Annotated in this window: 42 protein-coding genes, 1 tRNA gene, 1 pseudogene and 1 riboswitch (1 of these 45 cut by a window edge); of the genes and pseudogenes, 23 read left to right on the top strand and 21 right to left on the bottom strand. The window is 74.5% G+C overall.

The annotated features are described in order from the left end of the window. Positions 1-542 precede the first annotated feature (542 nt). The 9 genes from ACSUPR_RS09140 to ACSUPR_RS09100 all read right to left on the bottom strand — a co-directional run bounded on the left by ACSUPR_RS09140 (position 543) and on the right by ACSUPR_RS09100 (position 9,665). Positions 543-1,166, bottom strand: coding sequence for a dihydrofolate reductase family protein (locus ACSUPR_RS09140; RefSeq protein ID WP_436890714.1), 624 nt, complete (start codon positions 1,164-1,166; stop codon positions 543-545). Then, positions 1,163-1,648 carry an SRPBCC domain-containing protein gene (locus tag ACSUPR_RS09135; protein WP_436890713.1) on the bottom strand — a complete coding sequence of 162 codons (486 nt, stop codon included), beginning with the start codon at positions 1,646-1,648 and terminating at the stop codon, positions 1,163-1,165. The genes ACSUPR_RS09140 and ACSUPR_RS09135 overlap by 4 nt, the downstream gene beginning before the upstream one ends. Further along, entirely contained in the window at positions 1,645-1,977 is a 333-nt protein-coding gene (locus ACSUPR_RS09130; protein ID WP_436890712.1) for an ArsR/SmtB family transcription factor, read from the bottom strand. Before ACSUPR_RS09130 ends, ACSUPR_RS09135 begins: the two co-directional genes overlap by 4 nt. A 204-nt stretch (positions 1,978-2,181) precedes the next feature. Further along, positions 2,182-2,257 (bottom strand) — tRNA-His (locus ACSUPR_RS09125). A gap of 67 nt (positions 2,258-2,324) precedes the next feature. Next, positions 2,325-2,963, bottom strand: a complete 639-nt coding sequence (gene orn / locus ACSUPR_RS09120) for an oligoribonuclease (protein WP_436890711.1) — start codon at positions 2,961-2,963, stop codon at positions 2,325-2,327. Between the two features lie 88 nt (positions 2,964-3,051). Then, positions 3,052-4,839, bottom strand: a complete 1,788-nt coding sequence (locus tag ACSUPR_RS09115; protein ID WP_436890710.1) for a hypothetical protein — start codon at positions 4,837-4,839, stop codon at positions 3,052-3,054. Positions 4,840-4,844: 5 nt separating this feature from the next. Then, the gene (locus ACSUPR_RS09110) at positions 4,845-5,549 is read right to left on the bottom strand and encodes a hypothetical protein (RefSeq protein ID WP_436890709.1); all 705 of its coding nucleotides are present in this window, start codon (positions 5,547-5,549) and stop codon (positions 4,845-4,847) included. Positions 5,550-5,753: 204 nt separating this feature from the next. Further along, a complete protein-coding gene (locus tag ACSUPR_RS09105; protein WP_436890708.1) occupies positions 5,754-7,505 on the bottom strand; it encodes a substrate-binding domain-containing protein in 1,752 nt (583 codons plus the stop codon). A 417-nt stretch (positions 7,506-7,922) separates the two neighbouring features. Then, the gene (locus ACSUPR_RS09100) at positions 7,923-9,665 is read right to left on the bottom strand and encodes a substrate-binding domain-containing protein (RefSeq protein ID WP_436890707.1); all 1,743 of its coding nucleotides are present in this window, start codon (positions 9,663-9,665) and stop codon (positions 7,923-7,925) included. Positions 9,666-10,148: 483 nt separating this feature from the next. On the opposite strand from ACSUPR_RS09100, the gene ACSUPR_RS09095 reads away from it, so the two are divergent. The 5 genes from ACSUPR_RS09095 (at position 10,149) to ACSUPR_RS09075 (ending at position 15,786) form a co-directional block, all read left to right on the top strand. After that, entirely contained in the window at positions 10,149-10,805 is a 657-nt protein-coding gene (locus ACSUPR_RS09095) for a hypothetical protein (protein WP_436890706.1), read from the top strand. A 121-nt stretch (positions 10,806-10,926) separates the two neighbouring features. Continuing rightward, positions 10,927-11,769, top strand: a complete 843-nt coding sequence (locus ACSUPR_RS09090; protein WP_436890705.1) for a TrmH family RNA methyltransferase — start codon at positions 10,927-10,929, stop codon at positions 11,767-11,769. A gap of 64 nt (positions 11,770-11,833) precedes the next feature. Further along, positions 11,834-12,754, top strand: coding sequence for a 2-hydroxyacid dehydrogenase (locus tag ACSUPR_RS09085; protein ID WP_436890704.1), 921 nt, complete (start codon positions 11,834-11,836; stop codon positions 12,752-12,754). Between the two features lie 51 nt (positions 12,755-12,805). Next, a complete protein-coding gene (locus ACSUPR_RS09080) occupies positions 12,806-14,455 on the top strand; it encodes a bifunctional 3'-5' exonuclease/DNA polymerase (protein WP_436890703.1) in 1,650 nt (549 codons plus the stop codon). 164 nt (positions 14,456-14,619) lie between these two features. Next, positions 14,620-15,786, top strand: coding sequence for a C40 family peptidase (locus ACSUPR_RS09075; protein WP_436890702.1), 1,167 nt, complete (start codon positions 14,620-14,622; stop codon positions 15,784-15,786). 431 nt (positions 15,787-16,217) lie between these two features. Here the strand turns inward: ACSUPR_RS09075 and ACSUPR_RS09070 are convergent, their stop codons facing one another. Both ACSUPR_RS09070 and ACSUPR_RS09065 read right to left on the bottom strand, forming a co-directional pair. Then, entirely contained in the window at positions 16,218-17,975 is a 1,758-nt protein-coding gene (locus tag ACSUPR_RS09070; RefSeq protein ID WP_436890701.1) for a gamma-glutamyltransferase family protein, read from the bottom strand. A 206-nt stretch (positions 17,976-18,181) separates the two neighbouring features. Next, entirely contained in the window at positions 18,182-19,642 is a 1,461-nt protein-coding gene (locus ACSUPR_RS09065) for a hypothetical protein (RefSeq protein WP_436890700.1), read from the bottom strand. Between the two features lie 256 nt (positions 19,643-19,898). Here ACSUPR_RS09065 and ACSUPR_RS09060 point away from each other — a divergent pair, with 256 nt between their 5' ends. Then, positions 19,899-20,897 (top strand): glycerophosphodiester phosphodiesterase, encoded by a 999-nt coding sequence (locus ACSUPR_RS09060; protein WP_436890699.1) that lies wholly within the window; start codon positions 19,899-19,901, stop codon positions 20,895-20,897. A gap of 34 nt (positions 20,898-20,931) precedes the next feature. Further along, a complete protein-coding gene (locus ACSUPR_RS09055; RefSeq protein ID WP_436890698.1) occupies positions 20,932-22,179 on the top strand; it encodes an alanine racemase in 1,248 nt (415 codons plus the stop codon). Positions 22,180-22,323: 144 nt separating this feature from the next. Here the strand turns inward: ACSUPR_RS09055 and ACSUPR_RS09050 are convergent, their stop codons facing one another. Then, positions 22,324-23,928, bottom strand: coding sequence for a beta-N-acetylhexosaminidase (locus tag ACSUPR_RS09050; protein ID WP_436890697.1), 1,605 nt, complete (start codon positions 23,926-23,928; stop codon positions 22,324-22,326). A gap of 423 nt (positions 23,929-24,351) precedes the next feature. Between ACSUPR_RS09050 and ACSUPR_RS09045 the strand changes: the two genes are divergently transcribed. The 3 genes from ACSUPR_RS09045 (at position 24,352) to ACSUPR_RS09035 (ending at position 26,939) form a co-directional block, all read left to right on the top strand. Further along, a complete protein-coding gene (locus ACSUPR_RS09045) occupies positions 24,352-25,245 on the top strand; it encodes a DMT family transporter (protein WP_436890696.1) in 894 nt (297 codons plus the stop codon). A 17-nt stretch (positions 25,246-25,262) separates the two neighbouring features. After that, positions 25,263-26,477, top strand: a complete 1,215-nt coding sequence (locus tag ACSUPR_RS09040) for a glycosyltransferase (RefSeq protein ID WP_436890695.1) — start codon at positions 25,263-25,265, stop codon at positions 26,475-26,477. 129 nt (positions 26,478-26,606) lie between these two features. Next, a complete protein-coding gene (locus tag ACSUPR_RS09035; protein WP_436890694.1) occupies positions 26,607-26,939 on the top strand; it encodes a hypothetical protein in 333 nt (110 codons plus the stop codon). Positions 26,940-27,086: 147 nt separating this feature from the next. On the opposite strand, the gene ACSUPR_RS09030 is transcribed toward ACSUPR_RS09035, so the two are convergent. Then, a complete protein-coding gene (locus ACSUPR_RS09030) occupies positions 27,087-28,031 on the bottom strand; it encodes a LysR family transcriptional regulator (RefSeq protein ID WP_436890693.1) in 945 nt (314 codons plus the stop codon). A gap of 134 nt (positions 28,032-28,165) precedes the next feature. Here ACSUPR_RS09030 and ACSUPR_RS09025 point away from each other — a divergent pair, with 134 nt between their 5' ends. Next, entirely contained in the window at positions 28,166-29,521 is a 1,356-nt protein-coding gene (locus ACSUPR_RS09025) for a pyridoxal phosphate-dependent aminotransferase (RefSeq protein ID WP_436890692.1), read from the top strand. A gap of 92 nt (positions 29,522-29,613) precedes the next feature. Here the strand turns inward: ACSUPR_RS09025 and ACSUPR_RS09020 are convergent, their stop codons facing one another. Next, complete coding sequence (locus ACSUPR_RS09020) at positions 29,614-30,819, bottom strand: glycosyltransferase family 4 protein (protein ID WP_436890691.1); 1,206 nt, start codon at positions 30,817-30,819, stop codon at positions 29,614-29,616. Between the two features lie 223 nt (positions 30,820-31,042). Here ACSUPR_RS09020 and ACSUPR_RS09015 point away from each other — a divergent pair, with 223 nt between their 5' ends. Together ACSUPR_RS09015 and ACSUPR_RS09010 are read left to right on the top strand one after the other, a co-directional pair. Then, the gene (locus ACSUPR_RS09015) at positions 31,043-31,297 is read left to right on the top strand and encodes a DUF6457 domain-containing protein (protein WP_436891933.1); all 255 of its coding nucleotides are present in this window, start codon (positions 31,043-31,045) and stop codon (positions 31,295-31,297) included. Positions 31,298-31,512: 215 nt separating this feature from the next. Beyond that, entirely contained in the window at positions 31,513-32,931 is a 1,419-nt protein-coding gene (locus ACSUPR_RS09010; RefSeq protein ID WP_436890690.1) for an alanine/glycine:cation symporter family protein, read from the top strand. 69 nt (positions 32,932-33,000) lie between these two features. Here the strand turns inward: ACSUPR_RS09010 and thiD are convergent, their stop codons facing one another. The 3 genes from thiD to ACSUPR_RS08995 all read right to left on the bottom strand — a co-directional run bounded on the left by thiD (position 33,001) and on the right by ACSUPR_RS08995 (position 37,024). Next, the gene (gene thiD, locus ACSUPR_RS09005; protein WP_436890689.1) at positions 33,001-33,804 is read right to left on the bottom strand and encodes a bifunctional hydroxymethylpyrimidine kinase/phosphomethylpyrimidine kinase; all 804 of its coding nucleotides are present in this window, start codon (positions 33,802-33,804) and stop codon (positions 33,001-33,003) included. Next, positions 33,792-33,903, bottom strand: a riboswitch (TPP riboswitch). (Overlaps the previous gene by 13 nt.) Before the next feature lie 81 nt (positions 33,904-33,984). Further along, positions 33,985-34,911 carry a DUF368 domain-containing protein gene (locus tag ACSUPR_RS09000; RefSeq protein WP_436890688.1) on the bottom strand — a complete coding sequence of 309 codons (927 nt, stop codon included), beginning with the start codon at positions 34,909-34,911 and terminating at the stop codon, positions 33,985-33,987. A gap of 400 nt (positions 34,912-35,311) precedes the next feature. Further along, a complete protein-coding gene (locus ACSUPR_RS08995) occupies positions 35,312-37,024 on the bottom strand; it encodes an acyl-CoA synthetase (protein ID WP_436890687.1) in 1,713 nt (570 codons plus the stop codon). Between the two features lie 395 nt (positions 37,025-37,419). Here ACSUPR_RS08995 and rocD point away from each other — a divergent pair, with 395 nt between their 5' ends. After that, entirely contained in the window at positions 37,420-38,715 is a 1,296-nt protein-coding gene (gene rocD, locus ACSUPR_RS08990) for an ornithine--oxo-acid transaminase (protein WP_436890686.1), read from the top strand. A 91-nt stretch (positions 38,716-38,806) separates the two neighbouring features. On the opposite strand, the gene ACSUPR_RS08985 is transcribed toward rocD, so the two are convergent. After that, positions 38,807-40,192 carry an SGNH/GDSL hydrolase family protein gene (locus tag ACSUPR_RS08985; protein ID WP_436891932.1) on the bottom strand — a complete coding sequence of 462 codons (1,386 nt, stop codon included), beginning with the start codon at positions 40,190-40,192 and terminating at the stop codon, positions 38,807-38,809. Positions 40,193-40,240: 48 nt separating this feature from the next. After that, entirely contained in the window at positions 40,241-41,518 is a 1,278-nt protein-coding gene (locus tag ACSUPR_RS08980; protein ID WP_436890685.1) for an aminotransferase class I/II-fold pyridoxal phosphate-dependent enzyme, read from the bottom strand. A gap of 261 nt (positions 41,519-41,779) precedes the next feature. Here ACSUPR_RS08980 and ACSUPR_RS08975 point away from each other — a divergent pair, with 261 nt between their 5' ends. Beyond that, positions 41,780-43,042: an adenosylmethionine--8-amino-7-oxononanoate transaminase gene (locus tag ACSUPR_RS08975; protein ID WP_436890684.1), complete on the top strand. Its 1,263-nt coding sequence runs from the start codon at positions 41,780-41,782 to the stop codon at positions 43,040-43,042. Then, entirely contained in the window at positions 43,042-43,719 is a 678-nt protein-coding gene (bioD, locus tag ACSUPR_RS08970; RefSeq protein ID WP_436891931.1) for a dethiobiotin synthase, read from the top strand. The genes ACSUPR_RS08975 and bioD overlap by 1 nt, the downstream gene beginning before the upstream one ends. Positions 43,720-43,765: 46 nt before the next feature. Here the strand turns inward: bioD and ACSUPR_RS08965 are convergent. Next, a pseudogene (locus tag ACSUPR_RS08965) lies at positions 43,766-44,071 on the bottom strand (DUF3291 domain-containing protein); the annotation flags it as partial. A 77-nt stretch (positions 44,072-44,148) separates the two neighbouring features. Here ACSUPR_RS08965 and ACSUPR_RS08960 point away from each other — a divergent pair. Beyond that, a complete protein-coding gene (locus ACSUPR_RS08960; protein ID WP_436890683.1) occupies positions 44,149-45,618 on the top strand; it encodes a PLP-dependent aminotransferase family protein in 1,470 nt (489 codons plus the stop codon). A 384-nt stretch (positions 45,619-46,002) separates the two neighbouring features. Here ACSUPR_RS08960 and ACSUPR_RS08955 read toward each other — a convergent pair whose 3' ends face one another. Then, positions 46,003-46,617 (bottom strand): superoxide dismutase, encoded by a 615-nt coding sequence (locus ACSUPR_RS08955; RefSeq protein ID WP_436890682.1) that lies wholly within the window; start codon positions 46,615-46,617, stop codon positions 46,003-46,005. Positions 46,618-46,966: 349 nt separating this feature from the next. Between ACSUPR_RS08955 and ACSUPR_RS08950 the strand changes: the two genes are divergently transcribed. The 6 genes from ACSUPR_RS08950 to ACSUPR_RS08925 all read left to right on the top strand — a co-directional run. Then, positions 46,967-49,024: an acyltransferase family protein gene (locus ACSUPR_RS08950; RefSeq protein WP_436890681.1), complete on the top strand. Its 2,058-nt coding sequence runs from the start codon at positions 46,967-46,969 to the stop codon at positions 49,022-49,024. A 218-nt stretch (positions 49,025-49,242) separates the two neighbouring features. Next, positions 49,243-50,277: a class I SAM-dependent methyltransferase gene (locus tag ACSUPR_RS08945; protein WP_436890680.1), complete on the top strand. Its 1,035-nt coding sequence runs from the start codon at positions 49,243-49,245 to the stop codon at positions 50,275-50,277. Positions 50,278-50,326: 49 nt separating this feature from the next. After that, positions 50,327-52,327: a glycosyltransferase gene (locus ACSUPR_RS08940; protein ID WP_436890679.1), complete on the top strand. Its 2,001-nt coding sequence runs from the start codon at positions 50,327-50,329 to the stop codon at positions 52,325-52,327. Then, positions 52,324-53,985, top strand: coding sequence for a glycosyltransferase (locus tag ACSUPR_RS08935; protein WP_436890678.1), 1,662 nt, complete (start codon positions 52,324-52,326; stop codon positions 53,983-53,985). Before ACSUPR_RS08940 ends, ACSUPR_RS08935 begins: the two co-directional genes overlap by 4 nt. Positions 53,986-54,172: 187 nt before the next feature. Then, positions 54,173-56,167 carry a glycosyltransferase family 2 protein gene (locus tag ACSUPR_RS08930; protein WP_436890677.1) on the top strand — a complete coding sequence of 665 codons (1,995 nt, stop codon included), beginning with the start codon at positions 54,173-54,175 and terminating at the stop codon, positions 56,165-56,167. Next, positions 56,154-57,671: the 5' portion of a glycosyltransferase gene (locus ACSUPR_RS08925; RefSeq protein ID WP_436890676.1), read on the top strand. Its footprint extends 168 nt past the window's final position; only the first 1,518 of its 1,686 coding nucleotides appear in the window; it begins with the start codon at positions 56,154-56,156; its stop codon lies off the right edge, out of view. The genes ACSUPR_RS08930 and ACSUPR_RS08925 overlap by 14 nt, the downstream gene beginning before the upstream one ends.

Genomic DNA, 57,671 nt, shown 5'->3' with positions numbered 1-57,671 from the left:
AAAGCCCCTGACCTCTGCGTATGCGCGCCGGTCGGGGGCTTTCGCCCGCGGGGCGGACGGCGGGACTCGAACCGAGAACGGCGAGCATTCTGATCTGCGCTGATGCGAGGACCCGCAGGCGGTGCCGTTCACCCCGTTGCGCCGTGCCGCCCCGCGTTCCGCCGGGTGCCGCGCACCCCCGGGTCCCCTGGGGGAACGGTGTTCGCATGCCCCGCATCCCGGGTCCTTCGCCGCATCCTCCTTGCGGACGAGGCCGCGCCTCGCATCCCCGAGCACAATCGGCTGCAGGGGAGAGGCACCGCGTTCGCACGACGTCCTCGTTCTCCCGGAACCGTGCCCGTCGGGCCCGTCCGCCCGTGCGGTCCCTAGGAGCCGGTGCGTCCGGGGTCCGCCCGGTCGGGGCGCCACGCGTTCACGGGTCGTACGGGATCCGGCCGGGACGCGCGTCCCCCGGCCCCTCCGCACACCGGTCCCGCATCGCTCCGGGGAGCGGTGGCGGGACGTCCGGCCCGGGGCCGGGGCGGATCCGGGCCCGCCGTCGACTACCGGGCGGGCGGCTCCACGCCCTGGTAGTCGGCCAGCGGCGCGGCACCGGTGACCCCGTATTCGAGGAGCACGAGCCCCGAGGGCGTGGTCCGCTGTTCGAGCAGGCGCAGACCGCAGGACGTGCTCCCCGTGATGAGGCGCCGCCCCTGGCCGATGATCACAGGGGCGACGACGAGGCGGAGCGTGTCGACGAGTCCGGCGTCGAGGAGGGACGCGGCCAGTCGGGCGCTGCCGTGCACCTGCACCTCGCGGCCGGGTCCGGCTTTCAGCGCGCCGACCGTCTCGGTGATGTCGCCGCGCAGGACGGTGGTCGGATTCCATCCCCCCTCGCGGAGGGTGTTGCTGACGACGTACTTGGGCAGCGCGTTCATCCGTCCGGTGAACGGGTCGGGTTCGGTGATCCCGGGCCAGTCGCGGGCGAACGCCTCGTAGGTGCGGCGGCCGAGCAGCAGTCCGTCGGCGAGGTCGAGCCAGGCCGAGGCCTGGCGTACGAAGGCCCCGTCCATGTAGGGGACCAACCAGCCTCCGCGGGCGAACCCGCCGCCGGAGTCCTCGTCGGCCGACCCCGGCCCCTGGGAGACGCCGTCGAGGGTGACGAACTGGGTGATGGCGATCCTCATCCCGCCGCCTCCTTCTCCGTGAGCGCCGCGAGTCCGCCCGTGACCGATCCCCAGCCGTCGAAGAAGCCGAGTTCCTCGTGGCGGTCGCGGTCGGCCGGGTCGCCGTGCCGCACGACCACCCGGTAGTCGGTGCCCTCGGGGTGGTCGGTGAGCGTGATCTCGGCGGTCATCGCCACGGGTTCGGGTGCGGCGGGACGCCAGGCACCGGTGACCGCGTTGGTGAAGACGAGCCGCTCCTGGGGTTCGACGACCAGGAAGACCGAGTCCGTGTGCGGTAGGAAGTCCCGGCCGTCATCGCTCATGCTGGTCACGAACGCGCCGCCGGGACGGACGTCGAGGCGGTCGACGCGGGCGACGGCGGGCGCGGGCACCCACCACCGCTCCAGTCGTGCCGGGTCGGTCCACGCGCGCCAGAGGACGGCGCGCGGGGCGCGGATCACCCGGTCGAGTGCGAGGTCGAGCCGGGGGTCGATCGGTGTCATCGGTCCTCCTGGTGGTCCGTGGCGAACTGTTCGAGGCGATCGGTGCGCCGCTCCCACAGGGCCCGCTGTTCGGTGAGCCAGTCCTCCACGAGGGACAGGCGGTCGCGGTCGAGCGTGCACGTGCGCACCCGGCCGGACTTGTGCGTGCGGATCAGTCCGCTGCCCTCCAGCACGCGCACGTGCTTCGTGAACGACGGCAGCGTCATCGGGAACGGCTCCGCGAGTTCCCCCACGCTCGCAGGACCTCGGCCCAGGCGCCGGATCACGGCACGCCTGGTCGGATCGGAGAGTGCCGCGAAGACCTCGTCGAGAGCACTATACTTAGCCATGAGGCTAAGTATTGCAGTAGCGGAGACCCGGCTCAAGGGGAGGATTCTCGTGGGGACCGACCCGGGGTCGGCCTTCGGTTCCGGCCCGGAGGCGGACCTCGACGAGGACGGTGGCCGGTGCCTTCTCGACGGGGCGGTCCGTGCACCGGCAGCGGCCCCGGGAACGGCGAAGGCCCCGACCCGGGGGTCGGGGCCTTCGGCCTCTGGGGTGAGTGACGGGACTTGAACCCGCGACTTCTTGGACCACAACCAAGTGCTCTACCAGCTGAGCTACACCCACCACGTCCGCCGGGCCTCACGGCCCCGCGTACGTATGAAAGCTTAGCGGATCTCCGGGAGTGCTTCGATCAGTTTTCCGGGGAGTCCTCGCGCGGCTCCACGCGGCCGGTGCCGCCGGCGACCACGTCGGCGGCGATGGCGCGGGCGGTGGCGGAGTTCGGGCCGGGCTCGGGGACGAACGCGGCGGCGCGGTAGTAGCGGAGCTCACGGATGCTCTCGGTGATGTCGGCGAGGGCGCGGTGGCCGCCGTTCTTGTCCGGGCTCGCGTAGTAGACGCGCGGGTACCAGCGGCGCAGGAGCTCCTTGATGGAGGAGACGTCGACCATCCGGTAGTGGAGGAACTCGTCGATGCGCTTCATGTCGCGGGCCAGGAAGGTGCGGTCGGTGGCGATGGAGTTGCCGCACAGCGGGGCCTTGCGCGGCTCGCGGACGTAGCGGCGGATGTGCTCCAGGACGGCGTCCTCGGCCTCCTGGAGGGTCACGCCCTTGTCGAGCTCGGCGAGCAGGCCGGAGGTCGTGTGCATGTCGCGGACGAAGTCGCCCATGGCGTCCAGTGCGGCCTGCGGTGGTTTGATCACGACGTCGACGCCCTCATCGAGGATGTTGAGCTCTCCGTCGGTGATCAGACAGGCCACCTCGATCAGCGCGTCGTTCTCGAAGTCGAGGCCCGTCATCTCGCAGTCGATCCACACCAAACTGTCGTTCATACGGCCAGCTTAGGGGTTCGGGGGCGAGGGCCCGGACGCGCCCGCGGGGCGGCCCCCCGGTGGAGGGCAGCCCCGCGGCGGGGGCCGGTCAGTCCCAGATGAAGGGGTCGGAGACGCCCGGGGGCTGACCGACGCCGATGAGGTACAGCCAGTCCCAGTAGCCCCAGAACTGGACGAAGAACAGTCCCAGGACCACCAGGAGGATCAGCAGGAAGGTGAAGCAGCCGCATCCGCAGCCGCGCTTCTTCTTCGGCGGCCGGGGCTGGGGCGGCGGGGGCGGGAAGGGCCGGTGTCCCTGGCCGCCCGGGGCGCCCGGGGGCGGACCCCACGGGGGCTGGGGGCCGCCGTGGGGCGCGGGCGGGCCGCCCGGGACCCCGGCGCGCGGGCCCGCGGGCGGGTAGCCCGGGGGCGGTCCCGGCCGGTTCATGGGCGGCGGGCCCTGGGGCGGGTGCGCCGGGGGCCGGTTCATCTGCTGGGGCGGCGGGAACTGCGGGGCGTAGCCGCCCGGCGGCGGCTGCGGGGGACGGGCGTACCCCGGCTGGGGGCCCGACGGCGGACGGTAGCCCTGCTGGGCGCCCGAGGGCGGGTAGCCCGGTCGGCCGCCGGTGGGCGGGTAGCCGGGCTGGGGCCCCGAGGGCGGCGCGGAGTGGGGCGGGGGCGCCTGGCGGGAGGCGTCCGGACGGCCGGGCGTCCACGGGGTGCCCTCGACCGGGGCGGGAGGGGCGGAGGGGTGGGCGGGTGTGCCGGGCACCGGTGCGCCCGGTGCTCCGGGCACCGGGGCGCCCGCGGCGGGCGTGCCCGGGGCCGGGGCGGCCTCGGCCGGGCGGTTGCGCTCCTCCTCGGCCCGGCGCTCGGCCTCCTCCTCGGCGCGCTTGCGGTCCTCCTCCGCGCGCCTGGCGGCCTCCTCGGCCTGCCGCTCGGCCTCCTCCTCGCGGCGCTTGGCGGCCTCGGCCTCGGCGATGCGGCGCTGCTCCTTGCGCTCCTCGGAGAGGTCGCTCCAGCCCTCCTTGAGGCTGCCCAGGAGCTTGTTGAAGCGGCCGCCCTTCTTGTCGCCGGCGTCGTCCCCGGCGGAGGCGCCGCCGGAGAACATCGGGTCGTCGGGGTCGAAAACGGCCGTGCCGCCCGCCCCGCCACCGGGCTCGAAGACCCTGGTGCCGGAGGTCCCTCCCACCTCGTTCGGGTCGAAGACCCGGGTGCCCGGGGCGTCGCCGGGCTCCTGGGGATCGAACACGCGGGTACCGCCCGGGGCGCCGCCGCCCGCGCCGGAGCCGGTGAGGTCGGCGGTCGGCAGGTCGTCGCTCAGGTCGGCGGTGGGGGGCTCCTCGTCGTGGCCGGGCAGGTCACCGGGGGAGACGCGGATGGTGGAACCGTCGTTGACGTCGGGCCGGGAGGCGGGGGAGGGGCCGGGGGTGACGCGCATGGTGGCGCCGCCGAGGTCCGCGGTGGGCTCCTCGTCGTCGCCGGAGGGGCGGGTGGGGTTGATGCGGACGGTGCCGGGGTCGTCGTCCACGGGAGCGCTCGGCGGGGGGCCGGCGGGGGTGGAGGGGCCCAGGCGCACGGTACCGGGCTCGTCGTCCTCGGCGGGCTGCGCGCCGCGCGCCCAGGAGGGGTCGATGCGCATGGTGCCGAGGTCGTCGTCGGCGGCCCCGGAGGAGGGGCCCAGGCGCACGGTGCCGGGTTCGTCGTCCTCGGACGGGCGGCCTCCGGGCCCGCCGAGGTAGGTGGTGGCGGCCTCTTCGTCGTCGGGCCCGCCGCCGCCCCGGAGCTCATCGAGGGAGCGGGTGTGCCGCGTCCACTCGTCGCCGTTCCACCATCTGAGCGTCTGCGCGTCGCCCTGCGGGTCCGCGTACCAACCCGGCTCGATAGATCCACCCATGGGGGTCAGACTAAGGGGTTTCGGAACTCTGCTCGACCAGTGGATCCCGATTCCCCGATTCCACCGGGCACCACGGGGCGCGGAGTCGCCTGGGGTGCTCGGCCGATCACGGAAGGTGCCGGGCGCGCTCTGGGGGAGGTTCCGCCGCCGGCCCCGGCGAGCAGCCGCGCGGTGTCCAGGCGGCCCGGTCCGGGGCCGGTGGAACCCGGGACCTGGTCCTGGCCGAAGTGGCCGCCCCGGGCCCAGGCGCGCTCCCGCTCCGGCTGCGGCAGGGCTCCGGTACCGGGCGTCCCCGCGGGCCAGGAGCGCGGCACGCCCCAGGAGCCGAGCCAGGCCAGCAGCGCGGACCGGCCGTGCATCGGGCCGTGGGTGAAGGGTTCCGGGGCATGGGCGACGACGGCGACGACCAGGCACACGCGCCCCTCGTCCCCGTGGTCGACGCGCCGTCCGTGGAGGAGGGCGGCGCCGGGGGAGGGTGTGCTCCGGCGGGTGGCGGGCAGGATCTGCACGGTGTCGCCCGACAGCGGGTTCCACACCAGGTGCACGGTCCGCTGCCCGGCGACCAGCCGCAGGGCCTCCTCCCGCGCCGACCACACGGCCGGGTCCGCCCCGGTCACGGTCCACACGGCGCGCGGGGCGCCGATCCCGCGGGAGGCGTGCGCCTGCGCGCCCTCGATCCGCTCGGCCTCGGGCATCCACGCCTCGGGCATCGCAACTCCCCCGGGGGTCGTCGTTTCCGGCCCTCTCTGGGTACGCCACGGTGCCGGAGAAGTCCAGGGCCCCTCGCCCGCGGGACAGGGTCTTGTCACCTCCGGTCCCCCCCGGCGGTACCGACCGCCCCGCGGAACGCCGGCGGGGGCGGCGGCCGCGACCGGCCACCGCCCCCCGCCGGGCCCCGGTCTCCCGGGTCCCCGTCAGTCGTCGTCGGCGATGCGCAGTGAGAACGCCTTGACGAAGATGTCGGCGATCTCGGCCGGGTCCTCGGTCATGTACGCCGCGCCGCCGGTGGCCGCGGCGATCTCCTGGAGCGGTTCCAGGTTCTGCACCTCGGGGCCGAACGCGATGGTGATGATCGGGATCGGCCGGGACGGGCTGGCGATGGCCTCGATCTGCGACAGCAGCCCGTCCAGCTCCAGGCCGCCGGGGTTGTCGTTGTCCCCGTCGGTCAGCATGAGGATGACGTTGTTGCGGTCGGGCCGGTAGGTCCGCGACATCTCCTGGTACGCGGCCAGGTAGGTGTCGTACAGCGCCGTGTCGCCCTGCGGCAGCGGCTCCAGGGCGGACAGCGCCCCGGCCAGCACGGCGCGCTGCTCGGTGCCGTCGTCCGTGGTGGCCTGGAGCTCGCGGACCGGCGCGATCTCCTGGTAGTGCAGGTTGTTGTTGACGTTGGTGGAGAACTTCCACAGGCCCAGCTCGGAGCTGGGGGAGAACATCTCCAGCCCCTGGGTGGCGGCTGCGGCGGTCACCTGCATGCGGGTCATCCCGGTGCCGGGGACCTCGGCCAGCATCGACCCGGAGACGTCGACGATCGCGAGCACGCGCGAGTCCATCTTCATCTGGTTCCAGGTGCGGGTCAGGTCGGTGATCGAGCCCTCGGAGGGGGTCGGCAGCTCCTCGGGGGCGAGCTCCCGGAAACCCTGGTCGCCGCTCAGCACGGAGGTGTCCACCTCGCCCTCGGGGCCGCGGAAGCCCTCGGCGAGGATGTGCCCGCGCGCCGAGTCCGTGCGGATCGCGGTGCGGAACTCCTCGGCGGCCCGGGTGAGGTCGCTGTCCTCGGTGCGGACGAGGTAGGGGTAGTCGAGGTAGTAGGTGCCGCCCTCGAGGTACTGGACGCGGACGGCGTTCTCGTCGTAGGCGGAGTTGTAGCGCCAGGCGGCCTGTTCGGACATGACCATGAGGGGCGGGGCCTCCTCGCCGCCGCCGCTGAGCGCCAGGAACGCGGCCTCCTCGTCGGGGGAGGCGCCGCGGTGCAGCGCCTGCAGGGCGGCGGTCATGGCCGCGTTGAAGGTGTCGCTGTCGGGGCTGGCCTCCTCCAGGGCGCCGTTCAGCAGGTAGAGGGTGCCCAGGCCGGTGGAGCTGCGGGCGGGGTCCACGACCCGGACGGTGTGCTCGGCGGGCTCACCGGGGGCGGTGGTGGGGACGACGTCCATCCAGGTGGCGGGTTCCTCGCCGGAGTCGGCGAACGCGGCCAGCTCGGTCACCACCAGCGGGCTGCGGGCCACGGAGGTGCCGGTGTCGGTGAGGACGGCGTCGCCGGAGTGGCTCTGGACCATGCGCGGCCACACCGAGGAGTCCGGGATCCACACGTCGGAATCGGTGTCGCCCATGGTGGCGCCGGAACCGGTGATGCCGAACGCCACGTTGGCCGAGTCGACCTGGCGGACCTCGACGTGCACGCACCGGCCGTCGACGGCGGTGTCGGTGAGGTTGAAGTCGCGGGCGACCGCGTCGACGGCGGGCGCCAGCTCGGGGCTGACGGCCACGTCCAGCCGGATGTCGGAGCCGCCGCACCCGCCCGAGTTGCCGAACATGTACACGCCGACCCCCGCCAGGCCGACGACGATCACGAGGGCCGCGGCCAGGGCGGCGAAGGCCCCGCCGCGTCCGCGGCGGCGCCTGGACCGGCCGGAGGGCTCTTCTGCGTATCTTCCGCGGTGACGTCCCACAGCTTTCCTCACGGGTGACGGACGAGGTGTCGTCCAGGGGGATGGTGCGGTTTCCGGGATGGTCCACCGGTGCCGGTGAACGGGCGCCGGAAAGGTGGATCGGTGGACCGGTACCGGGAGGGCGGCGGATCGGCCACCAAGGGTGTTACTGGTGGGAAAGGTACTCAACCTTCCGGAGCGGGTGGAGACCGCGCGTACCGGTCCCCCTCGTCCGGGCGGGGGCGCGGCCCGCGCCGCGCCCCCGTGCAGTCCCCGTCACCCTGGGAGATCCGGCACCGGTGACGGTTTTCCTTCTGAGGGAAGCGGTCTGACCGAAAATCGATTCCGATATCGAATCGAGACCGTTCCGCGTCGGTCCGCCTCCCCCGGGGCGGCGCGGGCGCCGCCGGTCCGTACCTCCCGGGGGAGGGCCGCCGGTCAGTTGTCGCAGTCGGGCACGCACAGCCGCCGCGAGATCGAGCTGAGGAAGATGTCGCCGATCTCGTCCGGGTCGTCGGTGACGAACAGCGAGCCGCTGGTCGCCGCCGCGATGCCGCGCAGCTCCTCCCGGTCGGCCTGTTCGCCGAAGGCGATGATGAACAGGCTCACCGGCCGCCGCGGGTCGAAGCGGTCCTGCAGGGCGGCCACCAGCTCGGCGTGCGAGAGGTCGCTGGACCCCCGGTCCCGGCCGGCGGTCAGCAGGATGACGCTGTTGATCTTCTCCTCGTCGTAGACGGACTGGACCTCGTCGTAGGCGGCCAGGATGTTGTCGTACAGGCGCGAGCCGCCGCCCTCCACGTCGATGGTCCGCGCGACCTCGATGAGCTCCTGGCGCCGGGTGGTCTCGCGGCCCTCCTCGGCGTCGCCCAGGCGGTGCATGTCGGCGGACTCCTCGCGGCCGGACTCCCCGAACTCCTCCGACATCAGCCACAGGCCCATGTCGGTGGCGTCGGGGAACAGGCCCAGGCCCATCAGCGCGGCCTGCCGCGCCGCCTCCATGCGGCTCCCCCCGTCGGCGCCGTCGAGGTCGTCGGCCATGTCCGCCGAGACGTCGGCCAGGACCAGCGTGCGGGAGGGCATGGACAGCCGGTTCCAGTCGGTGACCGAGGCCAGCAGGGCGTCCCCGGTGAGGTCGCCGTGCACCGCGGGCGGCTCGGCGATGATGCCGGGCCGGTCCGCCAGGGAGGCGGCGGCCCGCCCGTCGGGGTCCCGGAACCCCAGCCCGCGCAGGCGGTCGCGGTAGGCGTCGCCGCGCAGCACCTCGTACAGGTCTGCGGCGGCCGAGCGCAGGGCGGGGGTGTCGGTGGTGGTGACGTAGGGGTAGTCGAGGGAGACGGTCCCCTCCCGCGGGTAGTGCGCCCGCAGCAGCGGTGCGGTCTCGGCGCGGTCGGCGTTGTAGGACGCCACGGCCTGTTCGGGGACCACGATCACCGGCGCGGGGCGCGTCCCCTCGCGGGTGGCCCCGGTGAAGAAGGTGGCCAGGTCGATCTCGCCGAACGCGCTGTCGGTCTGCACGTCCCGCACGAAGTCGGTCATCGCGGTGTCGGCGGCGTCCCCGCCGCCCAGATGGCGCCGGACCGCGTGCATCACGGTCATGCCGTCGGCGCCGCGGTTGGGGTCCACCATGACCAGCGGCCGGTAGGGGTCGCGCTCCCCGGGCAGCACCAGGGTCCAGTCGGTCTCGTCGGGATCCGGCATGCCCTCGGCCCCCCCCGGGGCGGCCAGCACCACGGGGGAGGAGGCCAGTGAGGGCGGGTCGGTCTCGATGGCGCGGGTGCCCCCGGCGGACATGCGGGCCAGCTCCACCCAGGCGGAGGACTCGGGCACCCACACGTGCGGGGCGATGGTGGAGCCGCCGGCGCCGCCCCCGGCCAGTGCGGCCATGATCCGGTGCGGGGCGATCTCGTCCACCTGGGCGTACACGCAGTCCCCGCCGTAGGAGGGGCGTTCGGCGTTGAACTCGGTCGCGGCCTCGCGCAGGACGGGGGCCAGGCTCTGGGTGGCCGAGACCCGCAGGTAGCGGGTCTCCCCGCAGCCGAGCGCGCCGAGGCCGATGGGGACGGCGACCGCGGCCGCCACGACCAGCGCCACGACGACCGCGCTGATCCCCAGGGGGGACAGCACCAGCCTGCGGGTCGTCGCGGCGGTCGGTGAGGGAAGTCGGTGGCGTCCACTGGACACGGGCACTCCGGGGCGTTGCGGCGGCCGGTCCCCGCGGGGCGCGGGCGGGGCGTGCGGGGGAGCCGGCGCGGACAGGGGACAGGGACACGGGGTGCGGCGCCGGGCACCTCGGACGTGGGAGGGTGAACCACCGCGCGCCCGGTGGCGTCATACGGGGTGGAAAGGGTCCGTTCACCCTACGACCTCTATGACCTGAGCCACTCTCCGCCATCGTCACCAGGACCTTACTCGTTGGTAACGCGGGAACGGAAGAGGCGGCGGAACCGGACGCCGAAGCAGCCGGACGGATCCGCGGCCCGCGGCCGACGGGGTTTCCCCGATCCGAGTGGGTGATCTCTTTGTTACCGTGCTCACCGAGGAGCACACCGGTGTTCCCGTTAGGCTTAGGCCCCGCCCCTGGAGTCCGCCCCGGCACATGCGCCCCACGGCTGTCGGCGCACACCGCGGAACCTCCCGAGACCGACGACCCCCGAGGGTTTTCGCATGTCCCTTGATCGTGATCAACGGCGCCGAGGAACACTCGGCACCGCTCTGCTCGCCGGTGCCTGCTGCGCCGGCGCGGTCGCCTACGGGGTGATCGTCGGCCCGTCGATGCTGCCGCCGCAGCAGGACGTGCAGGCCGCCACCGCGCTCAGCCCCGACCTGGCCGGGCTCGCCCCGGAACCGGACGGCGACGAGGCGAGCGCGCCGCGCGGACCGATCGGCACGCTGGAGATCCACGTCAGCGACCGCGACCGCGCCTGGGTGCAGACCCTGGAGTGCACCGGCGACGCCGAGGAGGATCCGCAGGCCTGCGCCGACCTGGCCGCCGTCGCCGCCGAGTTCCACGGCGAGCCCGCGGGCAGTGCCGAGCACCCCAGCTCCGGAGACGAGGCGGGGGCCGGCGCCGAGGAGACCGGCTCCGGGGCGGTCGAGGGGGTCCCGGTCGAGCCCACCACCGCCGCGCTGCCCGGCAGCGAGTCGCTGTTCACCGAGGTCAGCGAGGGCACCGTGTGCACCGACAAGCTGTACGGCCCCCAGGAGGCGACCGTCGTGGGCGTCTGGGAGGGCCACGAGGTCGAGACCACCCTCACCCGCAAGGGCTCCTGCGAGGAGGCCCGCTGGCAGCGCCTGCGCCCGCTCACCGACCAGATCATGTAGGGCCGGGCGGCCCCGGCCGCCCCGGCGCGGTGCCCCGCGCTGCGTGCCTCTCCGCCCCGGCCGCCCGGCCGCCCGGCCGCCGGGCCCCCGGGGCGGCGGCGACCGGGGATAATCGTCGTCCATGCACGTCATCGAGATCGACGACCCCGCCGACCCCAGGCTCGCCGACTACACCCGGCTGCGGGACGTGAACCTGCGCCGCCACCTGGAGGCCGAGCACGGGCTGTTCATGGCCGAGGGAGAGAAGGTCATCCGCCGCGCCGCGGCCGCCGGGTACGCGCCGCGCAGCTTCCTCCTCACCCGGCGCCGGGCCGAGGCCCTGGCCGGACTGGTCGCCGACGCCCCGCTGTACCTGGTGTCGGAGGAGACCGCCGAGCGCCTGGTCGGGTTCGACCTGCACCGGGGCGCCCTGGCCGCCTTCCACCGCAGGCCCCTGCCCTCCCTGGGGGAGGTCCTGGCCGGTGCGCGCGGCATCGTCGTGCTGGAGGACCTGGTGGACCACACCAACGTCGGCGCGATCTTCCGCAGCGCCGCGGGCCTGGGCGTGGACGCCGTCGTGCTGGCCCCGCGCTGTGCCGACCCGCTGTACCGGCGGGCGGTCAAGGTGTCCATGGGCGCGGTGTTCACCCTGCCCTACACCAGGCTCGACGACTGGTACGGCGGCCTGGACGAGCTGCGCGCGGCCGGGTTCCACCTCATGGCGCTCACCCCCGGCGCGGGCTCCCGGCCGCTGCGGGAGGCGCTCGCCGAGGCCGGGCCGGACCGCGGTGTGGGCCTGCTGCTGGGCACCGAGGGCGACGGGCTCTCCGCGCGCTGGCTGGAGCGGGCCGACGCCCGCGTCCACATCCCCATGTCCGGCCGCGACGTCGACTCCCTCAACGTCACCGCCGCGGCCGCCGTGGCCTGCTACGAGCTGGCCCAGCGCACGGGCGGCATCGTCCACCGCGGTGCGGCCGGCGGCTGACCCGCCCGGATAGGGTGTCGGCGGAAATGCGTGTCGGCGGACCTACGCGGAACGGGGAGGACCCATGGCAGGTCGAGCACTCGTGCAGTGGGAGGAGAACCGGCGCAACGCGCCGGAGTCGCTCACGGTCGACATCTACGCCGGCGGGCCCGCGCCCGACGGGCTGGACGACGTCGCCTTCTACCAGGTGCCCTACGCGCCCTCCACCCAGGGCGCCGACGAGCGCCTGGAGATCATCGGCCGCATGCCGAAGCTGGAGGTGGTCCAGCTGACCTCGGCCGGGTACGAGCACGTGCTGGGGGCGCTGCCCGACCACGTGACCCTGTGCAACGGCCGGGGCCTGCACGACGCCAGCACCGCCGAGCACACCCTGGCGCTCATCCTGGCCGCCCAGCGGGACCTGCCCCGGTGGGCGGCCGACCAGCGCGAGCACCGCTGGGGCCCGGAGCCGCTGCGCTCCCTGGCCGACCGGCGGGTCCTCATCGTCGGGTACGGCAGCATCGGGCAGGCCGTCGAGCGCCGCCTGCTGCCCTTCGAGACCGAGGTGGTGCGGGTGGCGGGCCGGGCGCGGCCGCAGGAGGGCGTGCACGGTGCGGACGAGCTCCACGACCTGCTGCCGCAGGCGGACATCGTCGTGCTGGTCACCCCGCTGACCGAGCGCACCCGCGGCCTGTTCGGCGCCGCCGAGCTCGCCCTGCTGCCCGACGACGCCCTGGTGGTCAACGTCGGCCGCGGCCCGGTGCTGGACACCGGTGCCCTGCTCGCCCAGAACGGGCGGGTGCGGGCCGCGCTCGACGTCACCGACCCCGAGCCGCTGCCCGCGGACCACCCGCTGTGGGACGCCCCCGGCGTGTTCGTCACCCCGCATGTGGCCGGCGGGTCGGCGGCGTTCTACCCGCGGGCCCGCGCGTTCATGGACGCCCAGCTGGCCCGCTGGGCGGCGGGGGAGGAGCTGGAGAACGTGGTCCGGCCCGGACGGCGGTAGGGCGGGGCGGCGGGCCCGCCGAACGTCGGTCCCGGGGACCAGAATGGGTCCATGAGGATCGCGGTGGTCGCCGACGGCGCGGGCGGCGGACGGTTGCGGCCGCTGGACGGGGACGGCCCCGAACAGCGGGTGGCCGACCTCGCCGCGGCCGTCCGCGCAGCCGAGGCCGACCGCCCCCGCTGGGTGTGGGCCGACACCCGCGACCTCTACCCCGACCTGGTGCGCGCGGGCGTGCGGGTGGAGCGCTGCCACGACGCCGCGCTCGTCGAGGCGCTGCTGCTCGGCCACGAGGGCCGCCACGGGGAGCCCCGCTCCCTGGGTGCCGTCTGGTCCCGCCTGCACGGGCGGCCGGTGCCCGCGGACCCCCACGAGCCCGCGGGGGAGGGGGCGGCCGCCCAGCCGGCCCTGTTCGAGGCCGACCGCTCCACCCTGCCTCCGGGCACGGACCGGCTCGACGCCCTGGTCGAGGTCCACGCAGACCAGCGGCGCCGCCTGGCCGCCCTGCCGCCCGGCATGGACCTGCTGGCCGCTCTGGAGTCGGCCGGGGCCCTGGCCGCCGTCGAGATGGCCCACGAGGGCCTGCCCTGGCGGCCGGACCTGCACGACCGCATCCTCACCGACCTGCTGGGAGCCCGGCCCGCGGCGGGCCGCCGTCCCCCCGTGCTGGCCGACCTGGCCGCCCGCATCGGCGAGGCCGTCGGGCGCGAGGTCAACCCCGACTCCCCGGCGCAGGTGCTCAGGGCCATGGCGTGGATCGGCCACCCGGTGGGCACCACCCGGGCCCGCGAACTGGAGCGGATCGACCACCCCGTGGTCCCGCTGCTGCTGCGCTACAAGGAGCTGTCGCGGCTGCACTCGGCCAACGGCTGGGCCTGGCGGGAGTCCTGGGTGGACGAACGGGAGGGCCCCGGCGGGGAGCGCCTGGGCCGGTTCCGTCCCGACTACGTGGTGGGCGGGGTCGTCTCCGGGCGGTGGGCCACCCGCGGCGGCGGTGCCCTGCAGATCCCCAGGGCGGTCCGCGGCGCCGTGCGCGCCGACCCCGGATGGGTGCTGCTGCGCGCCGACGCCGGACAGCTGGAGCCGCGCATCCTCGCCGCGGTGTCCGGCGACACCGGCCTGGCCGAGGCGGCCGCCGAGGACGACCTGTACGCCCGCCTGGCCGTGCACACCGGCGACGACCGCGCCCGCGCCAAGCTCGGCCTCATCTCCGCCATGTACGGCCAGACCGGCGGCGACGCCGCCCCGCTGCTGGCGCTGTTGCGCCGCCACTACCCGCGTGCCCTGGAGTACGTGGACGCCGCAGCGCGCACCGGTGAGCAGGGCGGGGCGGTCCGGTCCTGGCTGGGCCGCACCTCGCCGGTCCCCTCCGGGTGGGCGCAGCGCGTGGCCGGACCCGACGGGGAGCGCCGGCGGCGGGCGCACGGCCGGTTCACCCGCAACTTCGTGGTGCAGGCGGGGGCCGCGGAGTGGGCGCTGGTGCTGCTGGCGTCGCTGCGCCTGCTGATGCCCGGGGCGGTCGTGTTCTTCGTGCACGACGAGGTGCTCCTGCACGTGCCCCGGGAACGGGCGCGGGAGGCCGTTCGCGCGATCGACGCCGCCCGGGAGCGGGCGCGCACTGTCCTGTTCGGTGACACTCCGGTACGATTCCCCCTGTCCGTGACCGTCACAGAGGACTACGAAGGCACCCCCCGACCCCCATGACCTTCCCGAGGCCTCGAACACGGCGTCCGATACCGGACGGCGTGGGCTTCTTGCAAAGGCGCCCGGGCGCACCCATTCTTGGACCCGGAACGTCATCGGAAAGGCGCGCGCCGTAGGGGTCCCCCCACACCCCGGGTGGTTCAGAGAAAGGGCGAGACATCCCCGTGCGGAGCCGTAGATCTGCTTGCACCACGGCGGTCCTGGTGGCCGCCTTCACCGCGTTCGGAGCGGCCCCGGCCTGGGCCGACCCGGTCGTGGAGGACCGACCCCCCATCAGCGAACAGCTCGCCCCCGACGCCCCCAGCGGGGCCGAGCCCCCCCGGGACCCCGAGGCCGCCCCCTCCCCCGAGGTCGCAGACCCCGACGACCTGCGCCACAGCACCTACGTCGCCCCCTTCCGCGAGGCGCGCAGCATCGAGTACTTCGTGGTCGCCCAGGAGACCCTGCCCGCCGAGGCCGTGGACGCGGTCCGCGGGATCGAGGGCGTCGAGCACGTCCTCACCGTGGACGCCGCCCGGGTCCTGGTGGACGAGCAGGCCACGTCCGTGCTGGGCGTGGACCCCTCCGCCTTCCGCAACCACGCGCCCCGGCCCTCCGCCGAGTCCGACGACATCTGGCAGGGCGTCGCCGAGGGCCGTATCGCGCTGTCCAAGGACGTCGGCACCGAACGCGACCTGGAGGTCGGCGGCGACGTCACCGTGACCGGCGGCCGCGGCGAGGTCCCCCTGGAGGTGTGGACGCACGCCACCTCCGGGATCGCCGGGATCGACGCCCTGGTCTCCCGGGAGACCGCCGCGGAGCTGGGCATGCCCGAGGGCAACGCCCTGGTCGTCTCGGCCCCGGACTCCGACCTGTGGGAGCTGTACGAGGACCTCGGCGAGGCCCTGGGCGAGGACGTGTCCGTCCAGCTGGTCGCCGACGCCGCCGAACCCGCGGTGGACGGCGAGGCCGTGCCTCCGACGGTCATCGAGCGGGTCATCGCCCGCGCCGAGTCCCAGCTGGGCGTCCCCTACGTGTGGGGCGGTACCACCCCGGGCGTCGGGTTCGACTGCTCGGGCCTGCTCCAGTGGGCCTTCCGCGAGGAGGGCGTGGACATCCCGCGCGTCACCCACGACCAGTGGAACGCGGGCGAGCGCATCGCGTTCGAGGACATGGAGCGCGGCGACCTCATCTTCTGGCGGTCGGACCCCACCGCGCCCGACTACATCTCGCACGTGGCCCTCTACCTGGGCGACGGGATGATGCTGGAGGCGCCGCGCAGCGGCCTGAACGTGCGGGTCACCCCGGTGCGCACCGCCAACTACGCGGGCAGCGTCCGCGTCCACACCTGATCCGCGTCCGACCGCTTCTCAGGGCCCCGCCGGGCGGTGAGCGGAGCCGGCGCACGGCCCCGTCCGGGACTCCGGGCGGGGCCTTCGCGTGCCACGGGGCGGGCCGGACCCCGGAAAAGGCGGTGGGCCGTGGCGCCGCCGGGGTCGGCGGCACCACGGCCCACTGTCTCCTTGTCCGAAGGACCCGGCCGGGAGGGGAAGGCAGGCCTCGGTCAGGAGGGGGTGACAGGGAGCCGCTGAGGGAGGGGGAGACAGCGTGCCGCCCTGTCGGGATGGTCCTGGGGTGTGACGATGTCGTTCCGTCGCACAAGGACTACATAAGCAGCGAGCGGGCGATTTGGCAAGAGGGACGATCAAGGCAGGCAAGTGGTCCTAATCCTGCCTTAACGTTCAAAACGGTGATCCAGGTGTCCGTTTCGGGCGCGTTCGTCTCAACGCCCCGCCGCGTACCCCTGGGAGCCGCGCGCGTCCGCCGCCGCCCGCAGCTCACCGGTCTCCGGGTCGCGGGCCACCGCCGCCAGCCGCCCCAGCGACCACGGCTCGGCCACCTGCACCCGGTGCCCCCGGCGGCGCAGCTCGGCGATGACGTCCTCGCCCAGGCCCGGCTCCACGACCAGGTCGCCCGGCACGGTCTCCCGGGGGTGGAACGAACTGGGGAAGGCGTTGGTGTGGAACATCGGGGCGTCCAGGGCCTCCTGGAGGTCCTCGACCCCGTTGAGGATGCGCAGCAGCGCGGTGAAGGCCCACTGGTCCTGCTGGTCGCCGCCCGGGGTGCCGATCGCCAGCACCGCCTGCCCGTCCTCCCGGGTGACCAGGGTCGGGGACAGCGTGGTGCGCGGCCGCCGCCCCGGGGCCAGGGCGTTGGGCGACTCCGGGTCGAGCCAGAACATCTGGGTCCGGGTGCCCAGCGGGAAGCCGAGCGCCGGGATCACCGGGGAGCTGGTGAGCCAGCCGCCGCTGGGGGTCGCCGACACCATGTTGCCCAGGGAGTCCACCACGTCCACGTGGCAGGTGTCGCCGCGCTGCACGGTGGGCTCGCCGACGGTGCGGTCCGCGGGCGCCTCCCCGGCCAGGTGGAGCGGCGGGGTGAAGGGCGTGCGTCCGGCCACGTTCCCGGGCCGCAGCTCCAGGGAGGCACGGCCGTCGTCCACCAGCGCCGCGCGTTCGGCGGCGTACCCGGCGGACAGCAGTTCCTTGAGCGGGACGTCGGTGAAGTCGGGGTCGCCGTACCAGGCCTCGCGGTCGGCGAAGGCGAGCTTGGCCGCCTCGGTCACCCGGTGCACGAAGTCGGCGCCCTCCCCGCGGGTGCCCAGCGCCTCGGCCAGCCGCAGCTGCTGAAGCATGGCGGGCCCCTGGCCCCACGGTCCCGTCTTGTGGACGGTGTGCACACCGTAGGAGACGCTCGCCGGGTCCTCGTAGGAGGCGCTCCAGTCGGCCATGTCCTGGGAGGTGAGCAGTCCCCGCTGCGGCTCACCGGTGGAGGAGGGCACCGGGACGGCCAGGAACGCGGCGACGGCCTCCGCCACGAACCCCTGCGACCAGCTGCGGCGGGCCGCCTCGATCTGCGCCTCGCGGTCGCCCCCGGCGGCCTCGGCCTCGGCGATGATCCGCCGGTAGACGGCGGCCAGGGCCGGGTTGCGCAGCCGGGTGCCGGCGGCGGGCACCCGGCCCCGGGGCAGGTAGACCCCGGCGGACCCGGTCCAGTGCCGCGAGAAGGCGGGCTCCAGGGCCGCGACCGCGGCGGAGATCCGGTCCAGCACGGGGTAGCCGCGCTCGGCCAGGCCGACGGCGTGGTCCAGGACGTCGCGCACGGTCAGGGTCCCGTGGTCGCGCAGCAGCAGCATCCACGCGTCGAAGGCCCCGGGGACGGCGGCCGCCAGGACCCCGCTGCCGGGGATGCGGTCCATGCCGGCGAACGCGTCGATCGTGGCGGCGGCGGGCGCCACCCCCTGGCCGCACAGGACCCGCACCGGTCCGCCCGCCGCCTGGAAGACCGCCGGGACCTCGCCGCCGGGGCCGTTGAGGTGCGGCTCGACGACCTGGAGGGTGAAGCCCGCGGCGACCACGGCGTCGAAGGCGTTGCCCCCGCGCTCGAGGATCGACATGCCGGTGGCGCTGGCCAGCCAGTGGGTGGACGCGACCATGCCGAAGTCGCCTCTGAGCTGGGGACGGGTGGTGAAACGGGGCATCGGAGGGGCCTCCAGGGTGGTAGGGGGAAGCACGCCGTACGCGGAACGGGGTTCCGGTCCGCGCAGGGCGACGCTACAGCACGCCCCGCGGGCGGGGGAGAGGGGTCGGCGGGGGCGGAGGAGGTGTGGAGGAGGAGGGGAGGGGCGGCCGGGGGCGCACGCGCGGACGCCGGGGGCGGCAGGCCCCCGGCGTCGTTCACGGGTGGTCAGGGCTGGACGGGGACGCTCCAGGGCAGGGAGTCCCACAGCTCGCGCCACTCCTCGTCACCGATGGTGTCGAGCTCGGAGACCGCGGCCTCCGTGTCGCGGCCGGTCTTCTCCGGCCCGGCCGCGGCGGCCTCCGCCTCGGCGACCAGCTCGGCGATGAGGTCGGCGATCGAGGCCAGGACCTCCTCCACCTCGGAGCGCTCCAGGCCGTTCTCCTGGGCGCAGGTGTCGACGGCGGCGGTCTTGTCGCCCTCGTCGCCGTAGTACCAGACGGTGGCGAGCAGGCGGTCGCGCTCGGCGTCGTCGAGGTCGTCCTTGCTCAGGGCCTGCTCGACGAACTCGCCGCTGTCCGGGGTCAGCTGGGACTCGTCCAGGCCGCTCTCGCCGGTCTCGAAGTCCACGAACCGGTCCAGGAGGCATCCCTTGACCTCACGGGAGTCCGCACCGGGCAGGGTGACGGCGTCGTCGGCCGGGGCCCCGGGCTCCTCGACGGGCACCTCGGGCGTCTCGGCCGGGACCTCGGGAGTCTCCACGGGAGCCTCGGGGGTCACGTCCTCGCCCGGGGCCTCGGGCGCGCCGGGCTCCTCCGGGGCGCCGGGCAGCTCGCCCGCCGGGGTCTCGGGGACCTCGGGCGCATCCGGAGCCGGGTCGACCGGGGTCTCGGGGGCCTCGCCGGCCGGAATCTCCGGGGCCTCGCCGGCCGGAACCTCCGGGGCCTCCTCGGCCGGAGCCTCCGGGGCCTGGTCGGCCGGAGCCTCCGGGGCCTCCTCGGCCGGAGCCTCGGGAACCTTGTCGGCCGGGGTCTCGGGGGCCTCGTCGGCGACATCGTCGACCACCGCGTCCGGGGCCGGACTCGGCTCCGCCGCCGGTTCCTCCGCCGGCTCCTCGGCGGCCTCCGGGGCGGTGGCCCCCGTCTCCCCCAGGATCTCCTCGGCCATCCGGCGAAGTTCCTTGGCCTCCCACCGGTCCGGTTGGAGGTGGGCGGCCAGGGCGACGCCGGGCTTCTCCAGCCAGAAGAAGTCGCCGGTCTCCTCCGACAGGTAGGCCCCGTTCTCGAAGGCGGCGTCGCCCTCCACGAGTTCCAGTTCCCGGTCGGGGATGTGGCTGTACCGGCTCTCGCGCAGGTCGTCGAGGTCCTGGAGGGCGCCGGACCGGATCACGGACACCCGGCCGTAGAGCTGGTCGGGCCCCTGGACCCAGGAGAGCTGTGACTGGCGCCCGCCCTGGCGGTCGCTGGTGGAGGAGGCGTTGATGCCGTACCTCTCCAGACCGGGGGGCAGGTAACCGATCTCGTAGCCGTCGAGGCTGTACGAGGAGTCGCCCTGCCGGACGACCGGCCAGCTCAGCGCCCGCGCGTCCTCCTCGTCGGCGAGGGCGGACCCGGCGAGTCCGACCGGCCCGGCGACGGACAGGGCCGAGACGCCGAGAATCGCGACCCACCTGGTGCGGTGCTTGCGCATGATGTTCCTTCCCATCGACTACTAATAGTGATGGTTGCAGGGCTCTGTGTGATTATCGAGGGACCTGCGGGCCAAAAATGTGACATGAAGTCATCAAGTTCATGCATAGCGTGACAATAGGTGAGAGGCGGACAACATGACCGCGGGCCGTTCCCGCATGCTCCGCACGCCGTCACCGTGCGGTCACCGAAAGCACTCAGGCTTCGGTGGCGAGGACCCATCGACACGTCCGTCCACGCGTACCTGGGAGGTACCGGTGCACCGCATCGGCATCGTCGTCGGAGCCGTCTCACTCGCCCTCATCGTCACCACCCCCCTCGCCGCCTCCGCGGCACCGGACCCCGGCCTCGCCCCGCCGGGCACCCTCACGGAGAAGCCCGCCATCGTGCAGCACACCGCCGACCGCCCCCTCATCGCCGTCTCCCACCGGGGAGCCGCCGGACACGCCCCGGAGAACACGCTCGCCGGGCTCGACGCCGCGCGGCGCCTCGGTGCGCGGACCGTCGAGATCGACGTCCAGCGGACCAGGGACGGTGAGCTCGTCCTCCTGCACGACATCACCCTCACCCGCACCACCGACGTCGAGAAGGTCTTCCCGGACCGCGCATCCCACCTGGTGGCCGACTTCACGCTGGAGGAGGTGCGCCGCCTCGACGCCGGATCCTGGTTCTCCCCCGAGTTCGCGGGCGAGCCCGTGCCCACCCTGCGGGAGGCCCTCATCCGCCTGGAGAGGCTGGACCTCAACCTCTTCCTGGAGGTCAAGCAGCCCTCCCTCTACCCGGGCATCGAGGAGGAGATCACGGCCGAGCTGCGCAGGCGCCCGGCCTGGCTGAAGCCCAACCGGCCGTGGGAGCCCCGCCGCCTGATCGTGCAGAGCTTCGACTGGGAGAGCATGCGCCTCTCCGAGCGGATGCTCCCCTCCGTTCCGCACGGCCTGCTCGGCCGTGTCCCCGAGGGCCGCCTGGACGAGTTCGGCTGGGCGGAGATGGTCAATCCCAACCACACCACCATCGACGCCGACTACGTGGACCTGCTGCACGAGCACGGGTTCGAGACCATGCCCTACACGATCAACACCCGGGCCGGCATGGACGCCGCGCTGCGCAACGGTGTGGACGGGTTCATCACCGACTACCCCGCCGCCGGGCAGCGGGCCATCCGCGACTTCCTCGGCGAGGAGTCCGGCGGCACCGCGGGGCAGGCCGCGGCGCCCCCGTTCTCCGCTCCCCTGGTGCCCCTTCTCGACCGGCACTAGATTGCGGGGGGACCCACATGAGAGGCGGAACCACGTGAGCGACCGGTCGGACATCGGAGAACTCGTCGACTGGCGGACCAAGGGGGTGTGGTGGCCGGGCGAGCCGGTCGCCGCGGCCGACTTCGCCGCCCGGCGCGACGGGTTGTTCGACGGGCCGTTCACGTGGCCCCTGCTGGTGCTCCGCGAGTCCGCTCTGGCACGCAACACCGCAGCCCTGGCCGGGTTCACCCGCCGCCACGGGCTGCTGTTCGCCCCGCACGGCAAGACCTCCATGGCACCCGCCCTGCTGGACCGCCAGCTGGCGGCGGGCGCCTGGGGCATCACCGTCGCCACCGCCAACCAGGCCCTGGCCGTGCGACGGTTCGGAGTGCGGCGGATCCTGCTCGCCAACGAGCTGCTCGAACCCGGGGTGATCCGCTGGGCCGCGGAGGAGGGCGCCGCCGACCCCGGTTTCGAGTTCCTGTTCTACGTCGACTCCCCCGAGGGGGTGGCCGCCCTGGCCGAGGGCCTGGCGGGGGCCCCGGGGGACCGCCCGCCCGGCGTGCTCATCGAGCGCGGCGTCCCGGGAGGGCGCACCGGGGTCCGCACCCGCGCGGAGGTCCTGGAGCTGGCCCGCGCCGTCGGGGCCGTACCCGGGGCGGGGGTGTCGGGGGTGGCCGGGTACGAGGGGCCGCTGTCCGACGCCGACGGGGTCCGGGGTTTCCTGCGGGACCTGCGCGGCGACGCCGACGCCCTGCTGGAGGCCGGGTTCTTCCCGGGGCGGGCGCAGCCGATCGTGACGGTGGGCGGGAGCGCGTGGTTCGACCTGGTGGCCGAGGAGCTCGGCGGCACGGTGGAGGCGGTCCCGATCCTGCGCAGCGGCGCCTACATCACCCACGACGACGGGCTGTACCGCCGCCTCACCCCCTACAACCGGCTGCCCGAGGGCGGCGACGCGCTCACCGGCGCCCTGGAGGTGTGGGCCCGGATCCTGTCCGCGCCCGAGGAGGGCCTGGCGATCGCCGGGATGGGCCGCCGCGACGCCGGGTACGACCAGGACCTGCCGATCCCGCGCCTGCTGCGCCGGGCCGACGGCACCGCCGTCCCGGCCGCGGGCGTGGAGGTGCGCAAGTTCGACGACCAGCACGCCTACCTGGACGTGCCGCCGCAGCTGGGTGTGCGGCCGGGCGACCTGATGTCGTTCGGGATCTCCCACCCCTGCACCACGTTCGACCGGTGGCGGAGCATCCCGGTGGTCGACGACGCCGACAGGGTCGTCGACGTCGTCGCCACCTACTTCTGACGGGGTCCGGTCCGCCCGCGCCGGGGGCCGCCGCCCGGAAGCGGTGTCCGGGGCGGCCTCCCGTCCGGCCCGGGGCCGCCCGGGTACGGGTGCGGTCCCGCTCCGGGGCGCGCACCGCTTCCGGGCGCGCGCCCCGGAGGCGGCTCAGCCCCAGCCGTGCACGCCGGGCCGGGTGTGCCAGGGGCGGGGCCCGTCCAGCGGGCGGTACTCCACGCCCGCCGCGTCCAGGCGGGTCAGGTGGTGCACCAGGCGCGGCTCGAACTCGGCGTAGTCGCGCTCCCCGGAGGACCACACCTTCTCGGCGAACGCCGACAGCCGCGGGAACACCATGTAGTCCAGCCGGCGCGGCGTGTCGATGTGCTCGGTCCACACGTTGACCTGGGCGCCCAGCACGTGCCGGGCCTCCTCGGCGGTCAGCTCGGCCGGGACCGGCTCGGCCAGGTAGACGTCCTCGGTCCGCAGCAGCGTGCCCACCCTGACCGGCTCGTCGTCGGACTCCGACTGCTTGTAGTCCAGGTACGAGGTGGCGGTGGGGGACATGACCACGTCGTGCCCGGCCCGGGCCGCCGCCACGCCCCCCTCCTCGCCGCGCCAGGACATCACCGTCGCACCGGGGGCCAGCCCGCCCTCCAGGATCTCGTCCCAGCCCACCAGGCGGCGGCCGCGCGCGGTGAGGTGGTCGTCGAGCCGGCGGATGAACCAGCTCTGCAGCTCGTCCTCGTCGGCCAGGCCCTCCTCCCGGATGCGCTTCTGCGCGCTCTCGCTGGCCTTCCACTGGGTCTTGGGGCACTCGTCGCCGCCCACGTGGAAGTACGTGCTCGGGAAGAGCTCCAGCAGTTCGTCGATGACGTTCTTGTAGAACTCGACGACCTCGTCGGTGACCGCCAGCACCTCCTCGAAGACGCCCCAGCGCTGCCCCACCGGGATCTCGCCGGACTCGCCCAGCTCGGGGTAGGCGTGGATGGCGGCCTGGGAGTGCCCGGGCACGTCGATCTCCGGGACGACGCTGATGTGGCGGGCCGCGGCGTAGGCGACGATCTCGCGGACGTCGTCCTGGGTGTAGAAACCGCCGTGCGGGCGCTCCTCGAACCGCGGCTCCTCGCCCGGGGCCGGGGTCCCCAGCTGGCTGCGGGTGCGCCAGGACCCCTTCCGGGTCAGCTCCGGGTAGCGGCGGATCTCCACCCGCCAGCCCTGGTCGTCGCTCAGGTGCAGGTGCAGCACGTTGAGCTTGTGCAGGGCGAGGAGGTCGATGTAGCGCAGGACCTCCCGCTTGGGGACGAAGTGCCGGGCCGTGTCCAGCATCAGTCCGCGCCAGGCGAACCGGGGGGCGTCGGTGATCCGCACCGCGGGCAGCGTCCAGTCGGTCCCGCCCAGGGGGGCGTCCCGGTGGGCGTCGGCGGGCAGCAGCTGGCGCAGGGTCTGGGCGCCGTAGAAGACGCCGGCGGGGTCGTTGCCGATGATGATGGCGCCCTCGTCGTCGACGATCAGCCGGTAGCCCTCGCGGCCCAGGCCCGCGCCCGGGTCCACGCTGAGGCGGATCTCGCTGTCCTCGGAGCCCGTGGCGAGCGGCAACCCGGTGGCCGCGCCGAGTTCACGCTGGAGCCACACGAGGGTGTCCCGGGCTTCCGGGTCGGCGGAGACCCTGGTCGCTGTGGTCAGCGTGAGTCCGCCCTCCTCGCCCGGGACCATCTGGGCGGGACGGGGGATGACGGGGCGGGAGGCGAGGAGGGAAGGGGAGGTATCAGGCACGGGTGGGCGCTCCTATCCGGTCTAGACCAATAGGGGACATGGTGCCACGGCGGCCCCCTCCGGCGCAGCAGCGCCCGGGTGCCGAACGCTCCCGGCTCGCGGATTCGGCCGCCCCATACCCACTTTTGACCACCTGCGGCCCTTACCGCGCGGCCCTTCGCGGAAGGGCTCCGGACAGCGGCCCGGCGTGTCCGCTCCGCCGGAGGGCCCGCGGCGGCCCGCTCCGGTGGATGCTGGGGAGGGCCCTCCCCCGGAGGTGGGGCGGGCACCACCCCGGGAGGGGCGCTGGCGTCATGGCGGGGACGGGGCCCCGCCCGTAGCGTTGCCGTACGTACCCGGAGCCGCTCGGGTACCGGGAGGAGAGGACGAGAGTGCCGGAGGCGACGATGGGACCGGAGCGGTCCGCACCCCGGTGGTGGTGACGTGGTCTGGTCCGTCCTCATCGCCGTCGCGGGGGCTTTCACGCTCGCCCTGGGCTCGGCCCTGCAGGAGCGCGACGCGGTGCGCGCCCCCGGCGGGCAGGTGGCCCGCGCCGGCTTCCTGCTGCACCTGCTGCGCCAGCCCCGCTGGCTGCTGGGCACGCTGGCCGCCGGGGCGGGCGCGTGCCTGCACCTGCTGGCCCTGAGCGGCGCCCCGCTCACCATCATCCAGCCCATCGGCGTCACCGGGCTGCTGTTCGCCATCATCCTGTCGACGCTGTTCAACCACCAGCGGGTGCGGACCTCGCAGATCATCGCGGGGACCGCCGTCATGGCGGGCCTCGTCGGCGTGCTGTGGACGTTCCCGCACGGCTCGGACCTGCCCGCCATGTCCACCGGGGTCGCCCTGGCCCTGACCGGGGCCACCCTCACCGCCGGCCTGGCCGTCTACCTCACGGCGCACTGGATGCCCAGCGGCGCCCGGGCGATCATGCTCGCGCTGGCGGGCGGCACGGCGCTGGGCTCGACCTCGGGCCTGGCCCGGGTGATCACGGCCAACGCGGTCGTCGACTGGACGACGGTCCTCGGCTGGCTGACCGTGCTCGCCGTCGTGCTGGCGGTCTTCGGCGGACTGCTCATGCAGAACGCCTACCGCACCGGCCACTTCGCGGCCGCCTACGCGACCCTCCTCATCACCGACCCCGTGGTCAGCGTGGGGATCGGCGCGATCCTCCTGGGCGAGGGCGCCCCGGAGACACTCCCCGAGCAGCTCGGCGCGCTCGCCTTCACCGCGCTGGCGACGGCCGGGACCATCGCCCTGGCCCGCACCCGGCACCGCAACCCCGAGGCGAAGGGGGCCCGCACGAACACGACCACGCCCCGCACCCGCGACCGCTGAACGAAGGAGTCCCACAGATGGTCCAGCCCAGAGCGCTGCGCGTCCTCATTGCCACCGACACCTACCCGCCCGACGTCAACGGGGCGGGGTACTTCACCCACAGGCTGGCGGAGGGGCTCGCGGGCCGCGGGCACCGGGTGCACGTGGTGTGCCCCTCCGACGGGGGCGAGCCGTACGTGCGCCGCAACGGCCGCGTGATGGAGCACCGGCTCAGGTCGGCGGCGATCCCCTTCATGCGCGCCGCCGTGCCGCTGGGCATGGGCGGCCACATCGCCCGCCTCGTGCAGCGGCTGGACCCCGACGTCGTCCACGTGCAGAGCCACTTCCCGCTCAGCCGGTCGGCCATGCGCCGGGCGCGCGCGGCGGGCGTCCCCGTGGTGCTGACCAACCACTTCATGCCGGACAACCTGTACGCCCACGCGCGGATCCCGGAGTCGCTGCGGTCGGCGGCGGGCGACCTGGCCTGGCGGGACATGGTGCGGGTGGCGGGGGAGGCCGACCACGTGACCACGCCGACGCCCCGGGCCGCGGAGCTGCTGCGGGAGAAGGGTTTCGGCGGGGAGGTGGAGCCGATCTCGTGCGGTATCGACCTGGAGCGCTTCCACCCGCGTCCGGCGGAGCGGTCCGCGCTGCGGGACAAATTCGGGCTGCCGGACCGGGAGACCGTCGTGTTCGTGGGACGGCTGGAGGAGGAGAAGCGGATCGGCGACACCATCCGGGCACTGGCCCTGGCGGCCCGCGAGAGGGACGTCCAGCTGGCCCTGGCGGGCCTGGGGGGCTGCGAGGCGGACCTGCGGGCGCTGGCGGTCGAGGAGGGCGTCGCCGACCGCGTGTTCTTCCTGGGGTTCGTGCCGGACGCCGAGCTTCCGCTGGTGTACGCGGCCGCGGACGTGTTCGCGATCGCCGGCGTGGCGGAGCTGCAGAGCATCGCGACCCTGGAGGCGATGTCCACGGGGCTGCCGGTGGTGGTCGCCGACGCGATGGCGCTGCCGCACCTGGTGGAGGAGGGCCGCAACGGCTTCCTGTTCCCGCCCGGCGACCCGGGGGCGCTGGCCGACCGGCTGCTCGCCGTGCTGGGCGCGGGCCGGGCGCGCGCGGCGATGGGTGAGGCCAGCCGGGAGCTGGCGGCGCGGCACGACCACCACCGCTCCCTGGAGCGGTTCGAGGGGGTCTACCGGGGACTGCTGCCCGCCGCGCCGCGGCCCGCGCGCCTGGAGCGCCTGGACGCCTGAGGGCGGTCGGGGAGCGCCGGGGCCGAATGTCTGCTTTATCGGGATTGTGAATAATGCGTGCTTTGCCACTTTCCGCATTCTTTGCGTGGCTGACGGTGATATCCGGGCGCCTCGGGAAACACATGGGGTGTGTGGTTCGAAGGGATCAGTGGACGGAGCAGCCTCGGCAGGATCACCCGCGGCGGTGACGGGAACGAGGCCCTCAACGAACGGTTGCTCAATGCCGAACGCGACGCGGGATTCCACGAGCGCGACATGTCGGCGTTCGAACGCGAGCGCATCGACCTGGAGCACCGCGTGACCCGCATGGAGGCCGAACTGGAGGCACTGCGACAGCGGCGGCTGGAGGCCTACGCCCGGTGGTGGAACGCCCGGGACGACCGGGACAGGGCACTGCACGTCTGCCGCAAGCTGCGCCGCCGCGTCGACCGGGCGCGGCGCAGGGGCGCTGAGGAGGATTGAAGGACACCGGAGCAGGAGAGTACCGCGGTGGCCCGGCACGGAAGCCGGGCCACCGTCGTGTCCGGGGCCGGGCGGCCGCGGGCGCCGTACCGTCTCCGCGGGGCCGCAGGTCTCTGCCGAGGACGCGGGGCGACCGCGGCCGCGTGCTCAGGCGGGGCGGTCGGTGAGCTCCGGCAGCTCCCCGGCCACCGCCCGGGCCGCGTCCCGCAGCGCCTGGAGGGTGACCTGCACCGCCGGGCGGCGCAGCGACGCCGGACGCACCACCGCGTACACGTGCCGGGCCGGGACCCGCCCGGGCAGCGTGCGGTGGACCAGCCCCGCCGGGGCGCCCACCATCGCCAGTGACGGCACCGCCGCGATCCCGATCCCGCGCGAGACCAGGCTCAGCACCGTGCCCAGCCCCTCGAACTCCCAGGCCGCCGACGGCAGCCCGCCCACCTCCGCCAGCAGCACGTCCGTCCCGTGGCGCGAGCGCTCGCCCTCGGGCGCCACGATCCACGACTCGCCCAGCAGCCGCTCCAGCGCCACCGGCTCGTCCGGGTCGGCCAGCCGGTGCCCCTGCGGGACGGCCAGCACCATCGGGTCGCGCAGCAGGTGCACGTGCCGCAGCCCGCTGTCCCCTCCCCGCCCCGGGTGCTGACCGCTCCAGTCGTCGACCAGGGCGATGTCCACCTCGCGCGAGCGGACCTTCTCCGTCCCCGTCGACAGCAGCGTCTGGCGCAGCACCAGCTGCATCCCCTCGTGCCGCCGCAGCTGCGGCGCCAGCAGCGGCGCGAACGCCACGGCGGCGGTGGGGAACGCCGTCACCGTCACCACCCCCAGGGCCACGTCGGCCTGCTCGGCCAGGATCGACTCGGTGGCCTCCACCAGGGCCAGGATGTCCTCGGCCTGGACCACCAGCAGGCGGCCGGCATCGGTCAGCTCCGCCCCGCGCGGGGTGCGGTCCAGCAGCGCCACCCCCGTCTCCCGCTCCAGCGCGGACAGCTGCTGGGAGATGGCGGACGGCGTGTACCCCAGGGCGGCGGCGGTGGCCGCGATGGTGCCCCGGACGGAGAACTCGCGCAGGATCTGGAGGCGTCGGAGATCGAGCATAAGTTCAGCTTACGCTCAGCATCGAAAAGAGTCGCTTGTACTGAACCCCGCTGGTGGGCAGGGTGATCAGTGAGCGACCGTCACGTCACGCGGACGGTCACACGCCCGATCATGAGCCGGAGATGAGTCGTCACATGACCGTCACTGTTTCCGCGACCCTCGCCGTCAACGAAGCCCTCGCCGAGAAGCGCCGCCAGGGGGTGCGCGTGCTGCCCCTGGGATTCGGCGAGGCGGGCCTCCCGGTCCACCCGGTCATGCGCGACCGCCTCACCGCGGGCAACGGCGCCAACGCCTACGGCCCCGTCGCCGGGGTCGCCGCCCTGCGCGAGGCCGCCGCGGGCTACTGGGAGCGCCGCGGGCTGCCCACCGACCCGGACCTGGTCATCGCCGGACCCGGCAGCAAGCCGCTGCTGTACAGCCTCCTGCTGGAGCTGGGCGGCGACACCGCCATCGCCGCGCCCAGCTGGGTCAGCTACGCCGCGCAGAGCCGCCTGGTGGGCGCCCGCCCGCTGCTGGTCCCCACCGTGGGCGGCGGCGAGGGCGGCGTCCCCCAGCCCGACCTGCTGCACGCGGCCGTCACCGCCGCCCGCGAGGAGGGCCGCACCGTCAACGCCGTCATCGCGACCGTGCCGGACAATCCCACCGGCACCGTGGCAGGCCGCGACACCGTACGCCGCCTGGCCGAGGTCGCCCGCGAGCTGGACCTGGTGATCATCTCCGACGAGATCTACCGCGACCTCGTCCACCCGGCCGGTCCCGGCGCCGAGCAGGTCCGGGTGCACAGTCCAGCCGAGTTCGCCCCCGAGCGCACCGTGATCTCCAGCGGGCTGAGCAAGAACCTCGCCCTGGGCGGCTGGCGGATCGGCGTCCTGCGCCTGCCCGACTCCGGGATCGGGCGGCGGTTGCGCGGAGGACTGCTCGGCGTGGCCAGCGAGATCTGGTCCAGCCCGGCCGCCCCCGTCCAGCAGGCCGCCGCCCACGCCTTCACCGAGCCCGCCGAACTGGTGGACCACATCGGCCGCAGCCGCCGCCTGCACGGGATCGTCGCCCGCGCCGTCGCCGACGTGTTCACGCGGGCGGGGGCGACCGTCGCCCCGCCGCGGGCGGCGTTCTACCTCTACCCCGACTTCGAGCCGGTGCGCGAGCGGCTGGTCGGGCTGCACGGTGTCACCACCGGCCCCGGCCTCACCGGCCTGCTGCTGGAGCGGTTCGGCATGGGCGTACTGCCCGCCGCGGAGTTCGGTGAGGGGCCCGAGGCCCTGCGCATGCGGGTCGCCACCAGCCTGCTGTACGGCGACACCGAGGAGCGCCGCTACGCCGCGCTGGCCGCCACCGACCCGCTGGCGCTGCCCTGGATCCGCGCCCACCTCGACCGGCTGGCCGAGGTGCTGGACGCCCTGCTGGCCGTCCCCGCGCCCGCCGTGCCCGCGGCTTCCGCGGTGCCCGCGGCTCCGCGCACCGAACAGGCGGTCGCCGAGCCCGTGCACTGAGCCCGCGCACCGAAGTCCGTCCGCCGGATCCGCACAGGGCGTGCGGGGCGTGCGGGCCCCTCACCTCGGAGAGGCCCGCACGCCGCGGAGGCTCAGCGGGAGGGCAGGACCGGACTGTCCCCGGCGGCCAGCTCGTGGCTGGGGGCCAGCACCGACCGGTAGTGGGCCAGCAGCTCGTCGCCCACCGCATCCCAGGTGCGGTGCTCCACCGACGCCCGGGCCCGGCCCGCCAGTTCGGCGCGCAGGGCGCGGTTGTGGGCCAGCCGCCCCACCGCCACCCGCAGCTCGCGCACCGAGTCCGGCGCGTACAGCAGCCCGTTGACTCCGTCCTCCACCAGGTCCAGCGGCCCGCCCGCGGCGGGGGCGACCACCGGCACGCCCGAGGCCAGCGCCTCCTGGACCGCCTGGCAGAACGTCTCGTCGGCGCCCGTGTGCACGAACAGGTCCAGGGAGGCGTACAGCCGGGAAAGCTCCCCGCCGGTGCGCTGGCCGGTGAAGACCGCGCCGCGCAGCCGCCGCCTCAGGCGGGGAAGCTCCGGGCCGTCGCCGACCACGACCACCTTCACCCCGCGCAGCTTCAGCACGTGCTCCAGCAGGTCGACGCGCTTGTCCTTGGCCAGCCGTCCGACGTAGCCGATGATCGCCTCCCCGTTCGGGGCCAGCGCGCGGCGCAGCTCCTCGTTCCGGTGGTCCGGGTGGAAGCGCCGCACGTCCACCCCGCGCCGCCACAGCGCCATCCGGGGGAAACCGCGGGCGGACAGGGCCTCCATCGTCGCGGAGGAGGGCACCAGGGTGCGGTCCGCCGCCGCGTGGACGCGGCGCAGCACCGACCACAGGTGCTCGTGCCCGGGCAGGCCGTACCGGCGGGCGAAGCCGGGCAGGTCGGTCTGGAACACCGCCACCGTCGGCAGCGCCCAGCGGCGGGCCGCCTCCACCGTGGCCAGGCCCATCAGGGCGGGCGAGGCCAGGTGGACCAGGTCCGGGGAGAACGACCGGATGGCGGTGGTCAGGGTGCGCCGTGCGGGCAGGCCCAGCGAGAAGTCGCGGTACACGGGCAGCGGCACCGAGGGCGTGCGCACCACCGGGAAGCCCGCGTAGCGGGTGGGGCCCCGGTGGCCCGGGGCCAGGACGAGTGCCTCGTGGCCCCGGGAGGCCAGCAGGTCGGCGACCCGGCACACGGAGTTGGTCACCCCGTTCACCTGGGGCAGGAAGGACTCGGTCACGATCGCGACGCGCAGCGGACGCTGCCCGTCGGCGCGGGCGGGGATCGGATCGCGGAGGGTGTCGAGGGGGGACATGCGTGCGGCTCCCAACGCCGGGGGGACGTGTCTTCGACGCTAGGCACCCCCGGTGAACCCGGATGGGGCGCGGAGGGAACCGGACACGTCGCGCGGACGTGGGCTCACCGAGCACCCGGTTACGGGCCGCGTACGGCGCCGCCGCCCCGGGGTTGCCCCCGGATGGCCCGGCGGTGGCTAAGATCGCAGCACGTCAACGAATCATCGCCCTGAGGAGTGAATGGTGACTCTCGTGGAATGGGCCGAGGAGGTCCGGGCCGAGCTCGGGCTTCCCGACACCGACTCCATGGACCGCAAGGACGTCGACCGCATCCTCGACCTGGCCAAGGACGCCGCGCACTCCGTGGCGCGCCCCGCGGCGCCGCTCACCGCCTACCTGCTCGGCATCGCGGTGGGACGCGGGGCCGACCCCGAGGAGGCGGCACGGCGGCTCGGCGAGCTGGCCCGGAGCCGGGCCGGCGACGGAGACGACGCATGACAACGCCGGGACCGTGGGAACGCCGCAGCGTACTCCCGGGTTCCCGAAGAGACCCGCATGTGGAAAGCATGTGATGCGTTCGTTACGCGCCACTGCGATTCTTTGCCGATAACGCAAGGCCCTCACCAGTGCCGACGCGTCGACGAGGACACCCGCCCCGCGCCGACACCGGTGACGTCCTCGGCCCCATCCACTGACCGACAGGGAGATCCCCCGTGGACCAGCTCCTTGAAATGGCCGACATCATCAGCGGCATCGTCTGGGGACCCTTCGTCCTCATTCCGCTGCTGTTCGCCGTCGGCCTTTTCCTCACCATCCGCCTGAACCTGCTCCAGCTCCTCCGGCTGCCGCACGCGCTGTGGCTCGCGCTCGTCCGGCGCAAGGAGGACGAGTCCGTCCAGGGAGACATCTCCCACTACCAGGCGCTCAGCACCGCCCTCGCGGCCACCGTCGGCGTCGGCAACATCGCCGGAGCCGCGCTCGCCATCGGCATCGGCGGTCCCGGCGCGCTCTTCTGGATGTGGGTCGTCGGCTTCCTCGGCATGGCCACCAAGTACAGCGAGGCCCTGCTGGGTGTGAAGTTCCGCCGCACCGACTCCAAGGGGGAGCAGAGCGGCGGCCCGATGTACTACCTCAAGCAGGGCATCGGCGGCGGCTTCGGCACCACCCTGGGCGTGCTCTTCGCCGTCTTCGGCGCGATCGCGGCCTTCGGCATCGGCAACGGCAGCCAGGCCAACACCGTCGCCCAGCAGCTGAACAGCGTCACGGGCGTGGACACCTGGATCATCGGCCTCGTGCTCATGGTCCTGGCCGGCGCCGTCATCCTCGGCGGCATCAAGAGCATCGGCCGGGTCGCCTCGGCGCTGGTGCCGATCATGATCATCTTCTACGTGGCCATCTGCCTGATCGTGCTCGCGGTCAACTGGGCGCAGATCCTGCCCGCGCTCGCGCTCGTGGTCACCGACGCCTTCACCGGCACGGCCGCGGCCGGCGGCTTCGCCGGCTCCACCGTGCTGATCGCCATCCAGATGGGCTTCGCCCGCGGCATCTTCTCCAACGAGTCGGGCCTGGGCACCGGCGGTATCGCCGCCGCCGCGGCCAAGACCAGGCAGCCGGTCCGCCAGGCCCTGGTGTCCATGACCCAGACCTTCATCGACACCATCATCGTGGTCACGATGACCTGCCTGGTCATCATCACCACCGGTGTCTGGCGGGGCGAGAACGCCGAGGACGGCTCCCTGCTGACCAGCCAGGCCATGACCGAGGGACTGGGAGCCATCAGCCCGGCCCTGGCCCCGGCCGGCGCGATCATCGTCGCCGTCTCCGTCGCGGTGTTCGCCTTCACCACCCTGCTCGGCTGGTCCTACTACGGTGACCGGTGCATCGAGTTCCTGGCGGGCCGCAAGCTGGTGCTGCCCTACCGGATCGTGTTCATCGTCGTCATCTTCATCGGTGCCGTCGCGGACCTCGGCTCGGTGTGGCTGTTCAGCGACATCGCCAACGGCCTCATGGCGCTGCCCAACCTGGTGGGCCTGCTGGTCCTGTCGCCGCTCGTGGTGGCCGAGACCAGGAAGTTCTTCGCCCACCCGAACTGGCGGGACCCGGACGCCCTGATGGAGGACGTCAAGGGGTGACCGCCGCCCCCCGGGTGGACGGGAAGGGGGGACCGGCCCCGGGCCGGTCCCCCCTTCCGCGTGTCCGGGTCACCACCAGGCGTGGAAGTGGTGGACGGGGCCCTGGCCCCCGCCCGCGTCGATCTCGTCCGCCCGGCGCAGGGCCTCGGTGAGGTAGGCCTTGGCGTCGGCCACGGCGGTGGCTGGGTCCGGGTGCCGGGGCAGCAGGGCCGCTATGGACGAGGACAGGGTGCAGCCCGTGCCGTGGGTGTTGCGGGTGGCCACGCGGGGGGCGGAGAACTCGCGCTCCTCGCCGTCCCGGGACACCAGGACGTCCACGCTCTCCTCCCCGCCCAGGTGCCCGCCCTTGAGCAGCACCCGGCGCGGGCCCAGCTCCAGCAGCCGGCGGGCCTGGTCGCGCATCCCCGCCAGGTCGGTCGCCTCGGCCTCGTCCAGCAGGTCGGCGGCCTCGGGCAGGTTGGGGGTGAGGAGGTCGGCGCGGGGCAGCAGCGCGGTACGCAGCGCCTTGATCGCGGAGGCCTCCAGCAGCCGGTCGCCGCTCTTGGCCACCATCACCGGGTCCACCACGACGTTGCGCAGGCCGTGCCTCACGATCGCCTCGGCCACGGCCTCGGTGACCTCGGCGGTGCCGAGCATCCCGACCTTGACGGCGTGCACGGTCGCGTCGGAGAAGAGGGTGTCCATCTGGTGGACGACGAAGTCGGCGGGGACGGGGTGGACCCCGGTGACGCCGCGGGTGGACTGGGCGGTGAGCGCGGTGACCACGCTCATCCCGAACGCCCGGTGTGCGGAGAAGGCCTTGAGGTCGGCCTGGATGCCGGCGCCCCCGCTGGGGTCGCTGCCGGCGATGGACACGATGTTGTACGCGCTCATGGCGTTCCTTCGCTAGTACTAACTAGGGCAGGTTCTACGGGTGTGCTCTCAGCCGGGGCGCGGCCGGTCGGCCGCGCCCCGGCACCCCGCGCCGTGCGGGTCCTTCGGGGCCCTTCGGTCGGTGGAGGCCTCTCGTGCGGTGGCGGCCCGGAGCGGGGCCGCCGGCGTCGAGGGCGGGGATCAGACGGTCAGGGCGTCGGAGCGGTCGCGGGCCGCCTCGCGGGCCAGCTTGCGCCGCTCCCAGACGATGGCGGCCGCCACGACGGCGAAGCCGAGCACCATGAGGGCCACCGTCAGCGGCACCTCGGTCGGCGCCACGAAGGCCCGGTCCTCGTCCTGCCAGGGCCACAGGGCGCGCAGGGACCCGGCCATGAGGCCGGTGAGGACGACCAGCGTCATGTGGTGGAAGTTCTCCAGCAGGTACTGGAGGAGCTTGACGAACAGGGACAGGCCGGTGAGGGCGCCCAGGGCGAAGACCCCCAGGTACAGGAAGTCCATGTCGCGCACCGCGTTGATGGTCGGCTCGTACAGGCCCATGGTGAGCAGGATGAAGGAGCCGGAGAGCCCGGGCAGCACCAGGGCGCAGATCGCGACGGCGGCCGCGAAGAAGACGACCACCGGGTTGACGGGCAGGTTCGCCCCCGGCAGGCCGGTGACGGCGAAGGCCGCCGCGGCGAAGGCCAGCGCGACGAGGTAGTGCCAGGGGCGCCAGGCGCTGCCCGAGCCCGTGTAGGGGACCCACAGGCAGGCCAGGACCAGGCCGAAGAAGATCGCGTAGGCGTACTGCGGGTAGGCCTCGACGAGGGGGGCGAGGACGACCGCGGCACCGACGAGGAACAGCGCCATGCCGATGAGGGCCGGCAGGAGCACGCTCCAGTCGACCATCCGGAACTGCTCCCGGGCGCGCTCGGGGCCGCGGCCGCGCGGCACGTCGGTGACGTAGCGCTTGATGCCGCTGACCAGGTGACCGGCCCCGCCGATCAGCTTGTCGTACAGCCCGACGATGAGGGCGACGGTGCCGCCGCTGATCCCCGGGAGCGCCTCCGAAGCGCCTACCGCGCCTCCGCGCACCATGTTGAAGAGGTGAGTGCCTGCTTTTGTGGCCATCTGATCGTTGGGCGCGGTCCCGAGCCGGTTCGGGTGAGGGGCGCCGTCCTCCGTTCTGACATCGATACCACCGGACCCCGAGTACGGGGCCGGGGGAAGAGAAAATGGGGGTGTTCCCGCCGCTCACCGACATGTGATCCCGGGACCCGGGCCGGGGTTGCGGTCGGGTCGGCCACCGGGGAAAGGGGTTCCGGAAGCGGCGATGCCAGTCTAGTGGCGCGCGAACCCGCGGTTACGGCCTCCGCGAGCCCGATCGGCGTGTTTCGGCTCGTCATGAGCGCATTGGGCCGGTAACCGAAATGCGGTCACCCCAGCGGCGGAATGGGGATCCCCGCCGACGGGGGTGCGGAGTACCGCAGGAGGAGCCGGGGCGCACCGCCGGAGGCGCCGGCCGGACCCCTCAGACGCCGTCCCGGACCACCGAGGAGGCCCAGCGGTAGTCCTGCTTGCCGACCGCCGTGCGCCGCACCCGGTCCACGAAGTGGACGGTCCTGGGCACCTTGAAGCCGGCCAGCCGCACCCGGCAGAACGCCAGCAGGCCCGGCTCGTCCGGCTCCGCGCCCGCGGTCAGCGAGACCAGGGCGGTGACCCGCTGTCCCAGCCGCTCGTCCGGGGCGGGCACCACGATGGCGTCCTCCACCGAGGGGTGGGCCTTCAGGGCCGCCTCGACCTCCTCGGGGTACACCTTCTCGCCCGCCGTGTTGATCACGACGCTGCCGCGTCCCAGCAGCACGATCGAGCCGTCCCCGGCCCGGGTTCCGAAGTCGCCCGACAGCGCCCAGCGCCGCCCCTGCGCGTCCGTGGGGAACGTGCGCGCCGTGGCGATCGGGTCGTTGTAGTAGCCCAGCGGGATCCGCCCGGCCCGCGCGATCCGGCCGACCACCGGCGACCCGGGCGGCACCGGGCGGAGCCGCTCGTCCAGCACGGCGATGCTGCCGCCCATGGTGAAGCTGCGGCCGTCCGGGGAACCGGTCAGCGGCTCCGGCTCGCCTCCGGCGTCCCCGCCGGTCGCCGAACCGCACACCCCGGTCTCCGAGCCGCCGTAGGAGTCGGCCAGGGTGATGTCCTCGCGCCAGGCGCGCCACAGCCCGCGGACCGGCGGGGTCAGCGGCGTGCCGCCCGAACGCACCGCGGACAGCTCCGGGCACAGCCCGGGCTCCGTGAGCAGGTGCCGGGCCAGCGGCCGGGCCATCGCGTCGCCCACCACCTGGAGCGTGTGCACGCCCTCCCGGTGGGCCAGCGCCACCACCCGCTCGGCGCGGAGGCTGCGGTCGGTGGACAGCACCACCCGCTTGCCGCACAGCAGCATGCTCAGTGCGTTCCACTGCCCGGCCGCGTGCATCAGCGGCCCCAGGACCAGCATGCGCTGGGGGAAGCAGGCGCGTGCCCGCTCGGCCACGTCGCGGGGGGAGCGGGCGCGCGGGGCGCCGGGGGAGCGGCGCTCGACCGCCGCCCGGAAGATGTCGGCCTGCCGCCACAGCACGCCCTTGGGGTAGCCGGTGGTGCCGCCGGTGTACAGCAGGTAGTGGTCCGAGCCCGAGGTCGGCGGAAGCGGCTCTCCCCCGGGGGCGCCGGCCAGCGCGTCCTCGTAGCCCACGGCGCCGGGGAAGGCGGTCCGCACGGCCTCGCGCGCCGACCGCGGTGCGCCGTCCTCCAGCAGCACCGCGTGGCGCAGCCGGGGAAGGTCGGAGCGGACCCGGGCCACCGTCGCGGCCAGGGACTCCTCCGCGATCAGCGCCACCGCGTGGGAGTCGGCCAGCACGTGGCGCAGCTCGCCCGCCACGTAGCGGTAGTTGACGTTCACCGGTACCGCGCCCGCCCGCAGCACCCCCAGGAACGACTCCACCCACTCGGCCCGGTTGAAGGACAGGATCGCCACGTGCTCGCCGCGGCGCACGCCCGCCGCCGCCAGGTGACGGGCCAGCCGGTCCGCACGCCCGCGCAGCCCGGCGTAGGAGACGACGCGGCCACCCGCGACCAGGGCGGTCCGCTCCGGAACCGCGTCGGCGACGGCGTCGAACAGCCGGGTCAGCGAGAACTCGGCGTCGGGGTCGGCCGCGGCGGGGGACGCGGCGGTCTGCGGCGCGACGGGTCCCCGGGACGATGGGCGCACGGGCGGCCTCCCTCTGCGGCGGGTACGGTGCTCCGTCCACGGCCTCGGGCTCGCGGCGGAACACCGGCGCCGACCGGGAACGGTCGGCGCGTCGGTGGCTTGTGTGCCGACCGTACCCGTCGGGGCCGGGCCCCACCGCCACCGGGGCTGTGGACCGCGTCACCCCACCTCACAGGCCCGGTCACAGCGTGCGGACGGCCCTGTTCCACGGGCTGTGCGGGGTGGGGCCGGCACCCGGGTTTCGGGCCCGATCGTGCATTTGTGACGCACCTCACCCCTTGTGGGCTCACCGGATCATCTGCTCAACTCTTGGGGACCCGCCGCCGGGGGCTCTACCGGGCCCCAGGGTGGGTATCTAGTGTCTGACATCGGTCAATGGTGATCGGAGCGGTTGGATGAGCAACACCCAGAACCTGGGGCAGCAGGACGACGCCGGGAACCTCGGCGCGACACTTCCCGAACACGGCACCCCCGCACTCTCCAGCGCGGACCACATCGCCCTCGCGCAGGAGCACTCCGCGCACAACTACGCCCCCCTGCCCGTCGTCATCGCCGAGGGCCGAGGGGCCTGGGTGACCGATGTGGAGGGCGAGCGCTACCTCGACTGCCTGGCCGGGTACTCGGCCATGAACTTCGGACACCACAACCCCGACCTGCTGGCCGCGGCCCACCGCCAGCTCGACCGGGTGACACTCACCAGCCGTGCCTTCTACAACGACCAGTTCGGCCCCTGGGTGGACGCCCTGGCCCGCATGGTCGGCAAGGAGAAGGTCCTGCCGATGAACACCGGCGCCGAGGCGGTGGAGACCGGCATCAAGGTCGCCCGCAAGTGGGGCTACGAGGTCAAGGGCGTGCCCGAGAACCAGGCCACCATCGTCGTGGCCGGGGCCAACTTCCACGGCCGCACCACCACGATCATCTCCTTCTCGTCCGACCCCGAGGCCCGCACCGGCTTCGGCCCGTACACGCCGGGCTTCCGCTCGGTGCCCTACGGCGACGCCGCTGCCATCGAGGCGGCCATCGACGACACCACGGTCGCGGTCCTCATCGAGCCGGTCCAGGGCGAGGCCGGTGTCATCGTCCCGCCGACGGACTACCTGCCGCGGGTGCGGGAGATCTGCGACGACAACCGGGTCCTGTTCATCGCCGACGAGGTCCAGTCCGGGCTGGGGCGCACCGGTACGATCCGCGCCTGCGAGCACAGCGGGGTCGTCCCCGACGCCTACCTGTTCGGCAAGGCGCTGGGCGGCGGCATCCTGCCCGTGTCGGCGATGGTCGCGAACGAGGACGTGCTCGGCGTCATCCAGCCGGGCCAGCACGGGAGCACCTTCGGCGGGAACCCGCTCGCCGGCGCGGTGGGCCGCACGGTCGTCCGGATGCTGACCGAGGGCCCCTACCTGGAGAACGCCCGCAAACTGGGCGAGGTGTTCAGCCGCCGGCTGGAGGAGTTCGTCGGCAGGGGAGTGGTCTCCGTGCGCAGCATCGGCCTGTGGGCCGGAGTGGACGTGGACCCCGGGCTGGCCTCGGGCAAGGAGATGTGCGAGCGGCTGGCCCGGAACGGCGTCCTGGTCAAGGACACCCACGGGTCCACCGTGCGCATGTCGCCGCCGCTGGTGATCAGCGAGGAGGACCTCAACTGGGGCCTGGACCGGTTCGCCGAGGTGCTGGAGGACCTGCGGGCCGGGCGCTGACCGCCCGCGGAACGCACGGGACCCGCCCACCGGAACCCGGCCGGGGGCGGGTCCCGCCGCGCGCGGCCGGGGTGCCGGGCGGCGGCCCGGTTCAGCCGCCGGCCTCGTTGACGGGGGCCTCGGTCCCCTCCGCCCCGGGGGACTCCGACGGCTCGCCCGAGGGCGCGTGCACCGGGTCCAGCGGTCCGCCCAGCTCGGTGTGCAGCAGCGCCTCGTCCACCCGTTCCAGGGTCTCCCGCGACACGTACAGCACCCGCTCGGGGCCGTCGACGATCTGCAGGCGCACCCGCTCGGCGATCGACACCTGACCCTGGGCGGTGGGGTGGAAGGTCGCCCGGTCCACCTTCAGGCCCTCGCCGAACCTGCCCAGCACGATCCCGTTCAGCCAGGCGTCCTCGGCGCTGACCTCGTGGCCGGTGAGCGCGGAGAAGGTGTTGACGTACTCCACGCTGCCGGTCTGCCGGGAGCCGTAGACGTCGCCGTCGGCCCGGTACACCACGTCGCGGATGCGCTCGTTGAACCGCTCGGCGACGCCGTTGAGCCACAGCTGGTCCCGGACGGTCAACGTGTAGTACATCCCCGGCGGCTCCTCCGGGAACAGGCGGGGGTAGCCCAGCACCAGGATGCGCGCGTCGGGGGCGCGGTCGCGGATCTCCCCGATCACGGTGCCCAGGGTCTCCTCGAAGCGGTCCATCCGCTTCTCGATGTCCTCCTCCTGCTCGGTGCAGACGCTGCTCTCCAGCAGGGGCATCCGCACGATGCAGGTGCGCAGGACCGGGATGAACCCCAGGTCGTTGCCGCCGATCCCGAGCGTCACCAGGGAGGTGTGCTCGGTGACCCGCTCGATCTGGGACTCGGGGGTGCCCAGCTCGTCGAGCATCGCCGAGCCCTTGTGGCTGCTGCACGCGTAGAAGGCGAGGGCCCCGGCGAAGTCGAACTCGTCCTCGATGAGGTGGGCGTAGGCGTTGGCCGAGCGCCAGCAGCCGCCGGGCACCGCGGTCTCGGGCACGTAGTCGCCCGCACCGTCGCCGGAGGAGTAGGAGTCGCCCAGGGCCACGTAGTTGCCCCACACGGCGGCCTCCTCCGGGGGCAGCCGCAGCCGCCAGTCGGTCTCCTCGTCCTCGGTGATGGGCGGCAGTTCCTCGCTCGGGCACACCCCGCCGGTGATCCCGCACCACAGTGAGAGCAGGGAGTCGCGCCCGGCGGGCACGGTGAGCGTGACGACGAGGGAGACCACCAGCACCAGGGACACGCCGACGGCGATCCGGGTGCGCAGCCGGGGGCGGCGGCGCGCGGCCGCGGCGGTGTCCTCGGCGGGATCCCCGGCGGCGTCGCCCCCGGCGTCCTCTGCGGACTCCGCGGCACCGCGGGCGTCCGCTTCGGTCCCGCGGTCGGGGCCCGGTTCGCCGGAGCCCCGTCCCGGGGGTCGGTCCGGGGTCTCCTCGGGGGGTCCGGACGCCTCGTCACCGGCAGGCACCGCCGTCACCGCCTCCCTGTCGCCGACGGTCTGTCTCGACCTCGAAGCCTACCCGGGGCGGTTCGCGGCGATGACCTCCACGGCCCGCCGGACCTCGGCTCCGGTGAGGTCCGCCCGGGCGGTCAGCCGCAGCCGCGAGCGGCCGTCGGGCACCGAGGGCGGACGGAAGCAGCCCACCCGAACCCCCGCCGCCAGGCAGGCGGCCCGCCAGCGCACCGCGGCCTCCGGCGAGGGGGCGGTCACCGACACCACCGCGGCGTCGGGGGAGGTCGCCTCCAGGCCGTGCCCCCGGAGTCCCGAGTGCAGCCGCCGGGCGTTGCCGCGCACCGCCCCGGCGCGCTCGGGCTCGGCTCGCAGCAGGCGCAGCGCGGCCAGCGCCGCGGCCGCCGACGCCGGGGCCAGCCCGGTGTCGAAGATGAACGTGCGGGCGGTCTCCACCAGGTGCCGGATCACCCGGGCCGGGCCCAGCACGGCGCCGCCCTGGGCGGCCAGCGCCTTGGAGAGGGTGACCGAGACGACCACGTCGTCGGGGGCCGGGGCCAGCCCGGCCGCGGCCAGCGCGCCCCGGCCGCCCGGGCCGACCACGCCGAACCCGTGGGCGTCGTCCAGGAGCAGGGCGCCGCCCGCCGCCCGGGCCGCTCCGTGCAGCGCCGCCGTGTCGACGAGGTCGCCGTCCACGGAGAAGACGGTGTCGCTGACCACCAGCGCCCGGGCGCCCGGACCGTCCGGGCGCTCCTCGAGGGCGCGCGCCGCCGCGGCCGGGTCGGCGTGGTCGAACAGCTCCACCCGGGCGCCCCCCGCCCGGGCCAGCCGGGCGGCGTCGATCAGCGAGGCGTGGTTGTGGCGGTCGCACACCAGCAGCGGGGCCGGCGCGTCCGGGTCCGCCCCGGGCACGCGGGCGGTCAGCGCGGTGAGCATCGCCAGGTTGGCGGTGTACCCGGAGGAGAACACCAGGGCCGCCTCCACCCCGGCGAAGTCGGCCAGCTCCCGCTCCAGCTCGTGGTGCAGCTCGGTGTCGCCGGTGACCAGGCGCGAGCCGCCCGCGCCGGTGCCCCAGCGCCGCAGCGCCTCCTCCGCGGCCGCCGTCACCCGCGGGTGGCGCAGCAGCCCCAGGTAGTCGTTGCCCGCCAGGTCCAGCACGTCCTCCACGGCCGGGCGCGGGACGATCCGGCGCGACAGCCCCGAACGGGACCGCGCCCGGGCGGCCTGTGACAGCCAGGAGAAGGGGTGCGGCCGGGTGCCCGCCGGGCCGCCCGGCAGGGTCCCCCCGCTCCGGGAGCGCAGTGTCCACGGGCGGCGGGGCGGGAACAGGGCGGTGCCGTCCATGGCGGTGCTCCTTCGGTGCGGGAAAGGGGGCGTCGCGTGACTCCGGGGGTGGGGCGTCGGGGGGAGCCGGTGCACGAAGGGACCGACCCAGCGGCGGCCAATCCCGCTGGGGCGGTCCGGTCCTCGTGCCAGGGAGGCGCTACCGACTCTGCCCGGTCCCGGCCTCCCGCGTCACCGGTGGAAGCCCACAAAGATCGGGGGCCGAACCTGGTAGGTCCGCACGGATCCGGTCCGCGGGGGCCGCCGGGACAATGGGGTCACATGACGCCTGAGTGGATACGTTCCGTCGACCGCGCCCACCTGTGGCACCCCTACACCTCCCTGCCCGCCGCCGATCCGCCGCTGGTCGCCACCGGGGCGCGGGGGGCGCGGCTGCACCTGTGGGACGGGGAGCGCGAGCACGACGTCGTCGACGGCATGTCCTCCTGGTGGTCGGCGGTCCACGGCTACCGCCACCCGGTCCTGGACGCCGCGCTGCGCTCGCAGGCCGACTCCTTCAGCCACGTGATGTTCGGCGGGATCACCCACCGCCCGGCGGCGGAGCTGGCCGAACTGCTGGTGGAGGTCACCCCCGAGCCGCTGCGCCACGTCTTCCTCGCCGACTCCGGCTCGGTCGCCGTCGAGGTCGCCATGAAGATGTGCCTGCAGTACCACCGCTCCCGCGGGGAGACGGGCCGGAGCCGCTTCCTCACCTGGCGGGGCGGCTACCACGGGGACACCTTCCACGCCATGAGCGTGTGCGACCCCGAGGGCGGTATGCACTCCCTGTGGGGCGACGTACTGCCCGGGCAGGTGTTCGCGCCCGCGCCGCCGGCCGGGTACGACCCCGGCCACACCGCGGAGACGGCGGCCCTGGCCGCGCGGCACTCCGGCGAGCTCGCCGGGATCATCGTGGAGCCCCTGGTGCAGGGCGCAGGGGGCATGCGCTTCCACGACCCCCGGCACCTGAAGGACCTGCGGGCCCTGGCCGACGAGCACGGTGTGCCGCTGGTCTTCGACGAGATCGCCACCGGGTTCGGGCGCACCGGCTCCCTCTTCGCCGCCGACGCCGCCGGGGTGTCCCCCGACATCATGTGCCTGGGCAAGGCGCTGACCGGCGGCTACCTCACCCTGGCCGCGGTGCTGTGCACGGAGCGGGTCTCGGGGACCATCGCCGGGGGCGAGGTGCCCGTGCTGGCGCACGGGCCGACGTTCATGGCCAACCCGCTGGCCTGCGCCGTCGCGGTCGCCTCGGTCCGCCTGCTGCTGGAGTCGGACTGGCGGGAGTCCGTCGCCCGCGTCGAGCGGGGGCTGGAGGCCGGACTGGCCGGGGTCCCCGGCGCCCGGGTGCGCGGAGCGATCGGGGTGATCGAACTCGACGGGCCGGTGCGGACGCGCGAGGCGTCCCGCGCCGCCCTGGAGGCGGGGGTGTGGCTGCGCCCCTTCCGGAACCTGGTCTACGCCATGCCGCCGTACGTGTGCACCGACGAGGAGGTCGCCGCGGTGGCGGCCGGGATGGTCGCGGCCGCGGAGGCGTCCCGGTGATCCTCGTGGTGACCGGCACCGGGACCGAGGTGGGAAAGACGGTGGCGACCGCGGCGCTGGCGGCCGTCGCAGGCGGCCGGGTCGCGGTGCTCAAGCCCGCGCAGACCGGGGTGGGGGAGGGCGAGCCCGGCGACGTGCACACGGTCGCCGCACTGGTCCCCTCGGTGACCCCGGTGGAACTGGTCCGCTACCCCGAGCCGCTGGCGCCCGCGACCGCCGCCGCCCGGGCGGGGCTGCCGGCGGTGCGGGCGGAGGAGGTCGCCGACACCGCCCGCGCCCTGGCCGGCGACCACGACCTCGTCCTCGTCGAGGGCGCCGGCGGACTGCTGGTGCGGCTGAACGGGGAGGGCGGGACCCTCGCCGACGTCGCCGTGCTGCTGGACGCCCCCGTCCTGGTCGTGGCGCGGGCCGGGCTGGGCACGCTCAACGAGGTGGCGCTCACCGCCGAGGCGCTGCACGCGCGGGGGCTGCGCCCGGCCGGTGTGGTCATCGGCTCGTGGCCGACCGAACCCGACCTGGCGATGCGCTGCAATCTGCGCGACCTGCCGACGATGGGTGCGGGACCGGTCCTCGGGGCGCTGCCGCAGGGGTGCGCCGACCAGGACCCGGACTCCTTCGCGGAGACGGCCCGGCGATCTCTGCCCGGCTGGCGGCCGGGACCGGCGACGCCAGGGTGAACGCGGCGGGCCCCGGCCCGCAGGTGCGCAGGTGCTCCTCGCGTCCGCGGACCTCCGCCGGTCCGGGCTCCCGGGCCGACCACCACAGGGTGCGCTCCACGGCGGGGAAGGCGCCGCTGCGGTCGCGGTGCCCCACCAGCAGGCCGTGCGTCCGCTCCACGAAGGAGCGCAGGGCCGTCGGGTCCCGCCACAGGGAGACGATGCGGACCTCGTTCTCCGTGCCGGAGAAGTCCACTTCGCGGATGTGGCCTCCGGTGGACCGGGCCTGCTCTCGCAGTGCCTCCACCAGAGGGCTGAGCTGTTCGCCCCGGATCACCCTGGATTCGGCCAGGGCCAAGGATTGGTCTGCCATCAAGACTCCTCTTCGAGGTCCATTTCTGTCAGTATGGATACGAAGACAAGCCGCGCACAGGGCCAATGGAGGCAGGAATGGACTCTTCTCGGACGGTGGACGACCTCGTCGGGCTGCTCGGCGCCTGGTCCGCCGGGGACGGCGCCCTCTACCGCAGGCTCGTCGACTCCCTGCGCGCGCTCATCGACGAGGGCAGCCTCGCCCCCGGCGAGCGGCTGCCCTCCGAGCGCGTCCTGGCCGCGGCGCTGCGGGTCAGCCGGACCACGGTGGTCTCCGCCTACGACCTCCTGCGCTCCGAGGGCGTCTTCGAAAGCCGCCAGGGCAGCGGCACCCGGGTCAGCAGCAGGGTCGCGCCGGTCCGCTCCGACGGCTGGGCGGCCAACGGCGTGGGCCGGTACATGTACCGCAACCTCATCCAGCAGGACGCCGACCTGATCTCCCTCTCCTGCATGAACACCCCCGCCCTGCCCGGGGTCGAGGAGATCATCCGGCGGAGTATGGACGACCTCGGCCCGCTACTGGCCGAGGGCACCTACCACCCGCGCGGGCTGCCCGCGCTGCGCGACGCCATCGCCGACTTCCACACGGACCGGGGCCTGCCCACCACCGCCGACCAGATCGTCGTGACGACCGGCGCCCACCAGGCCGTGTCCCTGGTGGCCCAGCTCTACCTGCGCAGGGGGGCGCCCGTGGTGGTGGAGGACCCGGGCTTCGCCGGATGCCTCGACCTGATGAGCGACCGGGGCGCCCGGTTCGTGCCCGTGCCGCTCGACGACCAGGGCATCGACGTCAACGGGGTGCGCCGGGCCGTGGCCGAGCACGCGCCGCACCTCATCTACGTCATGCCCTCGTACCACAACCCGACCGGCACGATGATGTCCGCGGCCCGCCGCCGCGAACTGGGGGAGCTGTCGGCCCGGACCGGGGTGCCGATCCTGGAGGACGCCGCCTACACCGGCATCCGGCACCCGCAGGAGCCGCCGCCGCTGGCCGCCTACGCGCCGCGGGGCGCGGAGGTCGTCAGCGTGGACTCGCTGTCCAAGGTGGCCTGGTCGGGCCTGCGCATCGGGTGGCTGCGGGCCCCGGCCGAGATCGCGGTGCGGCTCAGCCGCCGCAAGGTCCTGGCCGACCTGGCCGGACCGCTGCTGGACCAGGTCATCGCCGTGCGCCTGCTCGCCGACTACGACCGGCTTTCCCGCGAGCGCTCCCGGTACCTGTCCGCCGCCATGGACGACCTGGAGCGGATGCTCCGCCGGGACCTGCCCGACTGGCGGTGGCGGCGCCCCGACGGCGGGGCCGCCCTGTGGATCGAGCTGCCCGGGGTCGGCTCCCGGGCCTATGCCCAGGTCGCGCTCTGCCACGGGCTCGAACTGGTGCCCGGTCCGGTGATGTCCGCGTCCCCCGCCGACCTGCACGACCGCTACTTCCGGCTGCCGGTGCCCTTCGACGCCGCCGAGCGCGAGGAGGTCGTCTGGCGGCTGTCGCGGGCCTGGCGCGAACTGGACCGGCACGGCCCGGTCGGCGCCCCGGTCCCCCTGGTGGTCTGACCCCCGCGCGCGCGAGGGCGGTGCCGCCGACGGCGGCACCGCCCTCGCACCGTGCTCCTTCGGGCCTCCGCTTCGCTTCGGCCCGTGCTCGGCCGCCCGGGGAGCGGGGACCTCCGGCTCTACGTGGACACCCTCGTACCTCGGATATCCACTCCGGGCCCCCAGAACCCCGTGGGCGGCTTCGCCGGTGCGGATCGGCTTCCGACCAGGCCGTGTTCTTTTGGACCTCCGCTCCGCTGCGGTTCGCGTTCGGCGCCCTCGGAAGGCGGGGACCCTCGGCCCCACGGGGACGTCCCCGTTCCCGGGACATCCCCTCCGGGCCTGCAGAACCCCGCCGGCGCCTCACACACCCCCGCGGAGCAGGACGGCATCCGAAAACAGGCCCTAGCCGATCTGGACCTTGCGCGCGGCCTCGAAGCGCTCCTGGACGTCGGCCCAGTTGACCACGTTCCAGAACGCCTTGATGTAGTCGGCCTTCACGTTCTTGTACTGGAGGTAGAAGGCGTGCTCCCACATGTCCAGCATGAGCAGCGGCACGGAGCTCAGCGCGGCGTTGCCCTGCTGGTCGTAGAGCTGCTCGATGATGAGGCGCTGGCCCAGCGCGTCCCAGGCCAGGAACGCCCAGCCGGAGCCCTGGAGGCTCGCCGCGGCCGCGTTGAAGTGGGCGCGGAAGGCGTCGAAGGAGCCGAACTGGTCGTCGATGGCGGCACCGAGCTCGCCCTCGGGCTTGTCGCCGCCCTCGGCCGACAGGTTCTTCCAGAAGACGCTGTGGTTGACGTGGCCGCCGAGGTGGAACGCGAGGTTCTTCTCCAGCATGGTCACGGAACCGAAGTCGCCCTTGTCGCGGGCCTCGGCGAGCTGCTCGAGCGCCGAGTTGGCGCCGGCGACGTAGGCGGCGTGGTGCTTGGAGTGGTGCAGCTCCATGATCTGGCCGGAGATCCACGGCTCCAGGGCCGCGTAGTCGTAGGTCAGCTCGGGGAGCGTGTATGGCGCAGACATCTCTGACGCACCTTTCCGATGAAGCGGTTCGTCGTCACTTATCAGCGATGGGATCGCTAGGCAGCAAGCTATCAGCCGTGCGGCGGGGCGCCCGGTGTCAGCCTGCCGACACCGGGCTCCGGGAATAAACCGCGGGCCGCATCCGGAGGCGGCGAGCCTTTTGCGGGGTTTCGTACCCGTACGGTGCGAACCTCCGGAGATAAGGGAGGCCAGGTCCTTTTCGGACCTCGGTTAATGTCGCCGGACGGCCGCCGTCGGGGGTTGGCCGCACGTTCACCGGCGGTTCCGCGATATGGGCGATAATCCGACGCCACTTCCCGGTCATCTCGCACATTCTCGAGGCACGTCCATGTCCACTCCCGAACGCAGTACCCCCGTCAGGCCCCGGCGGGACGGCTTCCGGCCGGAGATCGAGGGGTTGCGCGCGGTCGCCGTCCTCCTGGTCGCGGTCTACCACATCTGGTTCGGCCGGGTCTCCGGGGGAGTGGACGTCTTCCTGTTCCTCACCGGGTTCCTCATCACCGGATCCCTGGTCCGCATGGTGGAGCGCGACGGGCGCATCGTCCCCGTGGTCTTCTGGACCCGGCTGCTGCGGCGGCTGACCCCCGCCGTCGGCGTCGTCCTGGTGGCGGTGCTGGCCATGACGTACCTGTGGCTGCCGCGCTCGCGCTGGCCGGACGTCATCACCGAGGTCTACGCGTCGGCGCTCTACCACGAGAACTGGGCGCTGGCCGCCGCGGCCGTCGACTACCTGGCCCGGGAGGGCGCGCCCAGCCCGGTGCAGCACTTCTGGTCGCTGTCCATCCAGGGCCAGTTCTACCTGCTGTGGCCGCTGCTGCTGGGCACGGTGCTCCTGGTCGCGGGCCGGGAGCGGATCCGCGGGGCCGCGCTGGGCGCGATCGGAGCGGTACTGGTGGTCTCCTTCGGGTACTCGGTGTGGATCACCGCCGTCGACCAGCCCTGGGCCTACTTCGACACCGGCGCCCGCCTGTGGGAACTGGCCCTGGGCGGGATGCTGGCCCTGGTCGTCCACCGGATCACCCCGGCCCGGCCGGTGCGGCTCGTCCTGGGCTGGACCGGGCTGGCCGCCCTGGTCCTGTGCGGGGTGCTGCTGCCGGTGTCCTCGGTGTTCCCCGGGTACGCGGCCCTGGTGCCGACCCTGGCCGCGGCCGCCGTGATCGTCGCCGGGGGCGGGGGCGGCCGGTTCGGCGTCCACCGGGTGCTCACCCTGCGCCCGCTCATGGCGCTGGGCGGCCTGTCGTACGCCCTCTACCTGTGGCACTGGCCGGTGCTGGTGGTGTACCTCCAGACCACCGGCCGGACACTGGCCACCCCGCTGGGCGGGGCGGCCGTGCTGGCGCTCTCCCTGGGACTGGCCTGGGCCACCGCCAGGGTCGTCGAGGACGGGGCCCGGCGCCTGGGCGACAGGGTCCCCCGCTTCTGGCTGCCGGCCTGGTCGATGGCGACCGCGGTCCTGCTCATCGCCCCCTCCCTGGTCATCGGCTCCCAGTGGTCGGACCGGCTCTCCCAGGAACGGCTGGAGCGCGCCGCGCGCGTCATCGAACCCGTCGACTACCCCGGGGCCGAGCTGGTCAGCCGCCCCGAGCTGGCCAACGTCCTGCCCGAGCTGCCGGTCGTCCCCGACCCGCTCGACGCCCGCGACGACCTGTCCGAGCACCACCTCCAGGGCTGCCACGTGGACCTGAGGGCCACCGAGCCGGTCCTGTGCTGGGCCGGGCCCGAGGACGCCGAGTACACCGTCGCCATGGTCGGGGCCTCGCGCACCGCCCACTGGTACCCCGCACTGGAGCAGGTCGCCCTCGCCCAGGGGTGGCGCCTGGTGTCGTTCACCAAGAGCGGCTGCCAGTTCAGCGCCGCGGTCCCCTACACCCGGGGCGAGGTGTTCACCGAATGCCAGGAGTGGGACGCCCGGGCCATGGAGGAGCTGGAGCGGCTGCGACCCGACGCGGTGTTCACCTCCTCCACCCGCGCCAGCGCCGCGGGGGAGGCCGTCCTGGAGGGTTTCGTCGAGCGCTGGCGGCAGCTGGACGCCCTGGGCATCGACGTCATCGGAATGCGCGACCTGCCCCGGCGCTCCTACGCAGGAGCCGAGTGCGTGGCGGAGGCGCCGGCCGCGGAGTGCAGCGACCCGGTCGGCTACTCGCACGCCGACCGCGACCCGGCCGCCGCGCTCGCCTCGATCGGCGGGCTGCCCGACAACGTCGCCCTGGTGGACCTCACCGAATACGTGTGCCCCGGTGGCCGGTGCGACGCGGTCGTCGGCAACATCCTCGTGTACTGGGACCACTCCCACATGACCGCCACCTACGCCCGGACCCTCGTCCCGATCCTGGAGGAGGCACTGCTGGAAGCCACAGGGCAGGGCACCGCGACGGAGAACACTTGAGGTCCCCCCGGGCGTGCCGCGGTGATCTTCCGGTGAACAACCGGGGAATTGCCCCGCACGCGGGTTTCATCGTCCACCGCGAGGTGGTGTCTTAGTCAGGGGGACGCCCGTGTCACCGGACCGTGGCACCCGCGTCCCGCCCCCTGCCGTCCGGCCGAGTGCGCCCGGGCCCCTCCCGCCGCCCGCCGGTTCCGCCATCCCCCCTGGAGATGCCCGCCATGCGTTCGCTGCGCCGCCTGCTGCGCCCCCTCCTGGCCGTCGCCGTCGTGGTCGGCCCCCTCGCCGCCGCCGGGCTCGTCACCGCGGCGGCCCTCGGCCTGATCACCTGGGTGGAGGCGGGGACCCTGGTGGCCCTGGCCCTGCTCGGCGCCCTGGCCTGCGGGCTGGGGATGGGGCTGCTCCTGGTGCGCCGCTCCGTGCGCGCCCTGGAGGAGTCCGTGCGCGAGCACGCCCGCACGGTCTCCCAGGCGCTGGGCGAGGACCGGCTGGAGACGCAGCGCTCCCTGAAGGAGGTCCGCGAGCGCGTCGACCGCATCTCCGACCACGCGCTGCCCAAGGCGTCCCGCGAGCTGCGCCGCGCCGTCGAGCTCCAGGGCCGCGCCGACTACGAGCAGCAGGTCGCCTGGACCGAGCTGCGCGACCACCTGGACACCGCCCCGTTCATGCCGCCGCTGCGCGGCTGGGCCGCCTCGCCCGACGTGCTGCGCATCCTGGTCCGCCACATCGAGCGGCTGCGCCCCGAGACCGTCGTGGAGTGCGGCAGCGGCGCCTCCAGCGTCTGGATCGGCTACGCGCTGCGCCGGGCGGGTAGCGGCCGCCTCGTCGCGCTGGAGCACGACGCCCGCTACGCCGAGCTGAGCCGCGCCCTGGTCTCCTCCCACGGGCTCGACGACATCGTCGAGGTCCGCCACGCCCCCTTCACCCCGATCGAGCCGGAGACCGTCACCTACGACGGCGAGGAGCGCGCCACCGCCGACCGCTGGTACGACCGCGCGGCCCTGGCCGACCTGTCCGGGGTGGGCCTGGTGTTCGTCGACGGGCCGCCCCAGGCCACCGGCCTGCAGGTCCGACACCCGGCGCTGCCCCTGCTGCTGCCGCACTGCACGGAGGACGCCGTGTTCGTCCTGGACGACGCCGACCGCCCGGAGGAGCGCGCCGTCGGCGACCGCTGGCTGGCCGCCCACCCGGAGTTCCACCGCACCGAGGAGCAGGCGGAGAAGGGGGCGCACGTGTTCGGCCGCAAGGGGATCTGACCCTCTCCGCACCGCTTCGCACCACCGCACCGACACCCACGAGGTCTGGATGATCACCACCGCCCTGCGGGACGCCCTGCGCGCCCGAGGCACCGAGACCGCCCTGCTGTGCCACACCGGCGCCGGAGCCCGCGCCCACCTGGACGGACTGCCGCTCGCCCCGGTGGACGCGGTCGTGGACCTGGACGCCCGAGTCCTGGGCGAGCCCCTGGAGCTGCGCAACCTCTGGGAGCGCGACAGCGGGCCCGAGGCGGGCCTGGTGGCCGTCGTCGCGGCGACCCCCGCCGACCTGCACCGCTCGCTGGCCGCCGCGGCCGACCTGCCGCGCGCCGTCCAGGTGGTGGTGGCGATCGTGGACACCCCCGGCCACCAGGAGCCGCCGCTGCCCTCCTCGCCGGGCATGGGCCAGTGGCGCGAGCTCCAGGAGGTGCGGGTGCGCCGGGCGGGCCGCAGCGGCTGGCTGTGCGAGATGTTCTTCCCCAACGGCGTGGAGACCCCGCAGGTCCTGGACGCGGTCTGGTCCGGGACCCGGGGGCGGCGCCGGGGCCCCGCGCTGGCGCCCCTGGCCGCGCTGTCGGGACCGGAGGCCGCGTTGTGGCGGCCCGGCGACACCGGCGCCCGCGGCGTCGGGGCGGCCGGCCCGGTGCCGCTGCGACGGGTCACCCCCGTCGGCGACATGGCCCTGCGGGTGGGGGAGGGGACGCAGCCGGAGTGGACCGACGAGGCGGTGCCGGTGCTGGACCGCCGCACCACGGGCGCCGACGCCTGGGAGCGGATCGCGGCGCCGGGGGGCTCCCGTGTGCGGGAGAGCGCGGCCCCCGCGGACATCGCGCCCGTCGACGAGCTCACCGTCAACCCGATCGGGTTCGCCAAGGACGCGAGCGGCCCCATGGGCGATCTGACCGTCCACGGCGACCGGGCCGTCGTCCGCCAGGGGAAGAAGGACCTGGCGGTGGTCGCCCCGGACGGCACCGTCACCGACGTGGACCTGGCGCGCATGCGCCACCTGCGCGGTGTCCGCGTGGACTGGTCCGGGCACACCGGCCCCACCGCCGCCGTCCGCGCGGTCGCCTCGCTGGCGGCCGGAGGGGTCCCGCTGGTCGGCGGTCCGATCCCCGCCTGGGCGGCGGGGCTGGGCGGGCCCCTGGCCGACCTCATCACCGCCGCCGACGCCGAAGAGCTCGCCGACCCGCTGCGGCGGGAGGAGCACAGCGTCCGCCTGCGCCGCACCGCCCTGCGCCTGCACGGGGCCCGCTCCCGCTGGCGGGCCCTGGGCGCGGAGGCGGGGGTGCCGCTCCCCCCGGCGCCCACGGTCTCCGTCATCCTGTGCACCCGCCGCCCGGAGATGGTCGGCTTCGCCCTCGCCCAGATCGCCCGCCAGCGCGGGGTGGAGGTCGAACTCGTCCTCACCCTGCACGGCTTCCCCGCCTCCCTGCCGGAGGTCGCCGCCGCGATCACCGAGTACGGGGCCACCGGGCGGCCGATCGTCGTGCGCGAGGCCCCCGCGGACAGGATCTTCGGCTCCGTCCTCAACGACGCGGTCGCCTGCACCTCCGGGGACCTCGTCTCCAAGTGGGACGACGACGACTGGTACGGCCCCGACCACCTCGCCGACCTCGTCCTGGCCCGCACCTACTCCGGCGCCGAGCTGCTCGGTGTCGGCCAGGACTTCGTCTACCTCCAGGAGGTCGACCTGACCCTCTGGCGGGAGGGCCGGTCCGAATCCTCGAGCCGGTTCATCGCCGGGGGCACCATCCTCACGGACCGGGCGGTCCTGGAGGAGACCGGAGGCTTCCGCCCGGTGCCCCGCTCCATCGACACCCAACTCCTCATCGCCGTCATGCGCGGCGGCGGCCGTATCTACCGGGGCCACGGGCTGGGGTACGTGCTCCGCCGCACCGGCGGCGGCCACACCTGGTCCGAGGACATGGCCTTCTTCCTGCGCAACCGCATCCAACAGTGGTTCGGCTGGCGTCCGAGCGCTCTCCTGGAGGGAGAGCCCGCGCCCTTCGGCCGGCCCGCCACCGAGTACACGGGGGGACTCCGTTGACCACTCTGGAAACCGGCCGGGAGCCGGTCGCCGCACCTTCGCCGGCAGCCCTGCCGCGGGGGGAGGCGGACTTCTCGGACCAGCCGCGCCTGGTGCGCAACGACTTCGGGCCGCTCACCCCGGCCACCCTGGGCGCGTGGACGCCGACCCTGTCCGTCAGCGTCGTGATCCCCGCCCACGGGCACCCCGAGAAGCTCGCGTTCGTCCTGGCAGCCCTGGCGGGCCAGAGCTACCCGGCGCACCTCATGGAGGTGGTCGTGGTGGACGACGGCTCGCCCGAGCCGCTCGCGCTGGGGCCGGTGGTGCCGGAGAACACCCGGCTGATCACCTCGGCCCCCGGGGGCTGGGGCTCGGCCCACGCGTTCCACACCGGGGTGGCGGCCTCCTCCGGGCAGGTCGTCCTGCGCCTGGACGCCGACATGCTGGTGTACCGCGAGCACGTGGAGTCGCAGATGCGCTGGCACCACCTCGTGGACTACGGGGTGGCCATGGGGCACAAGCTGTTCGTGGACTTCGACCCCGACGCCATGACCCCCGAGCACGTCCGCGACGAGGTCGCCGCCGGGCGGGCGGAGGGGCTGTTCGACCGCCGGGGCGCCGACCCGCACTGGGTCGAGAAGATCATCGACGGCAGCAACGGGCTGCGGACCGCCGCCCACCAGGCCTACCGGGTGTTCACGGGGGCCACCGGATCGCTGCACCGGGACCTGTTCGAGGCCGCGGGCGGCATGGACGCGGACATGGTGCTGGGCGGAGACACCGAGTTCGCCTACCGGGTGTCCCAGCAGGGCGCCGTCTTCATCCCCGACCTGGAGACCAGCAGCTGGCACCTGGGCCGCTCCCAGATGCAGACCCGCCGGGACGCGGGGATGCGGTACCGCGCCCCGTACGTGTCCAACCGGGTCCCCGACTTCCGGCTGCGCCGCAAGAACCCGGACCGGTCCTGGGAGGTCCCCTACGTCGACGCGGTCATCGACGTCGGCGGCCGCACCCTGGAGGACGTGGAGGTCACCGCGGCCGCCCTGCTCAGCGGGACCACGCCCGACCTGCGCCTGTGGCTGGTGGGCCCGTGGGGCGAGCTGGGCGGGGGCCGCCGCTCGCCGCTCGACGAGGAGCTGCTGGACCTGCGGCTGATCGGCGAGTCGTTCCGGGGCGACCCCCGGGTGCGGCTGGTCGAGGCGGCCCCGGAGCCCGACCCGCGGGTCACCTTCGTGCTGCGCGCCCCGGCGGGGACGCGACTGACGTCCACGGCCGTGGCCGACATGGCGGAGGCCGCGAACAAGGAGCGTGCCGGTCTGCTGTGCGCCCCGCCACCCGGTGCCTCGCGCGCCGCGGACGGGGTCCTGCGCCTGGAGCGCCGCGCCGCCTTCGCGCGGGTCCGGCACCTGTCCCCCGACGCGGCGGGCGCGGAGGCGGACCGGCTCGTCGAGGAGCTCTACGGGGTCCACTGGCTGTCGGGGGAGGCCTTCACCGTTCCCGAGCCCGAGCCGGGCGCCCCGGTGAAGAAGAACGAGAGCCCCGAGGCGCTGCTCCGCAAGCTCGAATGGGCGCAGGCCGAGATCGAGAGGCAGCGGGCCCGCGCCCGCCGGGCCGAGCGCAAGCTGCGCTGGTTCACCCCGGGCCTGGGCCGCCGGGTCCTGCGCAAGATCGTCCGCTGACCGGTAGCGCACCAACGTGAAGGGCCGCCTTTCGGGGCGGCCCTTTCTCGTGTTCCGGACATGACCTGAGCAGTGGTTATGACAACACGCGCACGATAAGACACTGAAAGTGACGGTCGTGTCTATCATGGGGCTCCGTGGTCGATAAGCGCCCACCCCGTGTCGCCGAGACGATCGAGGACGCCCGATGATCACCTCCGCCGTCCGCCAGGCCCTGCGCACCCGCGGCGACGAGCCCGCCGTGCTCTGCCTCATCGGGGACCTGGGCCCCGACCGGGCCGAACTCACCTCCCTGCGACTGCGGGGGAACGACCTGAGGATCGACCTCGACGAGCACGGCATGGGCCGCCCCGTCGAGGTGCGCGGCGTGGGCGGGGAGGACGAGCCCGACTCGACCGGCCTCACCGTCGTCGCCGCGGGCGGCCTCACCGACCTGCGCCGGGCCGTCACCGTCGCCACCCAGCTGCCGCCCACCGCCCACCTGCTCGTCGTGGTCCGGCACGTCCCCGCCGCGCTGGGCCCGCTGGTGCCCGCGCCGCCCACCATCGACGAGTGGAACGACCTGCACGAACTCCGGATCCGCCGCTTCGACCGCCGCGGCTGGGCCTGCGAGCTGTGCTTCCCCAGCGGGGTCCCGGTCGCCGAGGCGCTGGCCGCCGTCGTCCACGGATCGCGCGGACGCAGGCGCGGTCCCGGTATCGGCGTCCTGGGCGGACTGCACGGCACCGACGCCGCACTGTGGCGCCCCGGCGACGTGGCCGCCCGGGGCGCGTCCGCCTCCGGGCCGGTGGGGATCGACCGCGTCACCCCCGTCTCCGACCTGGTCCTGCGACTGGACGACGGGGAGGGCCTGCCGTTCTGGGAGGACGTGGAGGTCCCCGTCGTGGACCGCCCCGCCCCCGTGGCCGCCGTCCCCGAGGCCCGGGTGTACGAGGGGGACCCCGTCACCAGGGTCGCCCCCATCGATGACCGGTTCGTCAACCCGAGCGGCTTCACCAAGAAGACCAGGGGCCCGCTGGGCGAGTTCGCCGAGGCCGACGGCCGCCTGGTGGTCCGTGACGAGACCGGCGTCCTGGTACGCCCCGCCCTGGACGGCACCGTCACCGAGAACGACCTCGAACGCGTGCGCCACCTGCGCGGCGTGCGGGTGGCCTGGCCCGCCCGCGGCGGCGCCTCGGCGGTGCGCGCCATCGCGTCGCTGGCCGCCGGCGGGGTCCCGCTCACCGGTGACCCCGCTCCCGCCTGGGCCGCCGGGCTGGGCGCCGACCTGATCGACCTCATCCCCTCGGTCGGCGAGGACGTGTTCACCGACGCGATGCGCCGCGAGGAGCACAGCATCCGGCTGCGCCGCGCCGCCCTGCGCACCCACGGCGTTCGCACCCGGTGGCGGTCCCTGGCGAAGGAGGCCGGGCTGCCCGTCCCGCCGGAGACCCGGGTGTCGGTGGTGCTGTGCACCCGCCGCCCCGAACTCGTCGGGTTCGCCCTGGCCCAGATCGCCCGCCAGCGCCACGTCCGCTTCGAGGCGGTGCTGGCCCTGCACGGCTTCCCCGCCTCCCTGGTGGCCGCCGAGACCGCCCGGTTCCGGGCCACCGGCATCCCGCTGGTCGTCCACGAGGCGGACCGGGACACGGTGTTCGGCGCCGTCATGAACGAGGCCGTCGACCGAGCCTCCGGGACGGTCATCGCCAAGTGGGACGACGACGACTGGTACGGCCCCGAGCACCTGGCCGACCTCATGCTGGCCCGGGCCTACTCGGGCGCCGACGTGGTCGGCATCAGCCAGAACTTCACCTACCTGGAGGAGCTGGACCTGACCGTCTGGCGCGGGTACCGGTCGGAGGTGCCCAGCCCCGCGGTCGTCGGCAGCACCATCCTCGCCGACCGGGTCGTACTGGAGGACGTCGGGGGGTTCCGGCCCCGGCCCCGGGCCATCGACAGCCAGTTCCTGCTCGCCGTCACCCGGGCCGGGTGCCGGGTCTACCGCACCCACGGGTTCGGCTACCTGCTGCGCCGGGCGGGCGGCGGCCACACCTGGAACGTCGACCTGGGCTACTTCCTGCGCAACCACACCGAGCAGTGGATCGGCTGGCGGCCCAGCGCCCTGCTGGAGGGGGCGCCCGCCCCCTTCGGCGACCGCGACCACACCGAGCAGCACACGGGGGGACACGTTGAGCACTTCTGAGAGCATCCCGCGTCAGCACGGGCCCCGGCCGGTGGTGGACTTCGCGGACCAGCCGCGGGTGCGCCGCAACGAGTACGGGGTCCTCGCCCCGCCCGCCCCGGGGGCCTGGACGCCGAGCCTGACGGTGTCGGTGGTGATCCCCGCGCACGGACAGCCGGAGAAGCTGGCCCTGGTGCTGGCCTCGCTGGCCGGGCAGAGCTACCCCGAGCACCTCATGGAGGTGGTCGTGGTGGACGACGGCTCACCCGAGCCGCTCGCCCTGCCGCCGGTGCGCCCCGAGAACACCCGGCTGCTCACCTCCGCCGCCGGGGCGTGGGGCTCCGGGCACGCCGTCAACACCGGGGTGGCGGCCTCCTCCGGGCAGGTGGTGCTGCGGCTGGACGCCGACATGCTGGTGTACCGGGAGCACATCGAGGCGCAGATGCGCTGGCACCACCTGGTGGACTACGCCGTGGTGCTGGGCCACAAGCTGTTCGTGGACTTCGAACCGGCCATGCTCGCCGGGGACCTGGCCCCGGAGCGGGTGCTGGAGGAGGTGCGCGCCGGGCGGGCCGGCGGGTTGTTCGACCGGGAGACCGCCGATCCGCACTGGGTCGAGGGCCTCATCGAGGGCACCGACGGCCTGCGCACCGCCGGATACGGGGCGTTCAAGGTGTACGTCGGCGCCACCGGTTCGCTGCACCGCTCCCTGTTCGAGGAGGCCGGGGGGATGGACCCCGACCTCGTCCTGGGCGGCGACAGCGAGTTCGGCCACCGGCTGGCCGAGCGGGGCGCCCTGTTCGTCCCCGACCCCGGGGCGGACTCCTGGCACCTGGGCCGGTCCCAGATGCAGGACCGGCGCGAGGCGGGTATGCGCTTCCGCGCGCCCTACGTGGCCAACCGGGTGCCCGACTTCCACCTGCGGACCAAGGGGCCCGCCCGGGTGTGGGAGGTGCCCCGGGCCGAGGTGGTGCTGGACGTGGCGGGCCGCACCCTGGAGGAGGTGGACGCCACCGTCGCCCCGGTCCTGGCCGGGACGGCGCCGGACGTACGGGTGTGGCTGGCGGGCCCCTGGGAGGAACTGGCGGAGGGGCGCCGGTCGCCGCTGGCCGACGAGCTGCTGGACCTGCGGCTGATCCGCGAGACCTACCGGGGCGACCTGCGCGTGCGCTGCGTGGAGGAGGTGCCCGACCCCGACGGCAGGGTGCCCTTCCGGCTCCACCTGCCCGCCGGGGTGCGCCCGCTGCCGGGCATGGTCGCGGACCTGGTCCGGCTGGCCGACCGCAAGGCGGCCGGACTGGTGTGCGCCCCCGTCCCCGGGGCGCTGCGGGCCGGGGACGGGGTGCTGCGGCTGGAGCGCGCCGCGGCCTTCGCCCGGGCCCGGCACCTGTCCCCGAAGGCCGAGGGGGCCGGCCTGGACCGGGTGGTGGAGGAGACGGGCGGAATCCAGTGGACGTCCGCGAACCGGTTCGTGCAGGTCCCCGAGGAGGCCGAGGCCACCTGGGGCGTCCAGCGCGGGGAGCCG

It is taken from the genome of Nocardiopsis dassonvillei (assembly GCF_964273065.1).
GTDB lineage: Bacteria > Actinomycetota > Actinomycetes > Streptosporangiales > Streptosporangiaceae > Nocardiopsis > Nocardiopsis dassonvillei_B.
The sequence above is the reverse complement of the archived record's forward strand: the minus strand, read 5'-3'. Positions and strand labels throughout refer to the sequence as shown.

What these genes read in the sequence shown, in the direction of transcription:
- ACSUPR_RS09140 (WP_436890714.1), bottom strand. Translation starts at nt 1,166, where the DNA reads ATGAGGATCGCCATCACCCAGTTCGTCACCCTCGACGGCGTCTCCCAG.
- ACSUPR_RS09135 (WP_436890713.1), bottom strand. Translation starts at nt 1,648, where the DNA reads ATGACACCGATCGACCCCCGGCTCGACCTCGCACTCGACCGGGTGATC.
- ACSUPR_RS09130 (WP_436890712.1), bottom strand. Translation starts at nt 1,977, where the DNA reads ATGGCTAAGTATAGTGCTCTCGACGAGGTCTTCGCGGCACTCTCCGAT.
- orn (WP_436890711.1), bottom strand. Translation starts at nt 2,963, where the DNA reads ATGAACGACAGTTTGGTGTGGATCGACTGCGAGATGACGGGCCTCGAC.
- ACSUPR_RS09115 (WP_436890710.1), bottom strand. Translation starts at nt 4,839, where the DNA reads ATGGGTGGATCTATCGAGCCGGGTTGGTACGCGGACCCGCAGGGCGAC.
- ACSUPR_RS09110 (WP_436890709.1), bottom strand. Translation starts at nt 5,549, where the DNA reads ATGCCCGAGGCGTGGATGCCCGAGGCCGAGCGGATCGAGGGCGCGCAG.
- ACSUPR_RS09095 (WP_436890706.1), top strand. Translation starts at nt 10,149, where the DNA reads ATGTCCCTTGATCGTGATCAACGGCGCCGAGGAACACTCGGCACCGCT.
- ACSUPR_RS09090 (WP_436890705.1), top strand. Translation starts at nt 10,927, where the DNA reads ATGCACGTCATCGAGATCGACGACCCCGCCGACCCCAGGCTCGCCGAC.
- ACSUPR_RS09085 (WP_436890704.1), top strand. Translation starts at nt 11,834, where the DNA reads ATGGCAGGTCGAGCACTCGTGCAGTGGGAGGAGAACCGGCGCAACGCG.
- ACSUPR_RS09080 (WP_436890703.1), top strand. Translation starts at nt 12,806, where the DNA reads ATGAGGATCGCGGTGGTCGCCGACGGCGCGGGCGGCGGACGGTTGCGG.
- ACSUPR_RS09070 (WP_436890701.1), bottom strand. Translation starts at nt 17,975, where the DNA reads ATGCCCCGTTTCACCACCCGTCCCCAGCTCAGAGGCGACTTCGGCATG.
- ACSUPR_RS09065 (WP_436890700.1), bottom strand. Translation starts at nt 19,642, where the DNA reads ATGCGCAAGCACCGCACCAGGTGGGTCGCGATTCTCGGCGTCTCGGCC.
- ACSUPR_RS09040 (WP_436890695.1), top strand. Translation starts at nt 25,263, where the DNA reads ATGGTCCAGCCCAGAGCGCTGCGCGTCCTCATTGCCACCGACACCTAC.
- ACSUPR_RS09030 (WP_436890693.1), bottom strand. Translation starts at nt 28,031, where the DNA reads ATGCTCGATCTCCGACGCCTCCAGATCCTGCGCGAGTTCTCCGTCCGG.
- ACSUPR_RS09025 (WP_436890692.1), top strand. Translation starts at nt 28,166, where the DNA reads ATGACCGTCACTGTTTCCGCGACCCTCGCCGTCAACGAAGCCCTCGCC.
- ACSUPR_RS09020 (WP_436890691.1), bottom strand. Translation starts at nt 30,819, where the DNA reads ATGTCCCCCCTCGACACCCTCCGCGATCCGATCCCCGCCCGCGCCGAC.
- thiD (WP_436890689.1), bottom strand. Translation starts at nt 33,804, where the DNA reads ATGAGCGCGTACAACATCGTGTCCATCGCCGGCAGCGACCCCAGCGGG.
- ACSUPR_RS09000 (WP_436890688.1), bottom strand. Translation starts at nt 34,911, where the DNA reads ATGGCCACAAAAGCAGGCACTCACCTCTTCAACATGGTGCGCGGAGGC.
- rocD (WP_436890686.1), top strand. Translation starts at nt 37,420, where the DNA reads ATGAGCAACACCCAGAACCTGGGGCAGCAGGACGACGCCGGGAACCTC.
- ACSUPR_RS08980 (WP_436890685.1), bottom strand. Translation starts at nt 41,518, where the DNA reads ATGGACGGCACCGCCCTGTTCCCGCCCCGCCGCCCGTGGACACTGCGC.
- ACSUPR_RS08975 (WP_436890684.1), top strand. Translation starts at nt 41,780, where the DNA reads ATGACGCCTGAGTGGATACGTTCCGTCGACCGCGCCCACCTGTGGCAC.
- ACSUPR_RS08960 (WP_436890683.1), top strand. Translation starts at nt 44,149, where the DNA reads ATGGACTCTTCTCGGACGGTGGACGACCTCGTCGGGCTGCTCGGCGCC.
- ACSUPR_RS08955 (WP_436890682.1), bottom strand. Translation starts at nt 46,617, where the DNA reads ATGTCTGCGCCATACACGCTCCCCGAGCTGACCTACGACTACGCGGCC.
- ACSUPR_RS08950 (WP_436890681.1), top strand. Translation starts at nt 46,967, where the DNA reads ATGTCCACTCCCGAACGCAGTACCCCCGTCAGGCCCCGGCGGGACGGC.
- ACSUPR_RS08945 (WP_436890680.1), top strand. Translation starts at nt 49,243, where the DNA reads ATGCGTTCGCTGCGCCGCCTGCTGCGCCCCCTCCTGGCCGTCGCCGTC.
- ACSUPR_RS08940 (WP_436890679.1), top strand. Translation starts at nt 50,327, where the DNA reads ATGATCACCACCGCCCTGCGGGACGCCCTGCGCGCCCGAGGCACCGAG.
- ACSUPR_RS08930 (WP_436890677.1), top strand. Translation starts at nt 54,173, where the DNA reads ATGATCACCTCCGCCGTCCGCCAGGCCCTGCGCACCCGCGGCGACGAG.